The sequence below is a fragment of the Pseudomonas sp. TE3786 genome (assembly GCF_054057335.1).
In genome coordinates this window covers 1-56,378 of sequence record NZ_JBSRZF010000019.1, presented here as the reverse complement: position 1 = coordinate 56,378, position 56,378 = coordinate 1, and the positions used below count along the sequence as shown (strand labels likewise).

52 protein-coding genes and 2 pseudogenes (1 of these 54 running past the window's edge) are annotated in these 56,378 nt (G+C 58.4%); 20 read left to right on the top strand and 34 right to left on the bottom strand.

Annotation, left to right across the window (positions count from 1 at the left end; all coding sequences use genetic code 11):
• Positions 1-2,044, top strand: the 3' portion of a protein-coding gene (locus ACVW0Y_RS19115) for a putative bifunctional diguanylate cyclase/phosphodiesterase (protein WP_457440480.1). It extends 98 nt beyond the left edge of the window; 2,044 of the gene's 2,142 nt are visible here — the last part of the coding sequence; the start codon falls outside the window, past its left edge; the stop codon is at positions 2,042-2,044.
• Here the strand turns inward: ACVW0Y_RS19115 and ACVW0Y_RS19110 are convergent.
• From ACVW0Y_RS19110 to ACVW0Y_RS19090, 5 genes are all read right to left on the bottom strand, one after another.
• Positions 2,029-2,490 (bottom strand): YaiI/YqxD family protein, encoded by a 462-nt coding sequence (locus ACVW0Y_RS19110; protein WP_457440478.1) that lies wholly within the window; start codon positions 2,488-2,490, stop codon positions 2,029-2,031. The genes ACVW0Y_RS19115 and ACVW0Y_RS19110 overlap by 16 nt on opposite strands.
• Positions 2,491-2,567: 77 nt before the next feature.
• Positions 2,568-4,493, bottom strand: a complete 1,926-nt coding sequence (locus tag ACVW0Y_RS19105; RefSeq protein WP_457440476.1) for an FTR1 family protein — start codon at positions 4,491-4,493, stop codon at positions 2,568-2,570.
• Between the two features lie 183 nt (positions 4,494-4,676).
• A complete protein-coding gene (gene rhtB / locus ACVW0Y_RS19100) occupies positions 4,677-5,309 on the bottom strand; it encodes a homoserine/homoserine lactone efflux protein (protein WP_457440474.1) in 633 nt (210 codons plus the stop codon).
• A gap of 98 nt (positions 5,310-5,407) precedes the next feature.
• Positions 5,408-6,175 carry a TerC family protein gene (locus tag ACVW0Y_RS19095; protein ID WP_457440472.1) on the bottom strand — a complete coding sequence of 256 codons (768 nt, stop codon included), beginning with the start codon at positions 6,173-6,175 and terminating at the stop codon, positions 5,408-5,410.
• Between the two features lie 45 nt (positions 6,176-6,220).
• A complete protein-coding gene (locus ACVW0Y_RS19090) occupies positions 6,221-8,131 on the bottom strand; it encodes an ATP-binding cassette domain-containing protein (protein WP_457440470.1) in 1,911 nt (636 codons plus the stop codon).
• 50 nt (positions 8,132-8,181) lie between these two features.
• Between ACVW0Y_RS19090 and ACVW0Y_RS19085 the strand changes: the two genes are divergently transcribed.
• Positions 8,182-8,631: a TIGR02444 family protein gene (locus ACVW0Y_RS19085; RefSeq protein WP_457440468.1), complete on the top strand. Its 450-nt coding sequence runs from the start codon at positions 8,182-8,184 to the stop codon at positions 8,629-8,631.
• On the opposite strand, the gene ACVW0Y_RS19080 is transcribed toward ACVW0Y_RS19085, so the two are convergent.
• Complete coding sequence (locus tag ACVW0Y_RS19080) at positions 8,628-9,743, bottom strand: AlgP family protein (protein WP_457440574.1); 1,116 nt, start codon at positions 9,741-9,743, stop codon at positions 8,628-8,630. The two genes, ACVW0Y_RS19085 and ACVW0Y_RS19080, sit on opposite strands and share 4 nt — an antisense overlap.
• Positions 9,744-9,857: 114 nt before the next feature.
• Here ACVW0Y_RS19080 and ACVW0Y_RS19075 point away from each other — a divergent pair, with 114 nt between their 5' ends.
• Positions 9,858-10,514 carry an FKBP-type peptidyl-prolyl cis-trans isomerase gene (locus ACVW0Y_RS19075; RefSeq protein ID WP_457440466.1) on the top strand — a complete coding sequence of 219 codons (657 nt, stop codon included), beginning with the start codon at positions 9,858-9,860 and terminating at the stop codon, positions 10,512-10,514.
• 21 nt (positions 10,515-10,535) lie between these two features.
• Here the strand turns inward: ACVW0Y_RS19075 and rsd are convergent, their stop codons facing one another.
• From rsd to ACVW0Y_RS19035, 8 genes are all read right to left on the bottom strand, one after another.
• Positions 10,536-11,009 (bottom strand): sigma D regulator, encoded by a 474-nt coding sequence (rsd, locus tag ACVW0Y_RS19070; RefSeq protein ID WP_457440465.1) that lies wholly within the window; start codon positions 11,007-11,009, stop codon positions 10,536-10,538.
• Between the two features lie 251 nt (positions 11,010-11,260).
• Positions 11,261-11,755, bottom strand: coding sequence for a disulfide bond formation protein B (locus tag ACVW0Y_RS19065; RefSeq protein WP_457440463.1), 495 nt, complete (start codon positions 11,753-11,755; stop codon positions 11,261-11,263).
• Between the two features lie 199 nt (positions 11,756-11,954).
• The gene (locus tag ACVW0Y_RS19060; protein ID WP_457440461.1) at positions 11,955-13,196 is read right to left on the bottom strand and encodes a heme biosynthesis HemY N-terminal domain-containing protein; all 1,242 of its coding nucleotides are present in this window, start codon (positions 13,194-13,196) and stop codon (positions 11,955-11,957) included.
• Positions 13,193-14,359: a uroporphyrinogen-III C-methyltransferase gene (locus ACVW0Y_RS19055; RefSeq protein WP_457440459.1), complete on the bottom strand. Its 1,167-nt coding sequence runs from the start codon at positions 14,357-14,359 to the stop codon at positions 13,193-13,195. The genes ACVW0Y_RS19060 and ACVW0Y_RS19055 overlap by 4 nt, the downstream gene beginning before the upstream one ends.
• 16 nt (positions 14,360-14,375) lie before the next feature.
• Positions 14,376-15,149 carry a uroporphyrinogen-III synthase gene (locus ACVW0Y_RS19050; RefSeq protein WP_457440457.1) on the bottom strand — a complete coding sequence of 258 codons (774 nt, stop codon included), beginning with the start codon at positions 15,147-15,149 and terminating at the stop codon, positions 14,376-14,378.
• Positions 15,146-16,087: a hydroxymethylbilane synthase gene (gene hemC / locus ACVW0Y_RS19045; RefSeq protein WP_457440455.1), complete on the bottom strand. Its 942-nt coding sequence runs from the start codon at positions 16,085-16,087 to the stop codon at positions 15,146-15,148. The genes ACVW0Y_RS19050 and hemC overlap by 4 nt, the downstream gene beginning before the upstream one ends.
• Before the next feature lie 107 nt (positions 16,088-16,194).
• Complete coding sequence (locus tag ACVW0Y_RS19040) at positions 16,195-16,941, bottom strand: response regulator (protein ID WP_110615795.1); 747 nt, start codon at positions 16,939-16,941, stop codon at positions 16,195-16,197.
• Positions 16,938-18,014, bottom strand: a complete 1,077-nt coding sequence (locus ACVW0Y_RS19035; RefSeq protein WP_457440453.1) for a sensor histidine kinase — start codon at positions 18,012-18,014, stop codon at positions 16,938-16,940. The genes ACVW0Y_RS19040 and ACVW0Y_RS19035 overlap by 4 nt, the downstream gene beginning before the upstream one ends.
• 260 nt (positions 18,015-18,274) lie before the next feature.
• Between ACVW0Y_RS19035 and argH the strand changes: the two genes are divergently transcribed.
• On the top strand, positions 18,275-19,669 hold the full coding sequence (gene argH / locus ACVW0Y_RS19030; RefSeq protein WP_457440451.1) for an argininosuccinate lyase: 1,395 nt from the start codon (positions 18,275-18,277) through the stop codon (positions 19,667-19,669).
• A 95-nt stretch (positions 19,670-19,764) separates the two neighbouring features.
• On the opposite strand, the gene ACVW0Y_RS19025 is transcribed toward argH, so the two are convergent.
• Positions 19,765-20,427, bottom strand: coding sequence for a glutathione S-transferase family protein (locus tag ACVW0Y_RS19025; protein WP_457440449.1), 663 nt, complete (start codon positions 20,425-20,427; stop codon positions 19,765-19,767).
• Between the two features lie 144 nt (positions 20,428-20,571).
• Between ACVW0Y_RS19025 and ACVW0Y_RS19020 the strand changes: the two genes are divergently transcribed.
• The 4 genes from ACVW0Y_RS19020 (at position 20,572) to ACVW0Y_RS19005 (ending at position 25,088) form a co-directional block, all read left to right on the top strand.
• On the top strand, positions 20,572-20,856 hold the full coding sequence (locus ACVW0Y_RS19020; protein WP_457440447.1) for a hypothetical protein: 285 nt from the start codon (positions 20,572-20,574) through the stop codon (positions 20,854-20,856).
• 101 nt (positions 20,857-20,957) lie between these two features.
• The gene (locus ACVW0Y_RS19015; protein WP_457440445.1) at positions 20,958-21,737 is read left to right on the top strand and encodes a substrate-binding periplasmic protein; all 780 of its coding nucleotides are present in this window, start codon (positions 20,958-20,960) and stop codon (positions 21,735-21,737) included.
• A 105-nt stretch (positions 21,738-21,842) separates the two neighbouring features.
• The gene (locus tag ACVW0Y_RS19010; RefSeq protein ID WP_108097988.1) at positions 21,843-22,088 is read left to right on the top strand and encodes a TIGR02647 family protein; all 246 of its coding nucleotides are present in this window, start codon (positions 21,843-21,845) and stop codon (positions 22,086-22,088) included.
• 147 nt (positions 22,089-22,235) lie between these two features.
• Positions 22,236-25,088 (top strand): class I adenylate cyclase, encoded by a 2,853-nt coding sequence (locus ACVW0Y_RS19005; RefSeq protein ID WP_457440442.1) that lies wholly within the window; start codon positions 22,236-22,238, stop codon positions 25,086-25,088.
• Between the two features lie 20 nt (positions 25,089-25,108).
• On the opposite strand, the gene rnk is transcribed toward ACVW0Y_RS19005, so the two are convergent.
• The 4 genes from rnk to ACVW0Y_RS18985 all read right to left on the bottom strand — a co-directional run bounded on the left by rnk (position 25,109) and on the right by ACVW0Y_RS18985 (position 27,352).
• Positions 25,109-25,513, bottom strand: coding sequence for a nucleoside diphosphate kinase regulator (gene rnk, locus ACVW0Y_RS19000; RefSeq protein ID WP_457440440.1), 405 nt, complete (start codon positions 25,511-25,513; stop codon positions 25,109-25,111).
• A 163-nt stretch (positions 25,514-25,676) separates the two neighbouring features.
• Positions 25,677-25,883 carry a DUF1289 domain-containing protein gene (locus tag ACVW0Y_RS18995; protein WP_457440572.1) on the bottom strand — a complete coding sequence of 69 codons (207 nt, stop codon included), beginning with the start codon at positions 25,881-25,883 and terminating at the stop codon, positions 25,677-25,679.
• A 34-nt stretch (positions 25,884-25,917) separates the two neighbouring features.
• Positions 25,918-26,250: an iron donor protein CyaY gene (cyaY, locus tag ACVW0Y_RS18990; protein ID WP_457440438.1), complete on the bottom strand. Its 333-nt coding sequence runs from the start codon at positions 26,248-26,250 to the stop codon at positions 25,918-25,920.
• A gap of 55 nt (positions 26,251-26,305) precedes the next feature.
• On the bottom strand, positions 26,306-27,352 hold the full coding sequence (locus ACVW0Y_RS18985; protein ID WP_457440437.1) for an AraC family transcriptional regulator: 1,047 nt from the start codon (positions 27,350-27,352) through the stop codon (positions 26,306-26,308).
• Positions 27,353-27,501: 149 nt separating this feature from the next.
• Between ACVW0Y_RS18985 and lptM the strand changes: the two genes are divergently transcribed.
• From lptM to ACVW0Y_RS18955, 6 genes are read left to right on the top strand one after another with little or no spacing between them, the layout of a single operon-like run.
• The gene (lptM, locus tag ACVW0Y_RS18980) at positions 27,502-27,627 is read left to right on the top strand and encodes an LPS translocon maturation chaperone LptM (RefSeq protein ID WP_110615808.1); all 126 of its coding nucleotides are present in this window, start codon (positions 27,502-27,504) and stop codon (positions 27,625-27,627) included.
• 9 nt (positions 27,628-27,636) lie between these two features.
• Positions 27,637-28,884, top strand: a complete 1,248-nt coding sequence (gene lysA / locus ACVW0Y_RS18975) for a diaminopimelate decarboxylase (protein ID WP_457440434.1) — start codon at positions 27,637-27,639, stop codon at positions 28,882-28,884.
• A gap of 5 nt (positions 28,885-28,889) precedes the next feature.
• The gene (gene dapF / locus ACVW0Y_RS18970) at positions 28,890-29,720 is read left to right on the top strand and encodes a diaminopimelate epimerase (protein ID WP_457440433.1); all 831 of its coding nucleotides are present in this window, start codon (positions 28,890-28,892) and stop codon (positions 29,718-29,720) included.
• Positions 29,717-30,418: a DUF484 family protein gene (locus tag ACVW0Y_RS18965; protein WP_457440430.1), complete on the top strand. Its 702-nt coding sequence runs from the start codon at positions 29,717-29,719 to the stop codon at positions 30,416-30,418. Before dapF ends, ACVW0Y_RS18965 begins: the two co-directional genes overlap by 4 nt.
• 48 nt (positions 30,419-30,466) lie before the next feature.
• Positions 30,467-31,363 carry a tyrosine recombinase XerC gene (gene xerC / locus ACVW0Y_RS18960; protein ID WP_457440428.1) on the top strand — a complete coding sequence of 299 codons (897 nt, stop codon included), beginning with the start codon at positions 30,467-30,469 and terminating at the stop codon, positions 31,361-31,363.
• The gene (locus ACVW0Y_RS18955) at positions 31,360-32,055 is read left to right on the top strand and encodes an HAD family hydrolase (protein ID WP_457440426.1); all 696 of its coding nucleotides are present in this window, start codon (positions 31,360-31,362) and stop codon (positions 32,053-32,055) included. Before xerC ends, ACVW0Y_RS18955 begins: the two co-directional genes overlap by 4 nt.
• Before the next feature lie 229 nt (positions 32,056-32,284).
• Here the strand turns inward: ACVW0Y_RS18955 and sutA are convergent, their stop codons facing one another.
• From sutA to glnK, 4 genes are all read right to left on the bottom strand, one after another.
• Positions 32,285-32,617 (bottom strand): transcriptional regulator SutA, encoded by a 333-nt coding sequence (gene sutA, locus ACVW0Y_RS18950; RefSeq protein WP_108098001.1) that lies wholly within the window; start codon positions 32,615-32,617, stop codon positions 32,285-32,287.
• 77 nt (positions 32,618-32,694) lie between these two features.
• A complete protein-coding gene (locus tag ACVW0Y_RS18945) occupies positions 32,695-33,135 on the bottom strand; it encodes a secondary thiamine-phosphate synthase enzyme YjbQ (protein WP_457440423.1) in 441 nt (146 codons plus the stop codon).
• A gap of 207 nt (positions 33,136-33,342) precedes the next feature.
• Complete coding sequence (locus ACVW0Y_RS18940) at positions 33,343-34,662, bottom strand: ammonium transporter (RefSeq protein ID WP_457440421.1); 1,320 nt, start codon at positions 34,660-34,662, stop codon at positions 33,343-33,345.
• A gap of 33 nt (positions 34,663-34,695) precedes the next feature.
• Entirely contained in the window at positions 34,696-35,034 is a 339-nt protein-coding gene (gene glnK, locus ACVW0Y_RS18935) for a P-II family nitrogen regulator (protein WP_003457590.1), read from the bottom strand.
• 405 nt (positions 35,035-35,439) lie between these two features.
• Here glnK and ACVW0Y_RS18930 point away from each other — a divergent pair, with 405 nt between their 5' ends.
• From ACVW0Y_RS18930 to ACVW0Y_RS18905, 6 genes and pseudogenes are all read left to right on the top strand, one after another.
• On the top strand, positions 35,440-35,700 hold the full coding sequence (locus tag ACVW0Y_RS18930) for an accessory factor UbiK family protein (protein ID WP_457440418.1): 261 nt from the start codon (positions 35,440-35,442) through the stop codon (positions 35,698-35,700).
• Between the two features lie 39 nt (positions 35,701-35,739).
• Positions 35,740-36,585: pseudogene (locus ACVW0Y_RS18925) on the top strand (YifB family Mg chelatase-like AAA ATPase); the annotation flags it as partial.
• A 223-nt stretch (positions 36,586-36,808) separates the two neighbouring features.
• Complete coding sequence (locus tag ACVW0Y_RS18920) at positions 36,809-37,072, top strand: winged helix-turn-helix transcriptional regulator (RefSeq protein ID WP_457440416.1); 264 nt, start codon at positions 36,809-36,811, stop codon at positions 37,070-37,072.
• Between the two features lie 1,025 nt (positions 37,073-38,097).
• Positions 38,098-38,514, top strand: coding sequence for a hypothetical protein (locus tag ACVW0Y_RS18915; protein ID WP_457440414.1), 417 nt, complete (start codon positions 38,098-38,100; stop codon positions 38,512-38,514).
• Positions 38,515-39,180: 666 nt separating this feature from the next.
• A complete protein-coding gene (locus tag ACVW0Y_RS18910) occupies positions 39,181-40,401 on the top strand; it encodes an N-6 DNA methylase (protein WP_457440412.1) in 1,221 nt (406 codons plus the stop codon).
• 265 nt (positions 40,402-40,666) lie between these two features.
• A complete protein-coding gene (locus ACVW0Y_RS18905; protein ID WP_457440410.1) occupies positions 40,667-41,686 on the top strand; it encodes an SIR2 family protein in 1,020 nt (339 codons plus the stop codon).
• Between the two features lie 17 nt (positions 41,687-41,703).
• On the opposite strand, the gene ACVW0Y_RS18900 is transcribed toward ACVW0Y_RS18905, so the two are convergent.
• The 11 genes and pseudogenes from ACVW0Y_RS18900 to ACVW0Y_RS18850 form a co-directional block, all read right to left on the bottom strand.
• Positions 41,704-42,930: an RES family NAD+ phosphorylase gene (locus ACVW0Y_RS18900; protein ID WP_457440408.1), complete on the bottom strand. Its 1,227-nt coding sequence runs from the start codon at positions 42,928-42,930 to the stop codon at positions 41,704-41,706.
• Between the two features lie 317 nt (positions 42,931-43,247).
• Positions 43,248-44,108 (bottom strand): hypothetical protein, encoded by an 861-nt coding sequence (locus tag ACVW0Y_RS18895; protein ID WP_457440406.1) that lies wholly within the window; start codon positions 44,106-44,108, stop codon positions 43,248-43,250.
• Between the two features lie 64 nt (positions 44,109-44,172).
• The gene (locus ACVW0Y_RS18890) at positions 44,173-46,182 is read right to left on the bottom strand and encodes an ORC-CDC6 family AAA ATPase (RefSeq protein ID WP_457440404.1); all 2,010 of its coding nucleotides are present in this window, start codon (positions 46,180-46,182) and stop codon (positions 44,173-44,175) included.
• 6 nt (positions 46,183-46,188) lie between these two features.
• Positions 46,189-47,112 (bottom strand): phosphoribosyltransferase-like protein, encoded by a 924-nt coding sequence (locus ACVW0Y_RS18885; protein ID WP_457440402.1) that lies wholly within the window; start codon positions 47,110-47,112, stop codon positions 46,189-46,191.
• A gap of 748 nt (positions 47,113-47,860) precedes the next feature.
• Positions 47,861-48,325 carry an efflux RND transporter permease subunit gene (locus ACVW0Y_RS18880; RefSeq protein ID WP_457440400.1) on the bottom strand — a complete coding sequence of 155 codons (465 nt, stop codon included), beginning with the start codon at positions 48,323-48,325 and terminating at the stop codon, positions 47,861-47,863.
• A gap of 27 nt (positions 48,326-48,352) precedes the next feature.
• Complete coding sequence (locus tag ACVW0Y_RS18875) at positions 48,353-48,826, bottom strand: efflux RND transporter periplasmic adaptor subunit (RefSeq protein WP_457440398.1); 474 nt, start codon at positions 48,824-48,826, stop codon at positions 48,353-48,355.
• Between the two features lie 260 nt (positions 48,827-49,086).
• The gene (locus ACVW0Y_RS18870; protein ID WP_457440396.1) at positions 49,087-49,743 is read right to left on the bottom strand and encodes a hypothetical protein; all 657 of its coding nucleotides are present in this window, start codon (positions 49,741-49,743) and stop codon (positions 49,087-49,089) included.
• Positions 49,736-50,689 (bottom strand): hypothetical protein, encoded by a 954-nt coding sequence (locus tag ACVW0Y_RS18865; protein WP_457440394.1) that lies wholly within the window; start codon positions 50,687-50,689, stop codon positions 49,736-49,738. The genes ACVW0Y_RS18870 and ACVW0Y_RS18865 overlap by 8 nt, the downstream gene beginning before the upstream one ends.
• Positions 50,690-50,734: 45 nt before the next feature.
• Positions 50,735-51,154, bottom strand: coding sequence for a hypothetical protein (locus ACVW0Y_RS18860; RefSeq protein WP_457440392.1), 420 nt, complete (start codon positions 51,152-51,154; stop codon positions 50,735-50,737).
• A gap of 114 nt (positions 51,155-51,268) precedes the next feature.
• Positions 51,269-51,892, bottom strand: a complete 624-nt coding sequence (locus ACVW0Y_RS18855; RefSeq protein ID WP_457440390.1) for a hypothetical protein — start codon at positions 51,890-51,892, stop codon at positions 51,269-51,271.
• Between the two features lie 4,035 nt (positions 51,893-55,927).
• Positions 55,928-56,269 (bottom strand): annotated as a pseudogene (locus ACVW0Y_RS18850) (NACHT domain-containing protein); the annotation flags it as partial.
• Between the last annotated feature and the right edge of the window lie 109 nt (positions 56,270-56,378).

Genomic DNA, 56,378 nt, shown 5'->3' with positions numbered 1-56,378 from the left:
GGCCAGTGCCGCCGGATTCACGGCGCTGGCGATGGCCAATCGGGTCAGCAGCAGCCAGAGCGCCGGGGCCCGCGAACTGTGGCGCTGGGTCGGGGCTTTTGCCCTGGGCGGCGGCATCTGGTCGATGCACTTTATTGCCATGCTGTCGTTCAGCGCCCCGCTGAGTATTGGCTACGACTTCCATATCACCCTGCTTTCCCTGCTGATCGCCATCGCCGTCTCCTATGCGGTGATGTGGGTAATCAGTCGCCGTCGTCTGGTGGCCTGGCAGTACCTGGCGGCCGCCATCACCGCCGGTGTGGGCATCGCCACCATGCACTACAGCGGTATGGCCGCCATCGAGTCTGCGGCCAGCCTGTACTACGACCCGCTGCTATTCGCCGTGTCCGTGCTGATTGCCATCGGCGCCTCCCTGGCGGCCGTGGTTCTGGCGTTCTATTTCCGCGGCAAGACCGGCGAGCGCGCCCATTGGTTGCGAATTCTGGCCAGCCTGGTGATGGGCGGGGCGATTGCCTCGATGCACTTCACCGGTATGGCGGCGATGACTCTGGCGGTGCCTACCGATATCTACGCCCAAGTGTTGCGGCCGGTGGCAGAAACCGGCGAGCAAAGTGTCCTGGCGATCTCCATCGGCTTGATTGCGCTGCTCATAATTGTCGCCGGCATTGGTGCCAGCTGGGCCGATCAACGCCTGCGCGAACAACACGCCAAATTGCGCCGAGTCGCCCAGCAGTTGAACGTGATCACCCAATACGACCCGTTGACCAACCTGTTCAATGGTCGCGCCTTCACCCAACTGGCCATTCGCGCCCTCAGCACCGTGGAACCAGCACAACGCTGGGCGCTGCTGTTTATCGACCTGGACAACTTCAAGCGCATCAACGACAGCCTCGGCCACGCCAGCGGCGACCACCTGCTGCAGTTGGTGGCGCAGCGCATCCGCTCCGCCCTGGGTGGCGACGATGTACTGGCGCGGTTCTCCGGGGATGAGTTCTGCGTGCTGGCCAAAGTGGAACACGGCTACCAGGCCGAGCAGCTGGCCAGCCGCATTGTCGACCAACTGCAGAGCCCGTTCAGCCTGTCCTGCGGGCAATTGACCCAGACCGCCAGCATCGGCGTCAGCCTGTATCCCCAGGACAGCGCCGACTACGACGCCCTGTTCAAACACGCCGGTCTGGCCATGGGCTACTGCAAGCAGAACGGGCGCAACCGCAGCCTGCGCTTCAGCCCGGACCTGGAACGCCGTGCGCATATGGACCTGACCCTGGAGCAGGACCTGCGTCGTGCCCTCAATGAAGAAGGGCTGCATGTGCATTACCAGCCCATCGTTTCCAGTGAGACCGGCCAGGTCATCAGCCTGGAAGCCTTGGCCCGCTGGAATCACCCGCAGCGTGGCGCGGTAAGCCCCGAGGTGTTCGCCCCGCTGGCCGAGCAGCATGGTTTTATCGTCGAGCTGGACCTGTGGGTGGCCGAGCGTGCCTGCCGGGATCTTATGACCCTGCGCAAAGCCGGCTTCCCCGAGCTGCGGGTGGCGTTCAACTGCTCGGCGCTGAACCTGTCCAACCGCGCCCTGCCGGCGGCCATCGAACAGATTCTGCTGCGGACCGGCCTGGACTCCGCCGGTCTGGTGATGGAAGTCACCGAGAACGCGCTGATGAACAACCTCAACACGGCGGTAGAGATTCTCGAAGAGATCCGCCGCTTGGGGGTGAAGATTTCCATCGACGACTTTGGCAGCGGCTATTCATCCCTGGCCTACCTGCGCAGGTTGCCGGTCAACAGCCTAAAGGTCGACCGCTCGTTTATCCGCGACATTCCAGCCGAGCCCAACGACATGGCGATCACCTCGGCAATCATCGCCATGGCCCACAAGCTGCAATTGAAGGTGGTGGCCGAGGGCGTGGAGACGACCGAGCAGCTGGAATTTCTGCGCGCCAATGACTGCGATCTGATTCAGGGTTTCCTGTTCAGCCGCCCACTGGCGCTGGAGGCTCTGCTGGCCTGGCTGACCCCGGCCGAAACCTCGCCTCAGCTCACGGCCTGACGGGCCAGGCGGGTCAGAATACGGTCCAGGCTATTGGCGAATGCCTGTTTGTCTTTATCGCTGTAAGGCCCCTGGCCGCCGCCGACCTGGCCTTGCTCACGCAGGTCGGTGAACAGGTTCCGCACCGCCAGGCGCTCGCCCATATTGCCGGCATCGAACTCTCGGCCTCTGGGGTCCAGCGCCGCCACGCCCTTTTTCACCAGGCGATCGGCCAGCGGCACATCGCTGCAAATCACCAGCTCGCCCGGCACGGCATGCTCCACCAGATAATCGTCGGCAGCATCCGGGCCGCTGGGTACCACGATCAGACGCACACAGGCGAAGGCCGGTTTGGTCTGGCTTTGCCCGGCAACCAGCAGCACCTCGAACTGACGCTTCAAGGCGAACTTCACCACCTGATCCTTGGCCGCCTTGGGGCAAGCGTCGGCATCGATCCACACGCGCATGGGCGCACTCCTTCGAGCGTTAAAAACAAAACGGGCGAGCAGTGTGACACTGCTCGCCCATTTTCCCGCAGCCTTGCTTAGTTGGCGCTGGGTGCCTGCTCACGTTGGCGTGCGGTGACAAAGCTGCGGCCATAGAGCAGCGCGATGGCGAGCAGGGCAAGCGCCTGGGCCGACAGCGAGTAGAGGTCGGCGTGCACGCCCAGCCATTCGAACTCAATGAACGGCACCGGGTGCGTACCAAACACCCCGGCTTCCTGCAACGCCTTCACCCCATGACCGGCAAACACCACCGACAAGGCGCACAGCAGCGCGGCGTTGATGCCGAAGAACAGGCCCAGCGGCAAGCGTGCCGAACCGCGCAGAATCACCCAGGCCAGGCCAACCAACAGCACACAGGCAGTGAGCGCACCACCCAACACGGCGCTATGCCCGGCCGGACCGGCCTGCAGCCACAGGGTTTCGTAGAACAGGATCACTTCGAACAGCTCGCGGTACACCGAGAAGAACGCCAGCACGGCGAAGCCGAAACGGCCACCGCCACCCACCAGGCTGCTCTTGATGTAATCCTGCCAGGCGGCGGCATGCCGACGGTCGTGCATCCACACCCCGAGCCACAGCACCATTACGGCCGCGAACAAGGCGGTGCAGCCTTCCAGCAGTTCCCGTTGCGCGCCGCTGACATCGAACAGATAGGCAGCCGCAGCCCAGGTGAACACCCCCGCCAGCATCGCCAGACCCCAGCCGATATGCACGCTGCGCTCGGCCGACTGCTGCCCGGTGTTACGCAGGAAGGCCAGAATCGCGGCCAGCACCAGAATGGCCTCGAGGCCTTCGCGCAGCAGAATTAATAGCGCCGAAACAAAGCTCAGCGACTGGCTCAGGCCGTCACTGCCCAACAGCTTGGCCGACTCCTGCAGCTTGCTTTTAGCGAACTCCAGCTTCTGCGCCGCTTGCGCCAACGGCAGGCCGTCCTGCAGCGATTGGCGGTAGGCCATCAGGCCTTTTTCGGTGTCTTTGCGCACTTGCGCATCAACGTTATCCAGGGAGCTTTCCACCAGCTCGAAGCCTTCCAGATAGGCGGCTACCGACAGGTCGTAGGCCTGGTCGTGGTCGCCCTTGCTGTAGGCCGCCAGACTCTTGTCCAGGGTGGCGCTGGTGTAATCGAGCAATTGCTGCGGACCACGCTGAACCACCGGCGGCTGGGCGCGCTGGCTGCGGAATAACGTAGCAGCGGGCTCACCCTGAGTGGCGGCGATTTCATCCGGGGTCTGGCGGGCCAGCTCGGCCAGATCGAAGGTCTTCGGCTTGGTGCCATCGGTAGCAGCGGGAGTGGCTGCCGGCGCAGCGGCGCTAAAGCTGGCGATATACACGGCCAGGTCCCAGCGCTGGCGCTCATCCAACTGGTCGGCGAAGGCAGTCATATCGGTGCCGTCGATGCCCAGGGTGGTGGTGCTGTACAGGTCGTACAGGCTTAGGCGGCCCAGACGCTTGGCATCGGTCAGATTCGACGGTGCTGGCTCAAGGCCGATACCGGCAGGGCCATCACCCAACCCGGCGTCGCCATGGCATACCGCACATTGCTGCGCATAGATCGGCGCGCCGCGGGTGGGGTCGGGAGTGATCACTGGGGCCTGGCTGACTTCATAGGCCGCCGCCACTTGCGCGCTGAGCTGACGGGCCTGGCGGCTGACTGCGGCAACGTCCTGATGCTGGGCGATGGCGTCGTGCAGGGCACCGATACCTTGTTCGATTTCGCCACGCTGCGGCCGTGCCGGCAGGGCCACGATCAAGCCGTGCAAGGTAGTCAGGGCATCGAGTTGTTTCTGGTAGCTGTCGCCATTGATCACCTGGCCTGCATTTACCGAATCGGCGTAATCGGCACCGATATAGTCGAGCAAATGAATGGCCTGGGCGGTTCCTTCCACCGGGTCAGCGAATGCGTTGAGGCTAAAGACGGACAACAACGAAAGGAGGCACAACAACAGGCGGGGAGAGGCAAACATGATTCCATCCCAAATAAGAATGGCTGGCATTGTTACCTTCCTAACGTTCTCACTCAAGTCTTGTAACAAAGCTTTCTCCGGACGATTGCTCGGCGCAGCAGAGAAAACCAGAGAGACTGAAATGAAAACGGCGCGATCAGAGTCGATCACGCCCCTAAATGCAAACTACAAGCTTTGCCGAAATCAGCTCACCGCTCGGCGGACGCTGGCCAGTAAACCGGCAGCGCCAATGAACAGTGCGCCGAAAGTGCGGTTCATAAGCCGTTGCTGACGCGGGGTACGCAGCAGACGCAGTACTTTCGATGCCAACCCGGTGTAACCCGCCATCACAATCAAATCGACAGTGATCATGGTCGCGCCCATGGTCAGGTACTGCATCAATTGCGGTGCCTTGGGGTCGATAAACTGCGGCAGCACCGCCAGCATAAACACCACCGCCTTGGGGTTGCTGACATTGACCAGAAAGCCGCGCAGCACCAGGGACAACGGACGACCCGTGGGCCGCTCGGCTGCTTCGTCAGCCAGATTGCTCGGTAGCGCACGCCATTGTTTGATACCCAGAAAAACCAGGTAGAACACGCCAAACCATTTGATCAGGCTGAAGGCCAACTCCGAGGCCGAGAGAATCGCGCCAACACCGGCGGCGACAATGGCGATCTGCAACGCCAGACCCAGTTGCAGGCCCAGGGCATTCCAGTAGCCGCGCCAGAAGCCGTATTGCAGGCCGGCCGACATCGAGGCGATAGCGCCTGCACCAGGGGAAAGACTGATCAGCCAACAGGCCACGAAAAACGCCAGCCAGGTTTCCAGCAGCATGGCTGCGAACCTCAGAAAGAAGGGGGGCGCTTACGGTAACGCGCTGTGTGGCGACTGACTAGCACAGTCGCCACACAGATAAGGAGCACAGAAGCCGCTTAGGCGTCCGGGCTGTTCTTGCGCAGGTGTACCGGCTCGACATCCTTGTTCGCCGCCCGGGCCCGGGCAGTGCGCATACGGATATTGATGGCTTCCACCGCCAGCGAGAAAGCCATGGCGAAATAGACGTAGCCTTTAGGCACATGCACTTCGAAGGCTTCGGCGATCAGCACGGTGCCGACCACGATCAGGAACGACAGCGCGAGCATCTTCAGCGATGGATGCTTGTCGATGTATTCGCTGATGGTGCTGGCCGCCAGCATCATCACGCCAACCGAGATGACGATGGCCGCAATCATCACCGGAACGTGCTGCACCAGGCCCACGGCAGTGATCACCGAGTCCAGGGAGAAGATGATGTCGATAATGGCGATCTGCGTGATGATCCCCATAAAGCCATACACCTTGCCGCCGGCTTTGGCTTCCTCTTCCGCGCCTTCCAGGCCGTGGTAGATCTCGGCGGTACTCTTGAACAACAGGAACAGGCCACCGAAGAACAGGATCAGGTCACGCCCGGAGATGCCTTGCTCGAACACGGTGAACAGATCCGTGGTCAGGCGCATCACCCAGGTGATCGACAGCAACAGCAGAATCCGCGTACCCATGGCCAGGGCCAGGCCGAAGAAGCGCGCTTTGGGTTGTTGCTCGACCGGCAGACGGCTGACCAGAATCGAGATAAAGATGATGTTGTCGATGCCAAGGACGATTTCCAGAGCGGTCAGGGTCAAGAACGCGACCCAGATCTCCGGGCTCATTAGCCATTCCATAGTGTTGCCTCAAAAGGGTAGGTAGAACCCGCGAGGTTCTTTGCCTTAGTCGACCTGGGCCAGCTGTTGCTCGAGGCTTTCCAGATGTTCCAGGGCCAGCATCCAGGCCTCTTCCAGCTCGCCTTCGCGGACCTTCATTTTCGCTTGTTCGGCGAGAAGATCGCGCAATTCGTCTTTACGCGATGTTTCATAAATCGCCGCATCACCGAGCCGCTCTTCGACCTTGGCCAGCTTTTCATGCAACTGACCCAATTCTTTTTCCAGTTTTTCCGCTTCGCGCTTGTGCGGTGCCAACTGCTGGCGCAACGCGGCAGCCGCTTGGCGCTGGGCGCGCTTGTCGGTTTTGTCGGCGGCTGGCGTACTGCTGCTGACCGGTGCCTGACGCGCGCGGTAGTCGACTAACCATCGAGCATAGTCTTCCAGATCGCCGTCGAACTCCTGGATACGCCCTTCGGCTACCAGCAGAAATTCGTCGGTGGTGCTCTTGAGCAGATGTCGATCGTGGGACACCACCACCACCGCGCCCTCGAATTCCTGCAGGGCCATGGTCAGCGCCAGGCGCATTTCCAGATCGAGGTGGTTGGTGGGTTCGTCGAGCAGCAACAGGTTGGGCTTTTCCCAGGCGATCAAGGCCAGGGCCAGGCGCGCCTTTTCGCCACCGGAGAAATTCAGCACCGGCTCATCGCAACGCGGACCACGGAAGTCGAAACCGCCGAGGAAGTCGCGCAAGGTTTGCTCACGCTCGGTCGGTGCCAGGCGTTGGAAGTGCAGCAGCGGGCTGGCTTGGTTATCCAGGGAGTCCAGTTGATGCTGGGCGAAGTAGCCCACCACCAGGTTTTCCCCGCGCACCAGACGCCCCGAGATCGGCTGCAGTTCGCCCACCAGGGTTTTGATCAGGGTGGATTTACCCGCGCCATTGGGCCCGAGCAAACCGATCCGCGCGCCGGGCACCAAGCCCAGCTTGACCTTCTCCAACACCACTTTTTCGCCGTAGCCCAGGCTGCCATCCGAGAGGTTCAGCAGCGGACTGGAAATTTTGTCGGCTTCGCGGAAGGTGAAGTCGAACGGCGAATCGACATGGGCGGCGGACAACTCTTCCATCCGCTCCAGCGCCTTGATCCGGCTTTGTGCCTGCCGCGCCTTGGTCGCCTGCGCCTTGAAGCGGGCGATGTACTTTTCCATGTGCGCACGCTGCGCCTGTTGTTTCTCGTAGGCCTGTTGCTGCTGGGCCAGACGCTCGGCACGGGCACGCTCGAACGCCGAGTAGCCGCCACGATAAAGCGTGAGCTTGCGTTGATCGACGTGGGCCACATGGTCGACCACGGCATCGAGAAAATCACGGTCGTGGGAAATCAGCAGCAAGGTGCCGGGGTAACTCTTCAGCCAGTCTTCCAGCCAGAGAATGGCATCCAGATCCAAGTGGTTGGTCGGCTCATCGAGCAGCAGCAGATCAGACGGACACATCAGCGCCTGGGCCAGGTTGAGGCGCATGCGCCAGCCACCGGAAAAGCTGCCCACCGGGCGGTCCATCTGTTCATTGCTAAAGCCCAGGCCGGCAAGCAATTTGCGCGCCCGGGCATCGGCGGTGTAGCCATCGGCGGAGTCCAGCTCGGCGTGCAAACGGGCCTGAGCGGCACCATCGTGGGAAGCCTCGGCGGCAGCCAGATCGCGTTGCACCTGACGCAGACGCAGATCGCCATCCAGCACATAATCCACGGCGACCCGCTCGACGGCATCGACTTCCTGGCGCATATGGGCGATACGCCAGTCTGCGGGCAGGAAGCAGTCGCCGGAATCGGGCGTCAGCTCACCGCGCAGCAAAGCAAACAGGCTGGATTTGCCGGCACCATTGGCACCGATCAGACCGGCTTTCTGGCCGGCGTGCAGCGTCAGCTCGGCGTCTTCCAACAAACGCTGCGGGCCACGCTGTAGAGTGAGGTTCTGTAGTCGAATCATAATGGCGGCGGAGTCTACCAGCTTCGTTTGCAAATCGCCTGGAAAGCACCATGCCCTCTGACCTGTGGAGTTTCGCCACGACCCTGTATGCCCGCCCGGGCGTCGAAACTGCGTGCCTGCACCTGCAGCAACAGGGTGCCGATGTTTGCCTGTTGCTCTGCGCAGCCTGGCTGCAACAACGCGGCGTGGCCTGCACACCGGCGCGCGCTGCAGCACTGAGCGAGCTGGCAGCGCCCTGGCAGCACGAAGTGATCGCTCCGCTGCGCCAGTTGCGTCAGCAATGGCGCGAAGCAGCCGCCCACGACAAAGCGCTGCAAGCACTGCGCGAGCAGATCAAGGCGTTGGAGATGGAAGCAGAAAGGCAGCTGCTGGAACGCCTGCAGAACGTGGCGAACAGCTGGCTGAAAGGTGAAGCCGAGAGGGACTGGTTAACCGCCGTGGCGGCCCAGCATGACCACGACGCGCTGCAGGTGCTGCGCGTCGCGATCACTCACACTTAGGAAGCGCTAGGTACGCCGCTGCCATTGGTGACCGAGGCTGGTGCTGCAGCGACTGGCGCAGCAGGTGCCGCCGCGGGTGCAGGTGCGGCTGGCTTGGCAGGTGCTGCGGGCTTGGCGGCAACAGCCGGTTTAGCTGCAGGTTTTGCGGCGGGCTTGGCCGCTGGTTTGACCGCAGGCTTGGCTGCAACTGCTGGCTTCGCTGCAACCGGTTTGGCCGGTGCTTTTACTGCAGGTTTAGCGGCAGGCTTGCTAGCGGCCTTTACCGGAGCCTTGGCGGCTGGTTTCGCAGCAGCTTTCACCGGTGCTTTTGCAGCTGGCTTGGCAGCGGGTTTGGCCGCCACTTTTGCCGGTGCTTTAGCGGCTGCAGGTTTAGCAGCTGGTTTCGCCGCAGGCTTGGCAGCTGCTTTCGCGGCAGGTTTTGCGACTGGTTTGGCGGCTACTTTTGCTGGTGCTTTGGCAGCAGGTTTGGCAGCCACTTTTACCGGAGCTTTTGCTGCAGGTTTAGCAGCCGGTTTTGCGACGACCTTGGCCGGCGCTTTCGCAGCAGGCTTGGCTGCAGCTTTTGCTGCTGGTTTGGCAGCGGCTTTCACCGGTGCTTTGGCCGCAGGTTTGGCTGCGGCTTTGGCCGGAGCTTTTGCTGCCGGTTTGGCAGCTGGTTTTGCGGCGGCAGCCTTGGCGGCCGGTTTGGCAGCAACAGGTTTTGGTGCAGCGCTACGTGCGCTCAGAGCCTTGACCACCGACTCTTTTACCTTGCCAACACCCTGGGCCAATTTCAGGCTTTCCTGGGCGTCGCGCTTGAGTTGCACGATGTAGTTACGCGTCTCGGCCTGGCTGGCTTTGAGGGTGTCGAGCAGGGTTTCCAATTCGCCTACGGCTTTCTTGGCTTTGGCCTGCGCTTTGTTCTTGCCTGCAGTGGTTGCCGCTTGCAGCAAGCTGCGCGCGTCATGGAGTTTTTCCTGGGCTTTGCCACGTTGCTTTTCCAGTTTGGCGAGCAGCTTTTCAGCGTCGACCAAAGCCTGGGAACAAGCACTTTCAAGATGATCCAGCAGGCTTTGGGAAAGCTGCTGCAGCAGATGCAATGGAGTGGTTACCGATTTCTTATTGGCCGACATGACGCGCCTCCTGGCGAACGTTGGTGCGGCCCATACTAGCCGGGTGTTTCGCCACTCGCCAGTTCTGCGACAAGGGCTGGCATAATCGCCGCACTTGTCGCTCGGAGAACCCCCATGTCGCGTTGCCTTTTTCTGCTGTTTTTTCTGCTCGCACCCCTTGCTCATGCCGACGCGCAAGCCGACAAAAACCAACACGACCTGGCCTATAGCCTGGGAGTGAAACTGGGTCAGCGTCTGCGTGAAGAAGTGCCGGATCTGCAGCTGCAAGCCTTGCTCGATGGCCTGCGCCAATCGTATCGCGGCGAGCCTTTACAACTCGACGGCAAACGCATGGAACAACTGCTCGCCGACCATGAAGCCAAGCTCGCCGCCGCGCCGGTGGATGATCAGAAAGCGGTGCAGGCCGAGACCCGTTTTATGGTCAACGAAAAAGCCAAAGCCGGTGTGCACGAGTTGGCCGGCGGCGTGCTGTACAGCGAGCTGCAGCGTGGGCAAGGCAAGAAACCCAGCGCCACAGGTCGGGTGCGGGTGAAATACGTCGGCCGTTTTGCCGATGGCAGTGTGTTCGATGAAAGTGCAACGCCCACCTGGTTCAAGCTCGATAGCGTGATTACCGGTTGGCGAATTGCCTTGCAGGAAATGCCGGTGGGGAGCAAATGGCGACTGGTGATTCCGTCGGCACAAGCCTATGGCGCCGAGGGGGCAGGCGACTTGATCGCGCCCTACTCACCCCTGGTATTTGAACTGGAACTGGTCGAGGCCGCCGACTGAGCGAAGGCCTCGGCTGGCGCATTACACCGCGGGAGCGGTCTGCTGCTGATGTGAGTTGTGCAGCACTTCGATCAGGCAGTCTTCCAACTCGAAACGTTCGTGGAGCAGCTGCCCCAGGCGTTTCAGTTCGGCGGTCACGGCCACGGCATCGCTGCAGTCACCTTTGTCGCAACGATCATTGAAGGCCAGCGCCACTTCAGTGATGGCTTCGATGCGCGGATAGATCTGCTTGGCCAACTCCAGACCACGTTCGTCGCCGAACGCCTTGGCCTCATTGGTGAGTTGCTCGTAGACCTCGAAGTGGCCGGCGGAAACGTAATCCACCAAGACTTCGCAGAAGCGCTGCAGAGCCTGTTCGTTGCTCGTCGGCGAGGTGCCTTCGTCATGCAGCACATCGAAACTGCGCACCAGCTCATGGCGTTCTTGCAGCCAACGGTCGATTAACAGATGAACCCCACCCCAGCGTTCTTGGGCGTTCTGACAGCTCTCGAGCATGATGACTTCACTCCCCTTGATCGTAATGCTGTTATACGTCTGCTCCGAGACGGTTTTTTGTCATTCGGCGCTTAACAACGGCATTTTACCGACGCTTTGTGCTGGCCAGATTATGCCCGCCCGGCAACGCCTACAAGGCACCGGGAGAGAAAGTTTCATACGAGCGTTTGATCCGAATGCCGCATGCAGCTTGGCCTGAGCGGATGCCCAGGCGGGAGATGCAGCGGCCTGAGCCACTGCACGAGCAAGGCTCAGGCGCGGCGGAAGAATTGGTAGGCGGAGTAAATCAGCATGCCGATAAAGGCCAGCAGGCACCATTCAGGCAGGCTCATACCAAACAGGGTCCAGGACACTTCGGCACAATCGGCGGTGCCTTTGAGCACCCACTGCACGAACTGTTGAAAGGGCAGCGCTTCGAGCATGTAGTCGAAGTTGGTCGGCATGCAGGAGGCCATCGGATCGGGCGGCGTGTTCTGCAACCAGATCTGCCGGCAGGCCGCTGCGGCACCCGCACCCGCTGACAAAAACGCCAGCAGCGAATACACCCGACGGCCACCGCGGGCCGGGTTGTGCAACGCGGCAAGCAAACACACCAGACCGAAGGCCATCACGCAAAGCCGTTGCACGATGCACAGCGGGCAAGGCTCCAGGCCAACCACATGTTCGAGGTACAGAGCGCCCCCCATCATGGCAACGCAAGCGAGGAAGGCGAGGAAGAACAGCGAACGCGGGCTGGCCAGCGACATGACAACTCCGGAGGAGGCAAAAAGAGGCAGTACGTTAGAGGAAAGCGCCTAGGCGTTACAAGCCGCTGCCAGGCGGCAATCATCGCCCCTCTGGCACCGCACGTCCGTTAGCGGGCAAGCGTCGCCAGGCCTGCAGCGCTGCCGCGAACAACGCTGGCCAGGTCGCCGAGACAAAACGCCGCGCCTCGGCAAACCGCCCTCAGGCGTTGGCCGGCTCGGGCAATGGCAGGCTGGGCAGATGCTGATCCAGTAAACCGAGGCTTTCCTGGAACAACTGATTGCTGCGCTCGATCTCGCCTTGCTGCGCCAGCAGCCGCGCCAATTCGGCACAGGCCTGCGGGCTGCGGGCGAAACTCAGGCTGCTTTCAAAGTACTCACGCGCCTTGCCCCACAACCGATTCTGCAAACACAAGCGGCCCAGGCACAGCAGTAGCTGAGGATCGCTGGCACTGGCCTTCAACCAGCCCTCGGCGGTTTGCAGTTGCTTGACTGGATCACGACCGCGTACCTGGCCGTAAAGGGCCACCAGGCGGCTGTCGTACTGGCGGGCGATGGCACTGCGCAACACTTCTTCGGCTTCCTCCGGGGCACCGAGCAAGCGCAACTGATCGGCATATACCGCCACCAGTTGCGGCTCGCTGCGCTGGCTTTTCGACAGGTGCTGCCAGGCTTGCGTCAGTGGCTGCAGGGCAATCTCGCCGGTGTTCAAACCTTCGCTGGCGGCGCTGGCCAGACGGGCGCTCCAGGCCTGCTGTTCGAGGGCGCTGAGCTCGGCTTCGCCAAGCACTTTGTCTTTGCGCAGGTCCGGCAACAGGGCGATCACCGCCGGCCAGTCACCGCGCTGCTGATGCACCTGCTGCAGATGTTTGAGCACCTGGCGATGGTGCGGATGGCGGTCGCGCATCACTTGCAAGGTTTCCAACGCCGCCTCGGTTTGCCCGCGGGCCTGTTGCAGCTCGGCATGGGCCAGGGCAATGGCCAGCTCGGCATGGGGTTGGCGCTCCAGGGCTTTTTCCAGAAAGCCGTCGCTCTGCTCGTAATCGCCCAATTCATTGGCCGCACGCGCAGCGCCGAGGTAATAAATCAGCGGTTGCTGATCTCCCTCGGCAGCTCGTTGCAGGTGGCGCACGGCGCGTGCCCAACGGCCTTCGGCCAGATCCAGCAGGCCCTGTTCGCAAGCCAGTTGCACCCGACGGTTACGGTTGCGCCGCGACCAGGGATTGACCACCCCGCCCGAGACAAACACCAAGCTTAGCAGTACACGCAGCAGATACACCGCTAGAGCAACCACAGCGATCACGGCCACCGCGGCCCATAAGCTCGACTCATAGCGAAAGTTTTTATAGGCGATCAGCACATAACCGGGATGCTCGACCACGGCCAGGCCAATCAGCACGGCCGCGGCGATCAGCAACAGCAGAATCAGCAGCACACGTCTCATGGGCTGACTTCCTCCAGCTCATCGTCAACCGCCGGCTGGTCGCTCTGCGATTGCTTTTCTTCCTGCAGTTTCTGGCTGGCATTTTCGCGGCGCTGCACATAGGCCCGCACCGCGTCCGTCGCCGCAGTCAGATCCGGCATCGCCACTGCCACAGGCTGATTGACCAACTCGTTGATGCGCGCCAACAGCGCCTGGCTGTCGGGGTTCTCGGGATTGAAGTAGCTTTCCAGCACGTTGCGCGCCTGGCTCAGCGCCTGGCGATAGACATCCGGCTTGCCGTTCAGGGCCGCCCATTGCGCTTGCTCCAACGCCAGGGTCAGGGCCAGGCGCACTTGCGTGAGGCTTTGCCCCGCCAGCAGCGGCCGCACATTCTGGTCGGCATGGAAGTCGATGCGGATATAGCGCGAGAGTTTCTCCAACCACTCAGCCCACCAGCCCTGGCCATCGCCTTCGGCGGCGAAATTGAATTGCTCGCCCTTGCTGCTGAACGCCGGCACCAGGGTGCTGAGCTGGGCGGCCTGCTCGCGCATGGCCCCCAGTTGCAGAAACAGCCCGGTACGATCCAGGGCGGTGATACCGCGCAAGGCCACCAGGGTTTTTGCCAGTTGCTCACGGGCCGCGTAGGCGGCCGAGTCGTCCTGATCGCGGAGGATCTCATCCGCACCCTGCACCAGCACCGTGGCACTGCCGACATCCTGCAAGGCCGATAGACGCAGCGCGGCCAGGCGCAGCAAATGTTCGGCTTCAGCCAGACGCCAATCCTGGCGACTGGCACCCAGCACGCTTTCCACGCGCTCACTGAGGTGCTGCTGATCGCCTTGCAACTGCGCCAGCAAGCGCCGGCGGCTTTCCAGTTCCTGTGGCTCCGGCAATGCTGCCAGGCGCTCGGTCAGGCCCTGCTCGCGCTGGGAAAGCAGCTGCGCCTGACTGCGGGCCTGCTCCAGCTGCGACACCTGCTCCTGATCATGGCTTTGCAGCAGGCGTACCTGCCAGACACTCCAGCCACCCGCCGCCACACCGGCAGCGCCAATCAACAGGGCCAGCGCTGCCAGACCGGCACCACGGCTCTTGGCCGCCGGGGCGACAGGCACGTCAACGCGCGGCGCAGTGGGTGCCGTCAGCGCAGGTTGGGTGTCATCTTTCGAGGGGGTTGCTTCGCTCACGTATCCGTCCTGTGCATCAGAGGGCAGCCGGGGCATGTTCCCGTAAAGCTGCCAGCAACGCCGCGGCACTCGCACCACGACAGTCCACAACCGCTAAAGCCCCGGCGGCAGTTGCCAGCTCGGCAACCCGCGGGCTCGGTACAAATAAGGGTAGCCGCGCCAACGCCGGCCAGTCTGCCCCGGCCAGGCTCAACAGGTGCTGCAAACCCTGCCCACTGCTGACCACCAGAGCATTCAAGCGTTCAGCTTGAACGCGCGCGGATAAGGTTCCGGCATCATAGTGCGGCAGTTGGCGGCGATAGAGTTGCAGATAATCGACCGACACACCTTGGCCGCGCAAGCAATCGGCGAGGGCTTCGCGGCCACCTTCGCCGCGCAGGATCAATACCCGGGGCGCTGCAACGCTACGCAAGGCCTGTTGCAGTTCGGGCATGGCGAGCAAGGCTTCGCTGTCATCACCCTGGCGGGGGTAACTCACCTTCAGGCCGTGGTCGCTAAGTATCTGTGCAGTGGCGGCACCCACACTGAACCAGGGTTGCTGCGCTGGCGGTTGCGGCCGATAGCGTTGCAGCAGTTGCACACCCAGGCGGGCGGCCGGCTTGCTGACCACAATCACGGCGCAGTAGCTGTTCAGCTTCTGCAATGTGATTTGCTGCTCCGGCGTTGGCGCAATCGGCTCGATTTCCAGCAACGGCAGGCTGCTACTGACCACCCCCTGTTCGGCAAGCGTGGCCGCCAGAGCGGCGCACTCCTCAGCCGGGCGAGTGAGCAGCAACCGCCAGGCTGTCACTCGGCTTGGGCCTGGCCGTAGACGGCTTGCAGAATGGCTGCGGCACCTTGCTGCAGCAGGTCTTCGGCGACGCCGACGCCCAGCGCCTGCGGATCTTTAACCGAGCCGGTGGCTTCGGCGCGCAGCAACAGGCCGCCATCCGGCTGGCCGACCAGGCCACGCAGCCACAGCTGCTCGCCTTGCAGCTCGGCGTAGCAGGCGATGGGCACCTGGCAACCGCCATTCAGGTGTTTGTTCAAGGCGCGCTCGGCGGTGACCCGCAACGCGGTTTCATGGTGATGCAGCGGTTCGAGCAAGGCATGAATCTCGCGGTCGGCGCTGCGGCATTCGATGCCGACGGCCCCCTGGCCACCGGCGGGCAGGCTGTCGATCACGCTGATACTGGAGCGGATGCGCGCACCGAAGCCCAGGCGAATCAGGCCGGCAGCGGCGAGGATGATCGCGTCGTACTCGCCGGCGTCCAACTTGGCCAGGCGGGTGTTGACATTGCCGCGCAGGAAGCGGATTTGCAGGTCCGGACGGATAGCCAGCAATTGGGTCTGGCGGCGCAGGCTGGAGGTGCCGACGATGGCACCTTGCGGCAGCGCTTCCAGGCTTTCGTAGGTATTGGAGACAAAGGCGTCACGCGGGTCTTCACGCTCGCAGATGCAATACAGGCCCAAACCCTCGGGAAAATCCATCGGCACGTCTTTCATCGAGTGCACGGCGATGTCGGCTTGGTTTTCCAGTAACGCGGTTTCCAACTCTTTGACGAAAAGCCCCTTGCCGCCGACTTTCGACAACGGCGAGTCGAGCAGCTTGTCGCCGCGACTGACCATGGGCACCAGGCTGACGATCAGCCCCGGGTGCGCAGCTTCCAATGCGGCTTTGACGTACTCAGCCTGCCAGAGGGCCAGGGCACTTTTGCGGGTGGCGATGCGGATTTCGCGGGACGACATGACGGCTCTCGAACGGAATTAACCCGCGCATAGTAAGACAGCCGCGCGGGTGGTGCACCCGCCGTCAGGGCGACCGGCTGCCGCAGCAGCCAATCAGGCGGGCGACGTCAGAGGTTGTTCATCAGCTTGCGCACGCCGGCCACATGGCGGCGGCTGACGATCAGGGCATCGCCATTCAAGCCTTTGAGGTACAGCTGGAAATGCCCAAGGGGCGTGCGTTGCAGGCGCTCGATACGCTCACGGGCCACCAGCGCGTTGCGGTGGATGCGCACGAAGCGATCACCGAATTCGTCCTCCAGCGCCTTCAGCGGCTCGTCCAGCAATACTTCGCCGCCTTCGTGGCGCAGGGTTACGTATTTGTGGTCGGCAATGAAATAGATCACCTGATCCAGGGGAATCAGTTCGATGCCTTTACGGGTACGGGCACTGATATGGGTGCGGGGGCCATTGCCAGTTTCGGCGGCCGGGCGGGTGAGCGCCACGAGCTGTACACGGTTGGGACGCTCGGCTTTTTTCAGCGCTTCGATCAGGCTTTCCGGACGCACTGGCTTGACCAGATAGCCGACGGCGCTGACCTGAAACGCATCGATGGCGAATTCATCGTGCGCGGTGCAGAAGATCACCGCTGGCGGCGCTTCGCGTTCGCAGAGTTTGGCAGCGACCTGCAAACCATCCAGACCCGGCATGCGGATATCGAGCAACACCACATCGGGTTTAAGACTATCGATCAGGGTCAACGCCTCTTCGCCATTGCTGGCACTGGGCTCCAACACTCGGTAACCATCGAGCTCACCGACCATACGGCTGAGGCGCTCGCGGGCTAGGGGTTCATCATCGACGATCAGGACATTCATATTGCTCGGGCTTCCTGCGTGAGTCTCGCACAAGGATAGCGTAGACAGGTGAAGTGGCGCCCGTCACGGCGATCCACGCTCAGACTTGCGCGAGGGCCAAAAAGTGCCGCAAGACGCGCATCTATATTCACCAACGCTTGATGTGTACCACGAGAGGGTTGGTGCTCACTGCCCTCCTCATAGGGGTTGCTGACACACAGCTGGAACACCCCGTCTTTGTAATCTGCTTCTATGCGTACCACGCCCCCTTCGATGCGCGGTTGAATACCGTAGATCAAAGCGTTCTCCAACAATGGCTGCAAGGTCAGCTGCGGAATCGGCAGATCATCCGGTACCGTCTCCACCTGCCACTCCAACTGTAGACGCTCGCCGAGCCGATATTGTTCGATCGAAAGATAGCGCTTGCTCAGCTCCAGTTCTTCGCTCCAGGGCACCAGGCTGCCGGGCTTGGCCAGGCTGGCACGAAACAGATCGGACAAATCCAGCACCGCCTGCTCGGCCTTGTAAGGGTCGATCACCACCAGGCTGGCAATGCTGTTCAAGCTATTGAACAGAAAGTGCGGGCGGATCCGCGCCTGCAATGATTCGATCCGCGCCGACAACTCTGCCTGCTGTTGGCGACGCCACTGGCTCTGCAGATAGAAGTAGCGTAGCAGCAGCGCCGACATGATCAGACTTATCAACGCATGACGTAGATAAAGATTGACCTCACCTGCACGCGGCAAGGGCCCACCCAGGTCGTAATAGTCGGCCACCGCCGTGCAACCGAGGGTCAGTCCCACCACCAGCAGGCAACAGAGTAGCCCGGCCAGCGCCGCCGGCAAGCGCGCCAGCAACGGCCGCAGCTGACACATCAGGCCAGCGGACAGCAGCACGATCCACTGCACGAACAATGACGTCAGGGCCAGACGAATCCAGTTGAAGCCTGGCTGCATGGGCTCGGCCAATACCAGCACCAGTACCAGCAGCTCGGCGAGTAACACCAGCACCAGCAAGGCTTCAGGCAGGCAAAGCTCGGGCAGAAAGAATTCGCCGGGCGCGGTTTTTTTCGGTTTCAACCAGTCGATACGCATCGGCACAGTTTCCGGGGCAGCATGCACGGCAGCAAGCAGGCTGGCGCTGCACGGACTAAATAAAGCAGCAAATGGCCATCTCGTAGCGAAAACTGTGATCCGCCCTACATTGCCAGGGCGTTTGCCTGGCGGTACCAAGGTCGCGGACACGACAAAGCGTCGCGGCGATTTTGCCCGCTACCCTGTTATCATCCGCACAATTTTCCACGCCGGCCGCCCACCGCGGTCTGCCCGTTTTGCGCACCAGCCGAGCCATTGCCATGAGCACCGAAAAGACCAACCAATCCTGGGGCGGCCGCTTCAGCGAGCCAGTCGACGCCTTTGTTGCCCGCTTCACTGCCTCGGTCAACTTCGACCAGCGTCTGTACCGCCACGACATCATGGGCTCCATCGCCCACGCCACGATGCTGGCCAAGGTCGGCGTACTCACCAGCGACGAGCGCGACGCGATTGAAGCCGGCCTGAAGCAGATTCAGAGCGAAATCGAGGCCGGCAGCTTCGACTGGCGGGTGGATCTGGAAGACGTGCACATGAACATCGAAGCGCGGCTGACCGACCGCATCGGCGTTACCGGCAAAAAACTGCATACCGGCCGCTCGCGCAACGACCAGGTGGCCACCGACATCCGCCTGTGGCTGCGTGATGAGATCGACCTGATCCTCAGCGAAATCACCCGCCTGCAACAGGGCCTGCTGGAACAGGCCGAGCGCGAAGCCGGCACCATCATGCCGGGCTTCACCCACCTGCAGACCGCGCAACCGGTGACCTTCGGTCATCACCTGCTGGCCTGGTTCGAAATGCTCTCGCGTGACTACGAGCGCCTGGTCGATTGCCGCAAGCGCACCAACCGCATGCCGCTGGGCTCGGCCGCACTGGCCGGCACCACCTACCCGATTCAGCGGGAAATCACCGCCGAGCTGCTGGGTTTCGACGCGGTTGGCGGCAATTCGCTGGACGGCGTTTCCGACCGCGACTTCGCCATCGAATTCTGCGCCGCGGCGTCCCTGGCGATGATGCACCTGTCGCGCTTCTCCGAAGAACTGGTGCTGTGGACCAGCGCGCAGTTCCAGTTCATCGATCTGCCGGACCGCTTCTGCACCGGCAGCTCGATCATGCCGCAAAAGAAAAACCCCGATGTACCGGAGCTGGTGCGTGGCAAATCCGGCCGCGTGTTCGGTGCCCTGATGGGCCTGCTGACCCTGATGAAGGGCCAGCCGCTGGCGTACAACAAGGACAACCAGGAAGACAAAGAACCGCTGTTTGACGCCGCCGACACCCTGCGCGACAGCCTGCGTGCCTTTGCTGACATGGTGCCGGCGATCAAACCGAAAACCGCGATCATGCGCGAAGCTGCCCTGCGTGGATTCTCCACCGCCACCGATCTGGCCGATTATCTGGTACGCAAGGGCCTGCCCTTCCGCGACTGCCACGAGATCGTCGGCCATGCCGTGAAATACGGCGTGGAAACCGGCAAGGACCTGGCCGAGATGAGCCTGGAAGAGCTGCGCAAGTTCAGCGACCAGATCGAGCAGGACGTGTTCGCGGTACTGACCCTGGAGGGCTCGGTGAATGCCCGCGACCATATCGGCGGTACTGCGCCGAATCAGGTGCGCGCGGCAGTGGTGCGGGGCAAGGCCTTGCTCGCAAGCCGTTAAATTCCTGCAATACCCATCGCGGCTGAAGCCGCTCCTACGGATCGCACAATCCAGTAGGAGCGGCTTCAGCCGCGATGCTTTTCAGCTGATGAAAACTACTTCTTGGTGCCGCGCGCCATCGCCAGAAATTGCTCCATCTCGGCATCTTTGTCCGCCGCCACTTTCTGTACATTGGGGTTCTGGCTCAGCAGCTTGAACAACGCTTTGGCCTGCGGGAAATCAGCCAGCACGTCGGTGGCGAACAACTTGCCCATCACCACACAGGCCAGATCCAGGCTGTAGAGAAAATACAGGTCAGCCAGGGTCAGCGAGTCGCCCGCTACATAGGGTGCGAACTTGCCGTGACGCTTCAGGGTGGCGATACCCAGCGTCAGATCTTCCTTGCTCTTGGCTTTTATCGCCTCGTCCACCTTGCCGCCAAAAAAGGCTTCCAGGTAGCAGGCGCGTGCCGGCAGCTCGATATACAGCTCGATTTCGCGCATCAGCGAACGCACATAGGCGCGTGCCTGTGGGTCGCTGGGCAGCAGGGCTTTGCCTCTCTGGGTTTCTTCGAGGTAGTCGAGGATGGCGCTGGTTTCGTTGATATAGCCCTGTTCGGTCTGCAGCACCGGCACCTTGCCGCGTGGGCTGATGGCGAGAAAGTCCTCGCGCTGACCGCCGTGCACCGACACCGCTGCAAAGGCGATGCCCTTTTCCAGCAAGGCCAGTTTGACCATGTTGTAGTAGTTGCTAACCGAAAAACCGTGCAGTTTGAGCATGACAACTTCCGTTCCGGGTGGAGTGGGCGTCGTCTCTTATAAACCCCGGCACGCCAATCGCCCAGCCGAATCAACCCCATGAATGCGTACGCCATCGTCGACAGACCGTGGCACACTGCGGCCTTGTTTCCCAAGGAGCTCGCCATGAGCGAATTTGACGAGAGCGAAGAAGCCTTCGCCGAAGCGACCCTGACCCAGGCCATCGAAAACCAGATCGAAACCGATAACCCGCCGGCCGCCAAAGCCGCCTACAACAAGCTGACGCTGGTGGGTTATCCGCGCGAGGAGATCCTGCAACTGATGGCCTTGGTGCTGGCCCACGAGATCGACGCCATGCTCGATGAGGACCGCCCGTTCGATACCGCCTGGTACGAGCAGGCCCTGCGCGCCCTGCCGGAGTTGCCCGCCGGCAGCGACGAGGACGAATAGCTAAAAGCAGCGCTTGCCTTGACTCAGCGCAGCGGATTAGCCTCACGGCCATAGCACCATGCCGTGACCCGCCCAACTGGGTGGCCTCTGAGCCTGTACCGATGACCCATCGCGTCTATTGCAGCAGTTGGACAACCCTGTGCACGGCCCTGCTATTTGCCGTCCTGGGTTTGTCTCGCGTCCAGGCTGAAAGCATTCAGATTGGCGCCGAAGACGACTGGTACCCCTACACGGCCTTGCGCGATGGCGAAATCCAAGGCATGTCGGTGGATATCGTCAAAGCTGCATTCGCTGCCACCGGCACCGACGTGCAGTTGGAGTCCTTCCCCTATTCACGCTGCATGCAGCTGGCGCTACGCGGGCAGATCGTGGCCTGCTTCAACACCTCGCCCAATCCGAAGATCGCCGAAGAGTACCGCCTGCCCAAGCACCCGCTGTTTCGCGAGGCGATTCTGCTGTGGGCGCGCAACGACAACACCACGCCGGTGACCAGCCTGGACCAGTTGGTCGGCAAGAGCGTGGCGGTGACCAATGGCTACGAATATGGCGCTGCTTTCGATAACGACAGCCGCCTGAGCCGAATTCTGGTTCGCAAAGATCTCAACGGTTTTCTGATGCTGCAACGGGCGCGGGTCGATTACATGCTGGCGTTTCGCGGCACCGCGCTGCAGCTGTTCGAGGAGCACCCGGAACTGCGCGGGCAATTTATCCCGGTAATGACCGTGCACCGCCCCGATATTTATCTATCCTTTTCCCGACATCATCCCAAAGCCGACGAGTTACTCGAACGCTTCGACCAGGGTATGCGCCTGATCGAAAGCGACGGCCGCTATCAACAGATCATCGACACCTGGAGGAACAAGCAGACCGCTGCCCCTTGAACGGCCGCTCACCACACCGATCCCCTGCCCGCTACCTGGGGTCCCGACTTTCGCCACCGACTCGCTGTATGAAGCGAGGCACCCTTACAAGAATCTGGAGCAAACATGTCATTTACCCCCGAACTGATTGCTGAGCTGGAAATTCTTGCCCTGTACAACCTTTCCAACACCAAGGAAGGCCTCAAGGTCCACCATATCGCCTCGCCAACGGCCATCGCCGCCACCCTGCGCCTGCATGACAAAGGCCTGGTTACCCTGCCCGACGGCGGTTACCTGACCAGCCTGGGCCTCGATGCCGCGCAGCACGCCCAGGACCTGCTGACCATTCTCACCGTTGAAGAAGCGGCCTGACCGCACGCTGACCACCGCGGGCAAAAGCGGCCACCCGGCTGTTTTTGCCTGGCCTCTCAAGCTGCTGTCAATCTGGGCAATATTTAAGCTCTGCCACCGGCGTTTCGCGGCTGCTAATCTAGCCCCACCAACCGGCATGAGTTAGCTATGACGCGCACCCAGGAAATTCGTCCCAATATCGACGAAGGGATCGACCGCAAGGTGCTGGCGCAGCTGCGCGCGCGCTTTCTCAAGGTCAATAGCGGCCGCCTGGACCGCGCCATGCAGGGTTTGTCGACGCGCCAGCAACTGGTGCTCAAACTGCTGCCGTTGCTGTTTCACGTTAACCATCCACTGCTTCCGGGTTATGTCTCCGGCCTTACCCCGGCCGGCCTGTCCGGCTATGAACCCGAAGACGAACTGCTCAGCGAAGCTCAGCGCCTGACCCGCTCCTTTGTTTACAAAGCGCGGCGCGGTAATCCGCCCATGCCGATCCACGGCCTGTTCCTGATGGGCAGCCTGGGCACGGTGGCGCAAGCCGAGCAGAGCGATATGGACGTGTGGGTCTGCCATGCGCCCGACCTCACTGCGCAGGAAATCCTCGAGCTGACCAAGAAGTGCACATTGCTCGAAGCCTGGGCGGCTACCCAGGGTGCCGAAGCGCATTTCTTTCTGATCGACCCGGCGCGCTTTACCGTCGGTGATCGCGAGGCACAGCTGACCTCCGACGACTGCGGCACCACCCAGCACTACCTGCTGCTGGACGAGTTCTACCGCACCGCGATCTGGCTGGCCGGGCGCACGCCGCTGTGGTGGCTGGTGCCGGTGTATGAAGAGCAGCGCTACGCCGAGTACACCCACCAGTTGCTGAGCAAACGCTTTATCCGCGCCGACGAGGTGCTCGACCTTGGCCACCTTGCCAGCATTCCCCCCGGCGAATTTATTGGTGCCGGCATGTGGCAGCTGTTCAAGGGTATCGAATCGCCTTACAAGTCGGCGCTCAAGCTGCTGCTTACCGAGGTGTATGCCAGCGAACACCCCAATGTCGAATGCCTGAGCCTGCGTTTCAAGCAGGCGGTGTACAGCAACCAGCTCGATCTGGATGAGCTGGACCCCTACGTGGTGGTGTACCGCCGCTTGGAGGAATACCTCAGCGGCCGCGGCGAAACCGAACGCCTGGAGCTGATCCGCCGCTGCCTGTACCTCAAGGTGAACAAGAAAATCAGCAATCCGCCGCGCAACCGGCGCAAGAGCTGGCAACGCCTGTTGCTGGAAAAGCTCACCGCCGACTGGGGCTGGCAGCACCGGCAACTGGCCATGCTCGACAGCCGCAGCCAGTGGAAGGTGCGCCAGGTCAGCGTCGAGCGCCGGGTGCTGGTCAACGAACTGACCTACAGCTATCGCTTTCTTTCCCAGTTCGCCCGCACCCAGCAGGCCTCAAGCTCCCTCAATAGCCGTGACCTTGGGGTATTGGGCCGGCGGCTGTATGCCGCGTTCGAGCGCAAGGCCGGCAAGATTGAGTTCATCAACCCCGGCATCGCCCCCGACCTCGCCGAAGACAACCTTACCCTGGTGTTCAACGCCAGTACCGGTGGCAACGACGACAGCCAGTGGGCGCTGTTCAACGGCAGCATCAGCGGCCAGGAGTGGCGCGACTTCGCCCCGCTGAAACGGGCACGCGAACTGATCGAGCTGCTGGCCTGGTGTCACCGTAATGGCGTGATCGACAGCAGTACGCGCATCGCCCTGCACCCTGGCGACAGCGACCTCACCGACTTCGAACTGTCCAATCTGCTGGGCAGCTTGCAACAGGCGGTGCCCCTGCCATTGCCGGCGGTCAGCGAGGATGCCCTGCTGCACAGCAGCGCGCCGAGCGAAGTGCTGCTGTTGGTCAATGTCGGCATCGACCCTCTGAAACAGCACAGCCAGCTCAATGTGCACATGACTACCGGCCGTACCGACTCCCTGGGTTACTCCGGGGTGCGGGAAAACCTGGTACTGACCCTCGACCAGGTCAGCCTCAACAGCTGGAACGAGTTGTCGGTAAGCCGCTACGACGGCGCCAATGCCCTGCTCGACTGCCTGCGCGACTTTCTCAACAGCCTGCCACCCGGCGGCAAGTTGCCGACGTTGAAGGTGCGCTGCTTCTGCCGCAACCGCGCACAGGCGATTGCCGAGCGGGTGGAAGAACTGTTCCGCGACATTCTTTCGCACTTTGTTGGCGAACGTGGGCAGCGTTATCTGGTGCAGATCCAGCAGCAATACCATGTACTGCAGCTGACGCCCGGGCAGGTCGACCATGTGGCCCTGAACAACCTGCCGGCGCTGTTGGAGCAATTGGGTGGCGAGCTGAACAGTTACAGCCCACTGCACCTGGACCGCCATGCCCTGGAAGGCGAAGACCTGGCGCTGATCCTGCCGCTCGGCCGGCCTGACTGCATTCAAGTGTTCTACCGCCTGCACGAAGAGGTTGCCGAGCTGACCGTACTGGATGAGCGCAACGCCCTATGGCGCCAACGCCTGCCGTTCCGTGACGAGCAAAGCCTGCTGACCCCGCTGCAACGCTTTCTGCAGTCAGTGTTCTACCGCCGCAACGCGCAGTTGCCGCTGGATGCCGACCTGACCCAGACCGAAGCGCTGGAAATTCTCTACTACGAAGTGCTGCCACCGGCACCCATGCGCGCGCAGTTCCTCGAGCGCCGCGCGCCCCAGCAATCCGGCGTCAGCCATCCGTTCTACGACGTGCAGGCGATTGTCGAACCCGCCGAACAGGGCCGTGTACACGTCAGCCTGTATTGCAACCACCGCGAGTTTTCCGAGCTGGAATATGGCAACGAACTGTTCAGCGCAGTGGCCCGGCACATTCTCTCGCAGCGCAGCGGCCACGAACGTTACCCCTGCTATATCACCGACCTGGATCTATCCCGCGTGCTCGGCGAAGGCCAGACCCAGACCATTCATTACCTGCGCTACAAAACCCGCCTGGAAGCGGCGTTGAATAGCGCATTGCAACGGGCTTAAACGCGAGTAGCCCGCGCCAATCACTGGCTATAGGCACCGGCCGCTTCCGGCTGGTATTCGACTGCCAGCAGCGTCAGCTGGATCAGCTTGCCAGCCGGGGTCGGCCAGTCGATATGCTGACCGACCGACAGGCCCAGCAAAGCGCTGCCCACTGGTGCCAGAATCGAGACGGTGCCTTCGCCGCCGGCATCCTGCGGGTAAACCAGGGTCAGGTGATATTCCTTGCCGCTGCCTTCTTCACGGCAGTACACCCGCGAATTCATGGTCACGACCCCAGCCGGTACTTCGTCATGGCCCACCACTTGGGCACGCGCCAACTCGGCTTCCAGAGCCTGGGCACCAGGGCCGAAATCGTCCAGGCCGTCGAGCAGGCGTTCAAGACGTTGCAGATCCAGACGGGTAATGGTGATCGCAGGAGCAGTCATGACTACGGTACTCACAATCAGCAGGAATGCCGCCGCCAACAATGGCGTACAAGGCAGCAGCCCCTAGGCGGTAATAAAGAAAAACCCCGACCGAAGCCGGGGTTTGCAGGTACCTCATTCAGTTGAGGCTGGTGCGACCGTAGCACAAGACATGACCCGTTGGTCAAGACTGCCGGAAAGGCGAAGGTTTCACCCGCGCCTGGGCCAACTGGATAATCTGCCGCCGCCGCGGGCTGTCGGCGGCTTTCCATTCGCGGATCTCCGCCAGCAGGCGGCCGCAACCCAGGCAGACATCCTCGTCATCCAGGCAGCATTCGCGGCGACAGGGCGACAGCACGATATCTTCGGCCGCCGCCACTGTGCCGGCCATCGGTTCGAACAACACGGGCGCGGAGGTCTGGCTGTCAGAGCTCATCGAACTCGATTGCCTCTTCGGCTTGCTCCAGGGTAATGCGTGCAAGCATTTCGCCCAGCAGCTCGTCACTGGTGTCGCAGATCCAGCGGTTGCTGGCGCTGTCGTAGTCAAAGTGGAAGCCACCGGATTTTGCCGCCACCCAGAGTTGGCGGATCGGCACCTGGCGGCTGAGGATAAGCTGCGAGCCATTGGCAAAACGCACGGTGAGAATGCCGGCGGAGTTTTCCAGATCAAGGTCCAGGCCGCTGTCATCGAAAATGTCTTCTACCGATTCCTGGGTGGCATCCACCAGGTCGTGAAAACGCGCTTCGGTCAAACTCATAACGGGCACCTCAGGCAGAAAATAGGGCAACGTCGTGGTGCGTTGCTTTAAAGGATCAATCGACGTTGGCCACCAGCGTGCGTCGGTATTCAGCGGGGCTTTGCCCGGTCCAGCGACGAAATGCCCGGGCCAGGGAGCCGGCTTCGCTGAAGCCGACGAAAAAGGCGATATCGGCCAGTTCCAGAGTCGGGTCTCGCAGGTACTGCAGCACCAGTTGCTGACGGGTCTCGTCGACAAGCTGGCTGAATGATAACCCGGTCTCGCGCAGACGGCGCTGCAAGGTGCGCGGACTGAGCGCCAGAATCTGCGCCAGACGCTCCAGGTCCGGGCCCGCGTCCGCCAGTTGCTTGGCCAGCTCCAGGCGCGCGCGGTCCAGCACCTGCTGGCCCTGGCGCAATTCGCTGAGTAGCCGATCAGCGTAGCCATCGAGCATCTGCCGCACCTGTGCATCGGCCTGGCCGAGCGGTGCTTGCAGCAGGCGCTTGGGGAAAACCAGGGCGTTGTCAGCCTGGGAAAACAACACCGGGCAGCGAAAGATACGCTGGTACTCCGAGGTATCGGCGGGTGCCGGGTGTTGGAAGCGCACCTCGGTGGGCGGGATATCCAGGCCGCTTATCCAGTGGCCGAAGGTGGTCCAGCCGGCCAGGGTTTCTTCGCTCAGCTGGCGCTGCTGTTGCGGCAATAGCGGCTGCCAGCTGTGTGCCACCTGAGGTTCGAGGCCCGGACGGGCCGGCTCGTCGGCCAGGTCGACGTGTCCCAGGCTGCCCACCAGGGTCGCGTAACGGGCCTGGCGATGCAGGGCGTCGCCCAAGGTCGCGCAACTCATCAGCAGATAGCCGAGCACGCCGTAATAGCCGGGGCGCACGGCTTCGCCCAGGTGCAGACCGAAAAACTCATCGCCGGTCAGCGCCACGCCACGGTTCATCAATTCCAGATACACCGACGCGGCCACCCGCTGATCCCGCTGCGCTAACAGCACCGGGCTCAACTGCAGTGGTGCCAGCAGGGTGTCGCTGGCAATGCCCTGACGCCCCAGGTAGTCCAGCAGCCCCTGCAGATAGGCGACCGAAACCGAACCGGCGAGAGGCGTGGGGGTATCCATCGGAGCTCCTGATTGGGCGCGAATCCCGGGTGAGGCCAGCCTATATGCTAGCGCCAAGGCCCGCAGGACGGCAGAGGGCTGGCGCATAGGCAAGGCGTCGGGGGGCCGGTATACTCGGGCCCAATCACTGCTTTTACAAGGAATCCGCCATGAAGCGGCTACTGACTGCCCTTATCGCGCTCGTCGCCATTTCGTCTCTGCTCAGCGGCTGCGGCCAGAAAGGCCCGCTGTATCTGCCAGGCGAAGATCAACCCTCTGCTGAACACACCCACTAAGGAGGCGGTATGCACGCCTTCAATTACCGCACAGGTGAGCTGTTTGCGGAGGGTGTGGCGTTGTCCGCCATTGCCGAGCGCTTTGGCACACCCACCTACGTTTACTCGCGGGCGCATATCAGCGCGCAGTTCAATGCCTATGCCGACGCCCTGCAAGGTGTCCCGCATCTGGTGTGCTACGCGGTCAAAGCCAACTCCAACCTGGCGGTACTGAACCTGCTGGCCCGTCTGGGTGCCGGCTTCGATATCGTTTCGTCGGGCGAACTGGAGCGTGTGCTGGCCGCTGGCGGCGAACCGGGCAAGATCGTGTTTTCCGGTGTCGGCAAAAGTCGTGACGATATGCGCCGCGCCCTGGAAGTCGGTGTGCACTGCTTCAACGTCGAATCCACCGACGAGCTGGAACGCCTGCAACAGGTAGCAGCCGAGCAGGACCTGATCGCACCGATCTCCCTGCGGGTCAACCCGGATGTCGATGCCGGCACCCACCCGTACATTTCCACCGGTCTCAAAGAAAACAAATTCGGTATCGCCATAGCCGATGCCGAAGCGGTGTATGCCCGCGCCCAGGAACTGCCGAACCTGAAAGTGCTGGGTGTGGACTGCCATATCGGTTCGCAACTGACCAGCCTGCCGCCGTTCCTCGACGCCCTCGACCGTCTGCTGGCGCTGATCGACCGCCTCGCGGCGCGTGGCATCCAGATCCAGCACCTGGACCTGGGCGGTGGCGTTGGCGTGCGCTACAAAGACGAAACGCCGCCGCTGGTCAGCGACTATATCCAGGCCGTGCGTGAACGTACTGCCGGGCGCGACCTCAAGCTGGTGTTCGAGCCGGGCCGCTATATCGTCGCCAACGGCGGCGTGCTGCTGACCCAGGTGGAATACCTCAAGCACACCGAGCACAAAGACTTCGCCATCGTCGATGCTGCCATGAACGACCTGATCCGCCCGGCCCTCTACCAGGCCTGGATGGACGTGTTGCCGGTACAGCCACGCGAAGGCGCAGCGCGCGTCTACGACATCGTTGGCCCCATCTGCGAAACCGGTGACTTCCTGGCCAAAGGTCGTGAGCTGGCGCTTGCCGAAGGTGATTTATTGGCAGTGTGCTCGGCGGGTGCCTATGGTTTTGCCATGAGTTCCAACTACAACACCCGTGGCCGTTGCGCCGAAGTGCTGGTCGACGGCGAACAGGCTTACGAAGTGCGCCGCCGCGAGACCGTGCAAGAACTCTATGCTGGCGAAAGCCTGCTGCCGGAGTAACGGTCATGTTGCTGCGATTCACCAAAATGCACGGGCTGGGCAATGACTTCATGGTCCTCGACCTGGTCAGCCAGCACGCGCATATCCAACCCAAACACGCCAAGCAGTGGGGCGACCGCCACACTGGCGTGGGCTTCGACCAGCTGCTTTTGGTGGAACCACCGAGCAACCCGGACGTCGATTTCCGTTACCGCATCTTCAACGCCGACGGTTCGGAAGTGGAGCAATGCGGCAACGGTGCGCGCTGCTTCGCCCGCTTCGTGCTGGACAAGCGCCTGACCATGAAACGGCAGATCCGCGTGGAAACCTCTGGCGGCATCATGGAGCTGGATATCCGCGCCGACGGCCAGATCAGCGTCAATATGGGCGCACCGATTCTGGAGCCGGCCCGTATTCCGTTCCAAGCCGAGAGCCAGGCGCTGAACTACAGCGTCGATGTCGATGGCACCCCGGTGCAACTGGCGGCAGTCTCCATGGGCAATCCCCATGGTGTGTTGCGCGTCGATGATGTCGACAGCGCGCCAGTCCACACCCTGGGGCCGAAGCTGGAGCACCATCCACGCTTCCCCAATCGGGCCAACATCGGTTTTCTGCAAGTCATCGACCGCCACCACGCCAAATTGCGTGTGTGGGAGCGCAGCGCCGGGGAAACCCAGGCCTGCGGCAGTGGTGCTTGCGCCGCTGCAGTGGCGGCCATCAGCCAGGGCTGGATGGACTCGCCGGTGCAACTCGAACTGCTCGGAGGCCGTCTATTCCTCGAATGGGCAGGGCCCGGGCACCCCGTAATGATGACCGGGCCTGCAGTCCGGGTTTATGAAGGGCAGGTTCGCCTATGACCGACAAGCAGCAAGACCCGAGCACCCCTCTCGACGCGGAAGCGGTAGCCGCGTATCTGCGCGCCCATCCGGAGTTTTTCGTCGACCATGACGAGCTGATCCCCGAACTGCGCATTCCGCACCAGCGCGGAGAGTCGGTGTCGCTGGTGGAGCGCCAGGTCAAGCTGCTGCGTGAGCGCAATATCGAAATGCGCCACCGTCTTTCGCAACTGATGGATGTCGCCCGCGACAATGATCGGCTGTTCGATAAGACCCGTCGTCTGGTCCTCGATCTGCTCGATGCGGGCACCCTGGAAGAAGTGGTCAGCGCGGTTGAAGACAGCCTGCGCCATGAATTCCAGGTGCCCTTTGTCAGCCTCACGCTGTTCAGCGAAACGCCGACCGGCGTGGGCCGCTCAGTGAGCTTTGCCGAAGCCCATCAGGCCATTGGCGGCCTACTGGCCGACGGCAAGACCATCTGCGGCGTGCTGCGCAGCCACGAGCTGGCGTTCCTGTTCAGCGAAGAAGAGCGGGACAGCGTCGGCTCGGCCGCCGTGGTCGCCCTCAGCCACCAGGGCCTGCACGGCGTGCTGGCCATCGGCAGCCCGGATCCGCAGCACTACAAAAGCTCCCTCGGCACCCTATTCCTCGGCTATATCGCCGAAGTTCTCGCCCGCGTACTGCCGCGCTTCGCCACGCCGCTACGCTCGGTACGCTAACCCGCCTGGCCGGCAGCACTGCGCTGCCGTGCCGAGGAGCATGGCCTGATGCACGCTGCCCTGGATGCCTACCTGCAACACTTGCGTAGCGAGCGTCAGATGTCGCCGCACACCCTCGACGGTTATCAACGCGATCTGCTGAAACTGGTGGAGCTGTGCGAGAAACAGGGCATCGCCTCCTGGGCCAAACTCGATGTGCGCCAGTTGCGCAGCTTCGTCGCCCGTCTGCACCAGCAAGGCCTGTCGGCGCGTAGCCTGGCGCGGCTGTTGTCGGCCACTCGCGGGCTGTACAGCTACCTGATCGGCGAAGGCCTCTGCCAACACGACCCGGCCACCGGCGTCGCCCCACCGAAACGCGAACGCCGCCTGCCACGCACGCTGGATGCCGACCGCACCTCGCAGCTGCTTGATGGTGCCGTGGAGGACGACTTTATCGGTCTGCGCGACCAGGCCATGCTCGAGCTGTTCTACTCCTCCGGCCTGCGCCTGGCCGAGCTGGCAGGCTTGAATCTGCAGCAACTGGACCTGCCTGGCGGTCTGGTGGAAGTGTTTGGTAAAGGCAGCAAGACGCGGGTGCTGCCGCTGGGCCGCAAAGCCCGCGAAGCCATCGAAAACTGGTTGCCGCAACGGGCCCTGGCCAACCCGGCGGACGACGCGGTATTTATCAGCGCCCAAGGTCGGCGACTGGGGCCGCGCGCCATTCAACTGCGCGTCGGCCAGGCCGGCGTGCGCGAACTGGGGCAGCACCTGCACCCGCATATGCTGCGTCACTCCTTTGCCAGCCATATGCTCGAATCGTCCCAGGATCTACGCGCCGTGCAAGAGTTGCTCGGCCACGCCGATATCGCCACCACACAGATCTACACCCACCTGGACTTCCAGCACCTGGCCACGGTTTACGACGGTGCCCACCCGCGGGCCAAACGCAAAAGCAGCGAGTCATGAGCATTCAACTGATCACCTTCGACCTCGACGACACCCTGTGGGACAACCTGCCGGTGATCACCGGTGCCGAGGCGGCCATGCGCAACTGGCTGAACGAACATGCGCCGTTGCTGGCGGCGCTGCCGGTGGAGCATTTGTGGGCCATTCGCAGCCAGGTGCTGGCCGCCGAACCTACGCTGCGGTATCGCCTCAGCGAGCTGCGGCGCAGAACGTTGTTTCAAGCGATGGAGGGCGTGGGTTATAGCGTTGAAGAGTCCCGGCGCATGGCCGAAGAGGCGTTCCACGCCATGCTCGATGCCCGCCATCGCATCACCTTTTTCGACGACACGGTGCCAACCCTGGAGCACCTCACCGAGCGCTACACCCTCGGCGTGATCACCAACGGCAATGCCGACGTGCGCCGTCTGGGGCTGGCCGACTACTTCCGCTTCGCCCTGTGCGCCGAAGACCTGGGAGTTGGCAAACCCGACCCACTGCCCTTTGTCACCGCGCTGCAACACGCAGGCGTTGCAGCCGACGCCGGCGTGCATGTCGGCGACCACCCGGCCGACGATATCCGCGGTGCCCAGAATGCCGGCATGCGCGCGATCTGGTTCAACCCGCAGGGCAAAAGCTGGGAAGGCGAAGGCAGCCCGGATGCACAGATTCGGGCGTTGGCGGAGTTGCCAGAGGTGTTGGCGCAATGGGCCTGATGCCGCGGCTACCCCTCGTCCCAAGCGAGGCTGAAGCCTCTCCCGCAAAAGATCGAGTCACCCCGTAAGAGCGGCTTCAGCCGCGATGCTTTTGATTTCACAATCTCAGCAGCGCCACACATCGAGGTCTGGCGAGCTAGAGCGTTTCAACGCAGCGAAGCCGACGCGCAGTTGATCGCCAAGCCAATAAAAAACCCGCCAACGAGGCGGGTTTTTTATTGAGCTAAACCTAAATAGGGCGGCTGCCGTATTTGCTGTCTGGCTTTTTGGGGGGATCCGCCACCACATTGGGTTCGACTTCCTGCACCTTGCCGCCACGGGAAAGAAATTCCTGCATGGCGCGCTCCAGCGCATCGCGTTCCTTCTGTTTGGCTTCGATGCTCGGCAGCTCGTCGATATCGACCGCCGCCTTGGCTTTCTTGCCAGCTTTTACCGGGACATCGCTGTCACTGTCGCTGTCATCGCCATCATCGGCCACGCCATCGTCGGCAGCCGCCAGCTCTTCGCCGTCGTCTTCCGCACCACCTTCCAGCTCGTCTTGTTCCAGATCTTCGTCGCTCATGTTTAACCTCATGACTTGCGAAAAGCAGATTAGTTATAGCCCAGCAACGCACGCTGTCGCGCATTGCCAGAAAAAATTCAAAGAGGCTCACCCTGCAGGGTCGCGAGCACTCTTCTGGGGCCACCGTGGTCGCGGTGCTCCCCCAGGTAAATCCCCTGCCAGGTTCCCAGTGCCAAACGTCCTGCCGTGATCGGCAGTGTCAGTTGGCAGCCCAGCAAGCTGGCCTTGAAGTGCGCCGGTAAATCGTCCGGGCCCTCATCGTTGTGCTCGTAACCACTATCGGCATGACTGCCGTCGGCTTGAGGCACAAGACGATTGAAGAAACGCTCAAAGTCGCGTCGCACAGCCGGGTCGGCATTTTCATTGACGGTCAACGAAGCCGAGGTGTGCAACAGCCACAGATGTAACAGACCGACACCACAGCTACGCAGTTCCGGCAATTTGCCCGTGACCTCATCCGTCACCAGATGGAAGCCTCGAGGCCGTGCCTGCAAGCTGAATTCGCGTTGCTGCCACATATGCATCTCCGCTGCTTCGGCGCGCATTCTAGCGTGCTGCGAGAAAAAGCAAAGAGCACAGGCCAGAGCGCTTGAGTTTATTTCTGCGATCCCGGTTTTCAAGGCTGACCGGGCTCGACAAAGGTCGCAAATTCACACTATCGCAAAATGCAAAATGCCCGGCAGAGCCGGGCATTTTTCGTGCGGATAGAACCTTATAAGGAAGCCTTACAGGTTGTAGCCACGCTCGTTGTGCTGCGCGAGGTCCAGACCGACAGTCTCTTCCTCTTCGCTGACACGCAGACCGATCACCAGGTCCAGCACTTTGAGGATCACAAAGGTGACGATCGCGGTGTAGACAACGGTGAAGGCAACGCCTTTGAACTGGGTGAAAACCTGTGCGCCGATGTCGGTCACAGTGCCGAAGCCGCCCAAGGCAGGAGCTGCGAATACGCCGGTCAGCAGTGCACCAACGATACCGCCGATACCGTGTACGCCGAAGGCGTCCAGGGAGTCGTCGTAGCCCAGTTTGCGTTTCAGGGTAGTGGCGCAGAAGAAGCAGATCACGCCAGCAGCCAGGCCGATTACCAGAGCGCCCATTGGGCCAACGGTACCGGCAGCCGGGGTGATACCGACCAGACCAGCGACTACACCCGAAGCGATGCCCAGGGCACTTGGCTTACCGTGGGTGATCCACTCGGCGAACATCCAGCCCAGTGCAGCGGCGGCGGTAGCGATCTGGGTAACCAGCATGGCCATACCGGCGGTGCCGTTGGAGGCCACAGCGGAACCGGCGTTGAAGCCGAACCAGCCGATCCACAGCATGGCGGCACCGACCAGGGTGTAGCCCAGGTTGTGCGGAGCCATCGGGGTGGTTGGGTAGCCTTTGCGTTTGCCCATCACCAGGCAAGCAACCAGACCCGCGATACCGGCGTTGATGTGCACCACGGTGCCGCCAGCGAAGTCCAGTACGCCCCAGTCCCACAGCAGGCCGCCGTTACCGCTCCAGACCATGTGGGCGATTGGTGCATAGACCAGAGTGAACCACACGCCCATGAAGATCAGCATCGCGGAGAACTTCATACGCTCTGCGAAGGCACCAACGATCAGAGCCGGGGTGATGATCGCGAAGGTCATCTGGAAGGTGATGAAGACGGCTTCCGGCACAGCGTACGTCAGGCTGGCTGGAGTAACGCCGGCGAGGAATGCCTTGGACAGGCCACCCACGAAGGAATTGAAGTTAACAACGCCCTGTTCCATGCCAGTGACATCGAACGTCATGCTGTAGCCGTAAACGACCCACAGAATGCTGATCAGGCCAGTGATGGCGAAGCATTGCATCATCACCGAGAGGATGTTCTTGGAGCGGACCATGCCGCCGTAGAACAGCGCCAGGCCGGGGATGGTCATGAACAGCACCAATGCGGTGGCGGTCAACATCCACGCCGTATCACCGCTATTCAACACAACCTCGTCAGCGGCCATTGCCAGGCCGGGGGTAACGAGGGACAAAAGGGCTCCTAGCCCTGCGAGCTTACGCAGAGTCATATTGTTTTCTCCTGGGGCGTTGGGTTCGGCGGCTTAGATTGCGTCGGTGCCGGTTTCACCGGTACGGATGCGAATTGCCTGTTCCAGATTGACCACGAAGATCTTGCCGTCACCGATTTTGCCGGTGTTGGCAGCCTTGGTGATGGCTTCGATTACGCGGTCCAGCTGGTCATCAGCAATGGCCACGTCGATCTTCACCTTGGGCAGGAAGTCGACCACGTATTCGGCGCCGCGATACAACTCGGTATGGCCTTTCTGACGACCGAAGCCTTTGACTTCAGTGACAGTGATGCCTTGCACGCCGATCTCCGATAGCGACTCGCGCACATCGTCCAGCTTGAACGGTTTGATGATGGCAGTTACTAACTTCATGAAACTCTCTCCCGTATTGGTGGACTTGCCCCAGGAAAAACGAACCCGGCTCAAGTCTAAGCGCAGTGTCTGGCTTTGTAACGCATCGAACGTCCTCAGGGAGGGCTCTCGACACAACCAATCGCTCCTGACGAAACGACTCCCCCGCTTCGCCTTACGCATCCGAACTGCATCGGTGCATGCGTCATAGGCCACTAAGCAGAAAGCTTGCCAGCTCGCTGAAAAGCTTGAAATTCAGCGAGTTATTAAGCCCAAGCAGCAATGTGACCAGAGTGCGCAAGCGAGTCACGCGCAACAACAGTGCAGGGTTCGCTTTAGCGACGCTCCAAAACCGTGCAAAACCCTGCAGCCGTTAGCCTAGATGCCGCGTGGTACACTGCCAGCCGACTTTTCTGGAACCCTTTTATGCTGCCGCCCAAAGCCCTGCTCGACGCTTTAAGCACCCATGCCTCGCGCCTGTTCAATGGTGAAACACCCTTGCCGCGCAGTGAATTCGAAGCCCAGTTCAAAGCCCTGTTGCAAAGTGGTTTCAGCAAGCTGGATCTGGTCAGCCGGGAAGAGTTCGATAGCCAGATGGCCGTCCTCGCCCGCACCCGCGCCCGCCTCGAAGCGCTGGAAGCCAAGGTCGCCGAACTGGAAGCCAAGGTAACCCCGCCCAGCGAGTAAACCCCGCCGCATAAGCGGCATGTGATCAAGGAGTGATCCGTGTCTCTGGCCATCGTCCGCAGTCGCGCCCAAGTCGGCGTGCAAGCCCCCGCCGTGATCGTCGAAGCCCACCTGGCCAACGGTCTGCCCTCACTGACCCTGGTGGGCTTGCCGGAAACCGCCGTCAAGGAAAGCAAAGACCGCGTGCGTAGCGCGATTCTGAATTGCGCCTTTGAATTTCCCCAACGTCGCATCACCCTCAACCTCGCCCCCGCCGATTTGCCCAAAGACGGCGGGCGCTTTGACCTCGCCATCGCGCTGGGAATTCTGGCAGCCAGCGGCCAGGTGCCGGCAGCAGCGCTCGAACAGGTGGAATGCCTGGGCGAGTTGGCATTGTCTGGTGAACTTCGTCCCGTGCAGGGTGTTCTGCCCGCCGCTCTCGCCGCGCGGGCGGCAGGGCGCACCCTGATTGTGCCGCGCAGCAATGCCGAAGAAGCCAGCCTGGCATCCGGCCTCACCGTCCTGGCGGCGGATCACCTGCTGGAGCTCGCCGCCCACTTCAACGGCCTGACACCCATCCTCGCGTACGAGGCGCAAGGCCTGCTGCGCGAATGCGCACCCTATCCGGACCTCAGCGAAGTGCAGGGCCAGGCAGCCGCCAAGCGTGCCTTGCTGGTCGCTGCCGCCGGTTCCCATAACCTGTTGTTCACCGGCCCTCCAGGCACCGGCAAAACCCTGCTCGCCAGCCGCCTGCCCGGGCTGCTGCCACCGCTGGAAGAACAGGAAGCGCTGGAGGTGGCGGCGATTCAATCGGTGGCCAGCCACACCCCCATGAGCGCCTGGCCACAGCGGCCGTTCCGGCATCCACACCATACGGCTTCAGGTCCGGCACTGGTCGGTGGCGGCTGAGACATCGAGCAATTGTTGAGAAAGACGCGAAATAGATGAGAAATAAATTAGCCTCTAAAAGGCAGGCCTAAGGTCCCAGAACGCAGCAAATACGGGGGCTCAGCGCTTGAGCTTTTCGCTTATCTATTCGGCTTAACCATCTTCCCTCTCAGAAGAGAGAAGCTTTCCCCGCGTCCTACGGATCAGAAAAGTCTTCAAATTTTTCTAGCGTGTGATTCCAATGACTGAGAGCAGCACCGAGGCTACAACCGGCATTGAAACTATCTCACGCCTGCTTGAGGGCAAGTGGAAGCTCATCATCCTGTTTCATCTGCTCGACGGGGATTCGTATCGTTTTTCATATTTGGAAAAACGCATCCCCAACATTTCTAAAAAGATGTTGATCCAGCAACTCCGGCAGTTGGAAATGGACGGGCTTGTTATTCGGAAGCTTTATGCGCAGGTCCCTCCCAAGGTTGAGTACAAGCTATCGGATTGGGGTTGAGGCCTCAGACCAGTTTTCGGGGCGCTCACCAACTGGATTGACCTGATGGACAAAAAACGATGAAACACCATTCCACCAGTTAGGAGGCACAACAGATAGCTGACGCAGAATAGATAGCGATCGTAGATGAGCTCTATCTCGCTGAAGCGATTGAATCGATAGTGTTCCCACCACTGAACAAGGATGTCGAATGGACCTGACTCCGCCGCCTCGCAAACCCGAAGGGCTTAACTAGCATCCCAGAGCCATTCAATACCCCAAAGCGGACGCGCTCCCTGGATCAATTTCACAACGTCGATGTAGGACTCATACGTCGCTTTATCGAAGTCGGACCAAGCTACGCCTAGCTTCTGAGCTCTTTTAAAAGCCACGAGCGCTTTCGGGTATCTACTTGGCTCCGCGCTCAGTAACGCTTTCATATTATTGATGAGCACTGAGTCTATCGGAGGATGAAGCAGAGCCACGCTCGGGTGCGTTTCCTGCCCTGCGCATACTAGTTTCGATTTCAGATAGATGTTGATTAGCTTCTGCGCACGTCCATAGCTGCAGCAAAGCGTCTCCGTGCTTTTTAATTTTTTACCTGTGTCCCTGTCTTTTCTCTCCCTCACGTAGGTCAAGCCTTGCGCACCTTCCATTGCGCGAGTGAAGAGAGAATCCAAAAATGAACTCATTTTTTCTGGAGACGGGAGATCGTTTGCGGTTCTGACGCTCGCTGCGCCTGAAAGGTCTATTAGGCGTGCCGCATTCTTAACGGTATGCCCAGGTGCTCCCCGAGAATATGCTCGAGCTGCAGCCCAAGCCGCGAATCGATGTCGGTGATCAAAAATCGTGTACGCATCCTGCATTAATACGCCTCCTACTGAAGCCCCGAAGAGGCTTGACTTGCTCTATTCACCTGACGAGCAAGTATCTGGTGCGATGACGTTTTTACTCGCTAATGGGATGCTTTGGTCAATTTCTTGTGGTTTCTTGGGAAAGAGGTCCAACGACTCCACCATCAACAACGATTTCACAGAGGGCTGTTTATGATCATGCATCGGCTGTTCATACTGGGATTAGCGCCTACGAGAAAAACCTACTTTCGGCTGCTGGAACTCGCGCCACTCATGGTGCTCGTAGCGTTATGGCGACAGGATGATCTGACGTGGATCAATGGAGCCGCGGCTATGCTGGCGATGTGGGCTCTCTACGCGTCTGCACCTTTGATTATCAAGCTTCAGCGCTCTCGCTTGAATGCAATGCATGTCCGAGACTGCGCTCGATTAGACGCGCGTATTGCTCAAGAAAAAACACCTAAAAAGCAGCGCTGGCTTCAGGAGCAGGCAGAGAAAATGCCCCTGCGTGGCCACCTCGTTAATGATCCTATGCCAACGTTTGAAAAATACCGTCAGCTGGCGAGCCTGTTTATGAAAATCGCCTCTTGGATGCATAAACGCGGATAAGGCACAGCAGGCCCTCCGATTCTGAGCATGTCGATTGCTTGGATTGAAGCATGCTCAGGTCTTTGAAGTTGAATGCACTATCGCTGGACGCGAGTCGTTTAGCTGCGCATAGGAAAACAGTTGAGTAGGTGCGAGCCCTCAATAGCCAGCTAGCAGCAGGCCTATCCTAACCCCTGGTCCTTACAGGTCGAATGAGGGGTGGAAGAGCACAAATCTCGCAGACTTCACTTTCGCCTCATCAACTAGGATCGCCTTGCATTACTCGTATCGCGGGCGCTAGCGCATTAATCATAAGCGCAAGAGCCTGCGCTCCACTCTCCGTCCCGTCCCAAGCCTGCCCCAGCGCGTCCCGAATTGCCGGGTTTTGCGTAAGCGAAGTAATGTCATGTGTTATGCCAATATTGGCATAATTTAGAGCACGCTCTACCTCAGGCGTCAGGCTCTTAATGTGGCCATTCAAGAACTTTGAAAGCGTGTATTGAGGAACGCCAGATCTCCTGGAGTACTCATTATCTGAGACCCCTAGCCTGGTTATATGGTTTCGTAGCTGGCGTCGAGCGGCCAGTACTTCCATGGATGGTTTATTTGCGATTCTTGGCATAGGTATGTACGATAACAACTCGAAGCTTTGCCAACAAGCTCTCAATCACTGGGAGGTGTAGAGAGATGAAACCCTTAGGTACGCTGAAGCGATATCGGACCACCTACAGTTCGCAGACCAGACTGGGGCAAATTATGACCCCACAGCCTCTGGCTGATGCGGTCGTACGCCTGCTTGGCGCAAAAGGTGGACGCTGGCTAGAACTCGGATCTGGTTCCGGGCGTTTAGCTGAAGCGGTTTATCGTGGCGCAGCTCCTGAGAGCTATGTTGGCGTTGAGATCGAAGAAGCGATGATCGAGCGGAGCCCGCATCTCCCCGATTTCACTTATCTCAACCATGATGTGTTGGCTGCAGATTCTCTAGCAGAAAGGCTGCAGCCCAAACAATTTGATCATGTGATTGGAAATCCGCCCTACGGCATCCAGGGCTTAACTCCAGCAGCAAAAGAACGCCTTCACGCGCTTTGTCCTGAGCTTGAGACTCAAGGCAGCTGGGCGCCTATTGATCTATATTTTGTGCTTGAGTCCATTTCCAAGTTGAAATCCAACGGTACGGCTGCGTTCATCGTAGGTGCAGATATCCCACGAGGCCCCCAAAGCAAGCTTTTCCGAAAGATGCTTATGGACTCAGCTTCTCAGGTGCAGTGCTACGAACTACCTACCTCCTCCTTCGGCCGCACAACTGAAGTTCAAGCCTACGTGCTGATAGTGAAGTACGGACGAACACGCGCTCGTCACGTGACACTGGGTCGTCTTAACGAACAGTTCGAACCGGAGACTCTTCGTGCAATCGATCCCCTCCAGGCGATCGAAAGCATGGATCTTCGCAGCATTGAGTTCGCTGAGATGGACGCTGCATTAAGGCGCGCCAGCAACGGAACAACGTTGCAAGATTTAGGCGTCACGGTCATCAGAGGTAGCCGAACGAGCTCGCAGTTTTTGAACTTAGGTGTTCACCATTTCCACACCTCTCATTTCCCCAAGGTAGGGACGGAGATATCTCTACAAAACGTCGCAGAATCCAGCTTCCAGCTAGCGACGATCGGAGACATGCTTTTGCCTCGGGTAGGCACTCGCTGCTTAGGGCACAAGGCGATTGTAGTCGCCGGACAAAGCCCCTTTACCGAGTCGGTATTTCGCGTGAGGGCTCCTGCGAAGCATCAAGACCGCGTGGCTCGCTTTATTACGAGCATCGAATGTGCGAATTGGCGGCGCGCGGCGGCAAGTGGAGCATGCGCAAAACATCTGACTGTTTCCAAATTGCTTCACATGCCAGTACCAGCCTAATAATCCGCCGATTTAGTCGCATCGAAAGCGCCTCAACAGTTTGGGCCCGGCGATTCGACAACTGTGATTTTGCTGGGAAACCGCCATCAACCCCGACAAGCTTGGCCGCTCCTCTTGGTCCAGAGCAGAGAAGGATGAATCACTCCTCGGGGCTATTCTTTACGGCATATTGCTCACGGGCGCCGTCATCGAAAGCACTATCTACTCATGGCTGCGTAATTAGTCTTAGGGCGTAGTTCGCATGTAGATGCGAGATGATCGATGCGTGGGGCACTACATGACACATTGCTTACTGCTGGGAAATGGCATCAATCGTGTTGCGCTACAAAAACCTTGGACTGAGATTCTTGAAGAACTTGCAATACAGTTCGACGCAGCTGATCTGATCCCTCAGATCAAATCTAAACCGCTATCGATGTTCATTGAAGAGTTGTCAGCTCGCTCTGCTCAGCGCTTTAGACATGCTGAGATGGCCGTAAAGATTGAGTTTGCGAAGCTGCTAGAGCAGATCAATCCGATAGACGCTCATGAGCGCGTGTGTAGTCCATTTAAAGTCATCATGACTACAAACTATGATTTTACCGCTGAGGAAGCCTTCGTAGGCCCAATGCACCATCCCGCATTCTTAGCGCGAGAGTCGCGGTATAGCTTATTTCGTCGTCATCAGGCCGGCGACAAGGACATCTGGCACGTACACGGCGACATCTCAAATCCAGGCTCTATGTTGCTTGGCTTTGATCACTACGCGGGTAACCTTCAAAGAATTCGCAACTACGTGACAGGCACTATCGAACTAGCTGGTGGGTCTCGACGAGTCTCTTCGCCAGTAAAAGCAGGCAATCACGCTTTTCTCGAGACCCACTCTGTCTATTCTTGGATTGACTATTTCCTGCGTGACCATATCCACATTGTCGGACTGGGCATGGATTTCACGGAAATCGATTTATGGTGGCTACTGCTGCATAAGCGACGCAGGGATCGACAATCAGGAAAGGTGTTTTTCTATGAAACGGTGATCGGTGCATCGCAGCCCGAATCCCCGGTAGCGTCCTTAATGCGCTCTCTTGGCGTCGAGGTAGTGTCCGTGTCAGCGGATGATTATCGAAATGGATATCTGAAAACTGCTGATCTCATCGAAGAGCGTATTCATCAGTACCCGCAGCATTTTCCAAAACCACAGTCTCTGGAACAGCCAATTGCTCAGCCAGACCATCTGATCCCGCGAAAGATTATGAAAGATGCTAAATCAAGACAGCCCAGTCTTCGGCTACCAAAGCAGCACTGACGGATGAACGTAGATCGTCACATGGGTACGGTCTTGATCTCAGCTGACAAAACTCTGGTTACCTTGACTGAATCTGAGTCGATCACCATGTCAAATTGAGGCGTCAACATGTGATGAGGAGCGCTCCCGGGGACGCTTTGATCAAACAGCACAAAATTGACTCCACCTACATTCTGGACAGAACCGAACATCACACCATCTAGGGCTACCTGGTCGTTGTGTCGAATGTATTCGGCCAATGCCTGAGTCATCAGATAATCCGTGTCCTGGGCGCTAACGGGGCGCGCTATCTCCTCGTGAAGGTAAGCGAGAAATTGCCTGCGCTCAGTACGTTTCTCATAATCGGGATCGAAGAGACTCACGGGAACCACAGAGCCGTAGCGACTAAGCGCTGTAAAGTCGAAGAATGTCAGCGCTCTTGTAGAGCGAAACTCTCCCACAACCACAGTCTGTCCAATTGACGGGCGAACCTCAGCCACGCAGGTAACGGCGTCTGCGGAGGTGTACATCAACGAGATACCTGCAGGGCTCATGCGATTATTGGCCGCAAACTCTGGCGGGGGCGCACCTAGCTCGCGAGCAGGATGTTCCTGGAACAATTCAACTTGTCTCGGACCTTTGGCTATCCGAGCACGATGAAAAACGGTTCCAACAGGCAGCGTCCGTATTGCTGCCAGAGCACCGGGATTATTCGGATCAGATACGTTCAAGGCCTCGGTGAATAGATCTCTCATGAAGGATCGAGCGCTGTCGTTAAAAAATCGCCGTCCGTGGGCCAGATGGTGAGAGACCTCGTACCATTCACGAACCAACCACTCGCGAAGGTCTTCTTCCGAGTCGAAAGGGCTAGACGCTAATAAATAAGCCTGGAAGGGGGAGTAGAAGCAGCAGTCCTCTTCATCGTCCTGCTCATCGTCGCAGTCATCATCAACCAGATGGAGAGCTACCTGCTCGCACGCGGCCTTATCAGTACAGCCTATTTCCTTGCCGATAATCTCGGCCAACGACAGCTCGTATCCACGATAAAGGCCAATATCGATCTCGTATCGCTTAGGCAGATACTCTCGGATTAGTGCAGCTAGCTGCTCAAGCGAAAGGCCCAGCTGGGTGGTTTCACTACATACGATGCAGACACCCGAGCTGAGACAGTGCCGCCTGAGTACGTAGTCCGTAATGCATCGATTGCAAATGATGCGATTCGAGAACGCACCTTCTAACTCGAGTTGATTGGCGACCAAACTCATCTAATTTTATTGTGACGCGTCAGCGGCGGTCACCAGGAGCTTCCAAGTGTTAGCCCCCTTGGATTTGCTGCAGTTAGAGCACGGAGGCAGCTTTGTGCATTCACGATTCATAACATCCTCAAATCCGCAACTTTGACATTTGTAAATGCCGGGGCCTTCGGGTTTTTCACCGATGCGACGGATCGTTTGATATTTCGCTGGTTGGTTGCTAACAAGCACAACTTTTGTATCGGTATAAAACGCCATTTCTATAACTCCCAGGTTGAGCGAACTCACTAACAGCCATGCAAAACAGTTTTCATCGATAACGAAATAATTCAGTTCATGTCGACTTCGTACCAGTGAACGCAGTGGACACCGACAGAACGCCCTTTCTTGCGTAAAGGATGATCGAACACAACGCGAAGTTGCTTATGCTTTGCGCAATACAGAGCGGCTCCAATTGCCATCGGCTTCGTTCCAAACGGCGCTACCGCAAGGCGATTACAGTTAGCGCCGCGTAATCCATCATGCGCATCCCTCAGTGCTTCGTACGCGGATTTGGGATTGTTAGCACCGCAGAACTTCACGCTTGGTGCATGCACTTCTACGAGCCGGCTGTTGGCCATGAACGCTTCAAGATCCCAAGTAGCCTGAAATGGGGGAATGCCGAAAACGATGGTCACCCTTCTGTAGAACTGTCCGTCGTCTTCGCCGAGCACGCTTGTCAGTCGCCCGCCTTCGAACCCAAGAAAGGAAACCAGATGAACCTTGTCCTTGGCGCTCAACATGCAGGCGAAAGGAGGGATTTGGTGCCGGCCAAACCCGCCGCTTAGATCGAAAGCCGCCCCGTAGACGGCGGCGTTTTCTTGCGCGCGTCGCACATACTCCTCAGGCTCAACGTAGATAAAGCCAATCCGAGGTTTCCTTTGAAGAAACTGATATGCGTAGAGGATGAGCGCAATCTCAGCGAAATCTAACGTAGTTGCGTCAATCACAATCGATGTTGCCTGGAACTCAAGCGACAAATCTTGTAGTTCGTGCTCATTAGCTTTGTAGGCCTTGCCACCTACGTGCAAAACGAAAGCGACTGGGTCATAACGCACTTGCACAGTGCGTCGCGCAATCTGCTGTGAGCGCCTAACTGAATGAGCGCTACGATCGTCCAAATCGCTCGCCCCCACGAAGGCTAAATCCATCCCAGGAAGTGCTTCAGGGCCATGTTCATCAATCAGATCTTGTCTTATAAAGCGCACGATGACCTCAGAACAGGGAGTCCGTTTTTTTCGCGGTAGCGTCGTCAGTTTGCGAGTCAGCTAATTGCTTAACCAAAGTTTCAAACTGGGCGTCTGACTGCGTAAGAATGACGTCAAGCTCGCTTGCCTTAAGAGTGATTTTTCGACGTTTCCTGTAGCTGATCTTGAAGTGAGGTGCGTAGATCGTATTCAGGATCAGTTCGTACTGAGAGGCGTCGTAGGGATTCTTATTCTTTGTGTCTTTAGCTTCCCAAAGCACGGACCAAATCTTCGCTTCTCGTAAAATAATCTGAGCAGCAGGAGATAGATGTGCGCCGTCTACCCGATCAATTGAGAAATGGTTTATTTCGGGCTCACTCTGACTTCGCCGCCTATTGAATGCTTCAAAAAGCGCACCCAACCGTCGAGCGAAATCAAGCAATCGATCACCCTTGGCTCCTAGCTGAAGGATGTCTTCAAACATCGCGTCAGAGACCTGAACGGCTGCTTGAGCTTGAAGATCTTCATCGACCCGCAGATCACCCGAAATCTCATCAGCAGACTGGCGCTGATAGGCAAGTAGCAGCGTGGTATGACAAAGCTCTTGAAAGAACCTCAAATTAGGAGCTGCAATTTTACAAAACCGCGAAAAACCCGAGTACAAGATGTTCCTTCGCTTCGGTAGACCGGCGTATAGATGGAACAAGCAGCCGTACAGGTTGTTATCTACCCAACCTCCGGTTTTGTAGAAGATGTCGGTGTTCGATCTTCCCTTATCCTGTACCTGCCTAAAAAGATTTAGAACATCGTTTCCTGACTGATTTCTTCGGTGCAGGATCGCGCCCAAAACGACGCTCGCTTCTGGTATTTCATCACTGATAAGTGAATCCGGATCGACCTTGCCTGCGAGACCTTGGAACTCCAAGCCCTTCTCAATCATTTCCAAAATGCGACGCCGCAGGGGCTTATCTTGAATCGCCAGGCGAGCAATTTCGGGCGCGCGTAGCTCGGGCAGCATCTTCTTTACGCACGCGATTACGTCTTGACGATACCCAGGAGAGGTCCGATAAGGCAGATGGACGACGTCGTGCAAAAGCTCTGGCCTGAAAGCAGGACAGTTCACCGGACCTTCCGCCTGGTGTAGGCGAAACAGGAAGAGTTCGGCAGCCAACAACTCAAAGTCGCTATCGATAACCAGCAAATTTTCGAGATCGATAGTTCGGATGTCATGCAACTCGACAACACGCTCTTCGCTGCTGGTTTTAAAGTCGGTGATCGCCTCCCTCTTGTGCGCAATGTGCACAGCCATTCGGGGGCTGGGGTGCTTGATCGCGTCGCAAACAATCTCTCGGTGCCGATCAAGTAGGTTCTCAAATTCATCGACAAAAATTCGAAAAGCCAGCCCCTTCAGGCGCGGCGAATGCGTGGCCAAATCATCCGCAAGCGCAGCGAGGATCGACGTAAATTGAACGAAAATAGGAAGATCGATAGAACTTGGGTTGCGCACCCAGAGGTCCAGCTCTGCGAGGCGCTGTTCAACAAGATCCTCCAGGGCGTCCACTGTAGGCTCAGGAAGCTGGAGTAGCGTGACCAGTTTTGTGCCCAGAGGCGCACCGCGCAGATTTAGCGGCCCGTTGGCTAGGTTTTGCGCGGCGTCAATGTGGCGTATGGCCTGACAGACTTCAGCAACTAGGTTAAGCGTCAGGTAGTGAGAAAAAGCGAAGCCTGCCTTCTGAGCATCCAGCCACTCAGGAGTCATCAAAGAACAGAACCCTGTGTCGGGTCGAAAGTAGAGCCCAAAGTGAGAGAACTCTTCATCACTTATCTGGGATCTGTGCGAACTGAAGGTCGTTCCGTGGCAGAAGTAGCGCAGAAACATCGTTTTGCCACAACCGCGTCCTCCCAGCACTCGGATCGATTTCTTGTCTTCGAAAATGCTGATGCGCTGGAAAAAAGTCGGGACGATGAACTCTTGCGATACGTCTGGCGGCAAGTTGTCAGCGCGAGTATTTAGAAAAAAATCGGCGATTGCTGGCATCGGACGTTATCTCTTGAGAAGTTGCGCCCAGTTGTCCGAGCTAGCCCAGAGAACCGAAATAGTGTTGTTAGGTGTCGCTCGCTCAAAACCCAAGACTAGCTCTAGACCATGCTGGGTAGATTTCGGAATACCGCGGCGCACGGCGAGATCATCAAAGAAGGATTTGGCGTCGGCAACGGTGTTCTCTTGGTCTATTGCCCACAGTGCGGGGTCGTGCGCGGACGGACTGAAGAACTTATGTCGATCGTTCAAAACCTCGATAGGAAGCACCGTTAACCAAGGGCAGTCTCTTTTCAGGCGATCTACACCTTTGTGAAACGCAACTAGAGGGCAATAGATCAACCGCCACTTTTTCGACTTCTCGGCCAAATCATGCAGCTTGGCGAACTTTCCAAACTGCTCACCGGTACCAAGCATGTCATCCACAAACACAATGCAACGGACATGTTCGGATAACTGATCCATGAGATCAGGGCGACAAGTAATTTTCTTGTTAATTTTTGCGTGCTGTTTGTAACTACGGATCATGAGTACCCCGCTCTTACCCGTGTCGGTCTGTTTACTGCCATCGACGCCGACAAAACGAATTGGGTAATCGTCAGGAGGCGTCTGTAACGCTTCCAAGAAGCTTTCGATGTCTGCAGGTTGGGCTTGAGCGGAGAAAATATTCTGCTTACGTAGACTTGTAAGCAGCATGCATTGGAGGACCTGGTCAATCGAGCTCTCAATCATGCTTTGAGAGCGAAAGGTCAGCCGACTCAGTACGCACGCAGCGAAGTAACGTTCTACTTCATCTTGAAAATTTGCGAGCCAGCGATCAAGGGCTACTTCTTCGATGCCCGTGATGACTCGATTTTTCAGAAGTAGGCGAAACCGTTTCTCGACATCGTCGAAAAGGGATTCGTTACTCTCGGGTACGTGGAAGGCCATGTGCGTCCTTTGCAGCAGCGTGAATGATCGCGCTGTTCCTCCATGAAATTGCCTTGAGTCTTGCACACGATTTTAAGGGCACGCAACTATCTTAAGGTCGTAGCTTAGGGGCCTCCTCATCCGCTGCTTCAGCTTCATCAGGACGTGGTTTGCCCATCCTGAATTGGCGTTTCCCAGGAAGATTAATCCTGCTTTATGTCCGCCAGGTCGCAAAAGGCACCAGAGGTGCCAGTGGAGCGACGCGGGTTTTAGGTAATTTATTTCAGTACGAAGCGAGGAAAAGCTTTCATCAAAAGATCAGTTGCTGCGGGAGCCCGCAGGCAAAGAATCGCTCCCGACGGCATAGATAACCGTCAGGGTGACTCCAAAGCTTTAGCTTTGAGCGACTCACTTCAGCGATCTTTTTCTTCTAGCGAGAATGGAGAGGATGACTGGGGTGGTGTCGCCCCCGGCAAAATTAGGATTCGCGGCCTGACCGTATCGAAAGTCGCTGCCTTCTCTTGACCAGGGAAGGCTTTCTATCTCAATGACCTCAAATCCAATTTTATCGAATACGTGCTGGTCATAGTCTTCCTTCGTGAGACTGAAGAGCTCTGCTTCAGAGATACCCACTACCTGGCTACTGCGATTCGCTAGGTGAATGTAATTCACCGATGGCACGCAGACGGACGAAGACACGATGATGTCTTCAACCTTTTCGCGATAGAGCTTTGCTTTCTCCGTGTCTATCGGCTGCTCCTCGGTATGTTTATTCAGGACTACGCGAACCGTCCGGAGAATACATATGAACGCCCAGCAGCAGCGCCTGGATGGTTTTCTTCACCTGGACGCCTTGCGATTGCACCTCTTGAGGGAGGCGCGACAAGGTGTCTTGTACTCGGTTACGCGTCAGCATCAGACCGACTTTAACGTCCGAGCCGGTTTTGAAAATGATGGTGATCGTCAGCTGTCCGTTACCCGTGGACTGGCTGGTGATGTACTCCATATTTTCAACGCCGTTGATAGCCTGCTCCAACGGAGTAGCAACGGTTTTAGCGATAGTTTCAGCGGACGCACCTGGGTACGAGGCGGTAACGATCACTGTTGGTGGGACGATATTTGGGTATTGCGCTACCGGTAACCCGGTCAATGGTGCCAACCCAAAAAGCATCACAAATATGTTGAGCACCCCCGCGAAGCGTGGGTGCTCAATAAAGAAGTGAGTAAGTTTCATCGTAGTTATTCCCTAGCTAACGAAGTCTTAACCGCGGTCAGGTGCGAATTTGAGCGACTGCAATGTTGGGTTCACCTTGGCACCAGGAGATGCCTTAGGAATGCCCTCAACGATCACCTTGTCCGATGGCTCCAGACCCGCCCGAATTACTCGCAGGCCACCACGCACATCACCGATCTGCACGACTTTGGAGGACACGGTGTTATCCGCTCCAACGACCAGAACCATGTGCTCAGAGAGATCAGGAAGAACGGATGCATCAGGGACGAGAAGCGCCGGAGTTGCGGCCGAGTAATCCATGCGGACACGAGCGAAACCGCCCGGGGTCAGCATCAGGTCAGCGTTAGGAACGGTGGCGCGCGCATGGATAGTGCCGCTCTTGCGATCCAGCGAGTTGTCGATGAAATCGAGCGTGCCTTGGCGTTTGTATTCTTTTTCGTCAGCAAGAGAGATATCGATCTTCTCGCCGATGGAGCTCTGAGGGTTAGAGCGGCCACGCATAGGCCAGGTAGTCGGCTTCGCTCATGTCGAAGTCCAGATATACCGGATCCAGCGAAACCAAAGTGGTCAGAAGAGTGGTTGGGCTGCTAGCGGCACGACTACCACCTACCAGGTTGCCAACAGAAACGAGATGAGTGCCGATGCGTCCGGTGGGGGCAGCGAGCCAGTGGCAATATTTTGGGAGTTAGCGAGTTTCGCGCTATGAAGATCAAGCTCTACGATCCGTCTCCAAGCTTGGTAGCTTCGATGGGGGAAACTCGCTAAAGCGCGCACACCTGGAGCGCAATCAGCTTCGTGTGAAGCGCTTGGACGGCCCAGACTGCTCCCGGCCAAATCGCTTGGACAGACAGAAACGCCACGAAACTAAAAAAAGAACGCAGAAGAAATTCATGCGTCATCTTGATGCACGACACCTTTTTGTTAGTGCCTTCCATATTGTAGTTAACGCTAAGTAACAGCCGCGTTGCCAGGTTATGGAGCAGGCCTCCCTTCTCGTTGTTTTCAAGAACATCAACGGGATCCAGCTGAGAAAACCCGGACACCCTGAGGGTATTGAAAGCCCACAGACCGGCTCTCAACAGATAACTCAGAGCTACTGCGAAAACCAACAGCGACACCCCAGAGAAAAGCTTGTCATCCGCCTTCCATAGTCCAGGGAGAACTGACGCCAATACGGGGATCAAAGCAGTAATTGCTGCCAGGTAGATTCCTGCTTTGTTATCGGCTCCTCGTCGCCTCTCGAGCTCGGCGTCAAACAGCCGGCGAGCCTCCTCAACCGCAACCTCGGCATGGGAGCCCCACGTCGAGGCTTTGATCCTTTCGCTGCGTACCTGCTTACGTCGATCCTGATCAAGCAGCTGATCTGTGGTAAGGGGCTCTAACCGTGGCCAAAGCGACTCAGGCAAGATTCTAAACACGAGCAATCTCCTCTAGTTCGTCCACGATCGCGCTTGAGATAGGGAAGCCAGTCATATTTTCAATCCATGCCCATTGGCCATTTGGATTAATTTCCAAAAACCACAGCTTGTCTTCACGGTCACAGATGAGATCGATCGCGCCGTAACGTAGCCCCAGCTCACGGAGGAGGTTGAGACACTGCTGTTCCACCAATTTTGGAAGCTGGATCTGTTCGTGCTTAAGATCAGGTCGACTTCCTTGCCGCCAATCCACTTCAGTTTCCTGATGCTCCTGCGACCAAATCGCCGTCGCAAACACCTTCACTCCCACGACAGTTACTCGGATGTCGTATTTCTTGATGACTTCGGTCTGCACAATAAAAGGAGCCATAGAGATGGCCGCAGCATCCTCGTCGAGAATACGTTCGAGGCGAGTGGTGAAGATGACTCGCTCTTGGCCCCCGGAGAGTAGAGCCTGCCGAAGAGGCTTACCGATCGCGGGCCCTGCCTGAACCACGCTGCGCGCGGCGCCAATATCATTGGTAATCTGAGCAAACGGGACATTGAAACCCAGTTGATGGGCAAGCATGAGCTGACGAGGCTTATCTTCGGACAGGAAAATTGCAGTGGGCGAGTTAAGCCAGGTGCCGTCCAGGCGCGCGTACAGGCTCTTAAGAAGACTCCCCCATTCGGCATCTACGTAAGCTCGTTCACCCAAATCTTTCGGCGGATTTACAGCGACAGGCGCTCCGGGTCTGCGGAAATACGACGCTCGGACCTGATCTCCGCGAATGGTCTTTCCATCTAACGTGATAGACCAGGCAGTACGCGGATAGCCATCCATCACACAAATCGCTTGAGGAAGCAGCTCGGTATTAAGCCGGAAGAATGGCCGATTTCTACGCTTGAGCTCTGCGACCACAAAATCAGTTGTGATGTCGCGGCAATTGGTAACTAGCAATAACATAAAGGGCGTCCTAGCCTCGGGACTTAATCGATATGGGGCCGAGACTCACAAAAAGCTTTCATCATCGCCTTCTTGGTTGATGGCAGTCTTGGTCATCAACTCTAAAAGCGAACTCTTTATGAAATTGTCGTCCCCTTCCTGAACCTGGTTAGATTTGGTCAGCAACTGCAGTGCCTGGCTTGTCGCGAAATGGCTCTCGTCGTCACCTTCGAGTTGCTGTTCGGTTTTGGTCATCAGTTGGAGCGCATAAGGACTGTCGTCATCCTCTTCTTGTTGGACTTTTGTTTTCGTAGCCAGCTGGGCCAACACGCCTTCGTCAATAATTGGCTTAATTCCGTGGTCAGTCTCCAACACCCACATATCAAGCTCTTTCGAGTAGTGGCCAGGCATTTCGCTGCCTTCGGTGCGCGGCTGCGCGACTTGGGCTAGGAACGGAGAATCTGGCGCGTGTAGGCTTTTTTCCATGGATCCCATTCGTAACTCCTCCTGAAGATGCTCTGGTCTGACAATCAATCATCGACATCATTGTGCCATCACCTAAGGCGCTTCTCCATACCGAAAAGCGCCTTCGGCTTTAACCTAGGAGAATTCACCGCTTAAAATGACCGTATATGTGTAATAGATTCCGACGCAAAACATAGCTAGAAGCAGGCATCCGATAGCAATAGCCCAACGCCCCATTTCATTACGCGGCACTACACAATCTACTGAAAATATCTCGAAAAGAGCAAAACATGCCCATATCAAAGCAATGCTAAGCGGGATCGTTGCAATTTGAATGGTCATGGCACTCGGTCCCTCCGACACCAGCATCGCGGTCAAAAGCCCAATAATATTTGCGCCAGTTGTAAGACAAATAGCTCGCGCCGCCGAATATGGAGAGCAGAGCATTTTCATCACTTTCCCCTCCGGCTTTGGGTTAAAAATAAAAACGCAACCTAAATTGAGCATCGATAAAACCAGCATTAGCAGTAGACTAGCGAGTGCCACGCCCTCCTCAAACGCTTTTACAAAAAATGCGTTCAGCAGTTCGCTTTCCAGGTTATTTATTAGAAGCCCAATTATAAACGCCCAGGCGATGAAAAATGGCGCAGAAAAAGTTTCTAAATAGAGTGCTCGCCTTCGCGCAACAAGACGTGAACTAATAGATACCTCTTCTTTGTCAATTACGACGCACTTGGTTTCTTTTCTTTGATCGAACATAGTTGAATTACTCTTTACGCCACGGCAGAAATTGAAGGGCTTTCAAATAAGCTATCAACAATTAATTCATATGAAAAGCACCCACACCTTGTAGTTTCGGTTATACAAGCCGCTTTTACGGTTGACCGTTTGCACTTATCTACATATACATTTTTCACTTTCCCTTATTTTGCTGGTATTAACGTAAGGGAATTAACCGTGAAAACTTTTTTGTAAATTTTTGTACACTTCTAAAGTTTGAGTTTTAGATCATCTTCGGCGGATCTACTGAGCCTTAGAGGCTTCCATGCGTATTGCGCAGTTGAAACTGATTATTCGGCCACAGGCCGCTCGCCTCTTTTTTACCCTTGGCCATAGTGCGACCTCCTCTACGAGCGACAGTGTCGCTACGTTAAGCACTCGTAAGCGCTTCTAGCAGGTCAGCGCCTGCAGCGAGAACCAAAGGCATAGAAGCCCACCGTAGTGGGCCTGCTTCGGACGCCTCTAGAGAGAGACGAATAACCCAATTCGGACTATTTAAGACTGTTCGCCATGCGCGTTAGGTGTGAAACCTCATGCAACCTCCAACCCCGCCGCAACGGCATCAAGCAGAGATGCTCTTACAGCGCGCCATTGATCCGAGATCGCGTCATAGCCCGCAACTGGCAGACTCTGATTAGCGCTGAAACCCCGGAGAAGCTCGAGTGTTTTTACTCGCGCCTCCGGACTCAGTTTTCCGGCGGCAGCCAGATAGCGGGCAAAACTCCCACTGATGCTGGGATCAACGCTTGCATCGAGTTTTTTACTCATCAACTCCACTAGGTGTGGGTCTCGCTGCAGTCGAAGCTCAATTGCCTGATTCGAGATTTGCTGCGCGTCGAATTCCGTACACCGCTCTCGAGTCAGCATGACCTCAACAGCCTCACAAAAGTCGACGCTGTCTGCGCGGTGCGCTGCTACTTGGATCGCTAATGCCCAGTCAGCGAACCTATTAGGCACGCCGATTTCTTTCACCAGATCAAGTTCTTCGGCTTCAGGATCATAAATCGCAAGCGGGATTGCGGTAGCAGTGTTCGCTGCAGCTCTAAATCGCTTGATGAGCTGCGTCCGCACCGTTTCATTATTGGGAAAGTGCTCTCGCAAGATCAGTCCGATTTCGGCCCTAATCATCGCTTGGTCATTCCCGCGGTTCTTTAAATCAAGCGCATCCCAACAACGCTCGAGCAATAGCGCGCTGCGCGGGAGCTCACCCGCAAGCGCCCGCAGTGCTTGCGGAGTGCAGGGCATCTCTCCTCGCTCTGCTACTGCAAGGAACGCCGCTCTCGCGGCGGGCGAAGCTCCAGGGACAGCGGAAAGTATTTCGGTAAGTCGATTGCCCTCGCCGTGAGGCGTAAACCGCTCCGATAAATCAGCTCCGAAGGTCGCCTCAAACTCAGCATATCGCTCGCAAATCAGTCGCTCGACAGAAGTTATGCCATCAAGATAGTTGCCTGAAGTCTCCAACAACATGGGTTTCCCATTACTCTCCAGCGCCACCAAATCCTCGATTGCACCTATCGTCACTAGACCTGCGAGAGCAGCTGCGCGGGTAGACTTGAAGTCCATACCAACTGCGATCATTTGAGTTAGAAGAGCCGCTCGCGCGGCACCGTAATCCTCGCGTGAAAGAGCTCGATGATGCGCAATAGTCATGCGGACTCTTAGTTCCGGATCTGTCTCGAGCATGGCATTGGCCAATACACGCTCCAGTGCCGTTCCGGCAGCACCTGTCGCAGCGACTTCCACAATTTGCGCTCGCAGATCGACCGAGAGTGGTAATGCAACAGCGAAAAGTATCGGCGCGAATTCAGAGTCGTTTGAGTATCCGCGGATAATCGCCTGGAGAGGCCCATCCACCTCTCCAACTCGCTTTCGCGCATAAGCTCTGGCACGCGGGTGAGCGCCAAAAGTTCTGAACAACACGCTTGAGGGATCAGTCACATTTCGGGTGATATCGGGAAATGCGAGAATTGCAGCTACGGCTTCATCGTCGTTAGCGTCGCAACCGCATTTCTCAAATCCCAGAGCGATCAAATCACGTCGTACATCTCTGTTCTTGGACATGCGAAGCAAGCGCTCACGCGCTACCACCTTGTCATCCAGAATTTGGGGAAGCATAGATGCGAGGACATATAGATCTTCATCGCTAGCGTTCGTGAGCGCGTCGATGGTTGGCTTGACATCAGGATGATCACGCCCCCAACCAACAAGCAGCGAATGCAGCGCCCAATACCGATTGAAGCTGCTTTTTTCCCCGTTCAACTCCTCGATCAGTGCGTTAGCAACCATTGGGTCCGCAACCTGCGCCACATAGCCGGGAAGCCTATACATGCTGATGAGTCGATTTTTGGGCTCGGACCAGTAAGCATTTGCAGCCGCGCGAATCTGAGGATCAGCGATTGAGAAGCGGCCAACCTGCTCCCACACGCCGTAATCTCCCATCACGCTAAAGGGATGATCCTGACTAAGCTCGGCGAGAATCCACTCTTTAACTTCTTCGCTACAAGTTCGCAGCGAAGAAAGGTAGGCAATCGCACTATCCATTTCCCAATGCGAACTGACGTCGCCAGATACGCGTCGTAGAGCGCCTCTCGTAAGAGTTTCATCGTTAGGCCAATATTGCCTCAGCATTGCTGCTGCTAAATCTCGATGTGAAAAAGAAACATCAGACCATAAACTTTGGCCTCGCAAGACAGATTCCCGCATCTCATCGGTATGCTCTCCTATCTGAGCAAGCCCAAGTATTCCGACTACTTTCAAATCGCCGCTATGTGATCTCCACGCTTCCCAAAATAGCGGTGCCACTTCGGGTTCTGTTGACCAACTGAGCGCTAGACTCTCGAGCATTGCCGCAGCAGCGGCTAAATCGCGCGTGCGGGCTATTCCATCTAACAGTCGACGGCATGCCTCCACATCATTCGCGAAGACCTTGGCATAGGCCGCCGCGGCGGCGCGCTGTACACCGCGACCATCATCACTCATTGCCTGAAACAGAGTTTCCTGGAGCTGCGGCGACGGTTGCCACGACTCGAACGCACGAATAATCGGTTCGCGATAAGAAAAGCGTGCTGGCAACCACCTCTCAAGCTTTTGTTCAATTTCTGCACTGAACGCAGGGTCAGGAAGCCCTTTTAGAACCGACGCCAATGCCTCTCGCCGCGCGGGAATCCAATCCTCGGTTTCGACCCTGCGCATAGTCGCAATAGCCAGTCGCTTGACCGTCGCGGTCGCTCGCATCGACGTGCCGTATGCAATATCACCGAGTAGAAATTGCCGATTGAAACTCGCTAAATCGTCAGAATCAGGGGCTTCGATAATGGCAACCAAACGATCGAACTCATCTTTGCGCTGTATGCGGCCGAGAAGATTAGTAATTACGTTACGCCAGCGTCCTTCACCGGAGTGGGCTTCTACGAAGGCCTCAATCTCGCTTAGCGGCCATCCTCCGATGTGCTCAGCACAGAGAAACTCCTCAAAGCTCGCGTGAATAAATCCAATTTCACCAGGCGCTTTTTCAATGATTAGCCCCTGAGTTTCGGCATTTACAAAGAGGATTTCTTTGGCTGAAGACAGGGCTTCATTGTCGGGAAGATCGAAACCTTCTGAAGAAGCGAGATAGGCGCGTAGAATTTCCTGGGCAGTGGCCTGCAACATACCGGCACCACCAAGTTGCATGCGCACGGAGAACGCCAATCTGGCTAACGCTGCGCGCCTTTGATCAGGATCAGTCGCATAGCGAAAGCGCGGCTCAGTATCGCCCGACGCTGTTGCACGACTCTCAGGATGGACCTCGAGCAACACACGTACCAGTTGGTCGTAAATGTCACCCCGGGTACGCGGAAGAATTTGGCCACGCAGTGCTAGTGTCACAAGGCCGATTAGCAGCAAAGGAACTACAGCAAGTGCGCCTAAATTGGCATCACGGGCTAGTTCAGCCATAAAGCGACCAGTACGAAGGCTTGCATCTGAGCCAACGACGTCGACCGACGTTGTCGGGGCATAGCGCGCAAACCAGCGCCCGGCTATGTTGGTTTGTTGCTCACGTGACAAGGGCGCTACAGTTCCTCGCTTCCAATCGGCGGGAAGCGCACCAATGCGATTCAAACCGCGAGGGCGACCGGAGACAATTACTGGAACATCATGCGCCTGAACGGTAGCAACCAGGGTGGCTAGGGTCGTACGAGCAGCCTGTTCGTTGCTCCACTCATCAAGTCCGTCGATCAGTAGTAGAACCCGGCGCTCATCAATGGCTCGATTGAGCAGCTCAGCAATCGATGCGCCATTCAGCATATGATCTAGAGAGCGTCGCACTATCTCCTTAAGGCCGATCTGACTGCCGTCGCGCGCAACCTGTGACACCCAACTGGCGAAGGTGTCCAGTCCTGAAATAGGTTTACACCCTTTCAGGTCATGCCCCGCACCTCAGAGCGCCCGATGCACCGCATCGGGCGTTTTGTATTTCAGGGCT

What these genes read in the sequence shown, in the direction of transcription:
- ACVW0Y_RS19110 (WP_457440478.1), bottom strand. Translation starts at nt 2,490, where the DNA reads ATGCGCGTGTGGATCGATGCCGACGCTTGCCCCAAGGCGGCCAAGGAT.
- ACVW0Y_RS19105 (WP_457440476.1), bottom strand. Translation starts at nt 4,493, where the DNA reads ATGTTTGCCTCTCCCCGCCTGTTGTTGTGCCTCCTTTCGTTGTTGTCC.
- rhtB (WP_457440474.1), bottom strand. Translation starts at nt 5,309, where the DNA reads ATGCTGCTGGAAACCTGGCTGGCGTTTTTCGTGGCCTGTTGGCTGATC.
- ACVW0Y_RS19095 (WP_457440472.1), bottom strand. Translation starts at nt 6,175, where the DNA reads ATGGAATGGCTAATGAGCCCGGAGATCTGGGTCGCGTTCTTGACCCTG.
- ACVW0Y_RS19090 (WP_457440470.1), bottom strand. Translation starts at nt 8,131, where the DNA reads ATGATTCGACTACAGAACCTCACTCTACAGCGTGGCCCGCAGCGTTTG.
- ACVW0Y_RS19085 (WP_457440468.1), top strand. Translation starts at nt 8,182, where the DNA reads ATGCCCTCTGACCTGTGGAGTTTCGCCACGACCCTGTATGCCCGCCCG.
- ACVW0Y_RS19080 (WP_457440574.1), bottom strand. Translation starts at nt 9,743, where the DNA reads ATGTCGGCCAATAAGAAATCGGTAACCACTCCATTGCATCTGCTGCAG.
- ACVW0Y_RS19075 (WP_457440466.1), top strand. Translation starts at nt 9,858, where the DNA reads ATGTCGCGTTGCCTTTTTCTGCTGTTTTTTCTGCTCGCACCCCTTGCT.
- rsd (WP_457440465.1), bottom strand. Translation starts at nt 11,009, where the DNA reads ATGCTCGAGAGCTGTCAGAACGCCCAAGAACGCTGGGGTGGGGTTCAT.
- ACVW0Y_RS19065 (WP_457440463.1), bottom strand. Translation starts at nt 11,755, where the DNA reads ATGTCGCTGGCCAGCCCGCGTTCGCTGTTCTTCCTCGCCTTCCTCGCT.
- ACVW0Y_RS19060 (WP_457440461.1), bottom strand. Translation starts at nt 13,196, where the DNA reads ATGAGACGTGTGCTGCTGATTCTGCTGTTGCTGATCGCCGCGGCCGTG.
- hemC (WP_457440455.1), bottom strand. Translation starts at nt 16,087, where the DNA reads ATGTCGTCCCGCGAAATCCGCATCGCCACCCGCAAAAGTGCCCTGGCC.
- ACVW0Y_RS19040 (WP_110615795.1), bottom strand. Translation starts at nt 16,941, where the DNA reads ATGAATGTCCTGATCGTCGATGATGAACCCCTAGCCCGCGAGCGCCTC.
- ACVW0Y_RS19035 (WP_457440453.1), bottom strand. Translation starts at nt 18,014, where the DNA reads ATGCGTATCGACTGGTTGAAACCGAAAAAAACCGCGCCCGGCGAATTC.
- argH (WP_457440451.1), top strand. Translation starts at nt 18,275, where the DNA reads ATGAGCACCGAAAAGACCAACCAATCCTGGGGCGGCCGCTTCAGCGAG.
- ACVW0Y_RS19025 (WP_457440449.1), bottom strand. Translation starts at nt 20,427, where the DNA reads ATGCTCAAACTGCACGGTTTTTCGGTTAGCAACTACTACAACATGGTC.
- ACVW0Y_RS19020 (WP_457440447.1), top strand. Translation starts at nt 20,572, where the DNA reads ATGAGCGAATTTGACGAGAGCGAAGAAGCCTTCGCCGAAGCGACCCTG.
- ACVW0Y_RS19015 (WP_457440445.1), top strand. Translation starts at nt 20,958, where the DNA reads ATGACCCATCGCGTCTATTGCAGCAGTTGGACAACCCTGTGCACGGCC.
- ACVW0Y_RS19010 (WP_108097988.1), top strand. Translation starts at nt 21,843, where the DNA reads ATGTCATTTACCCCCGAACTGATTGCTGAGCTGGAAATTCTTGCCCTG.
- ACVW0Y_RS19005 (WP_457440442.1), top strand. Translation starts at nt 22,236, where the DNA reads ATGACGCGCACCCAGGAAATTCGTCCCAATATCGACGAAGGGATCGAC.
- rnk (WP_457440440.1), bottom strand. Translation starts at nt 25,513, where the DNA reads ATGACTGCTCCTGCGATCACCATTACCCGTCTGGATCTGCAACGTCTT.
- ACVW0Y_RS18995 (WP_457440572.1), bottom strand. Translation starts at nt 25,883, where the DNA reads ATGGCCGGCACAGTGGCGGCGGCCGAAGATATCGTGCTGTCGCCCTGT.
- cyaY (WP_457440438.1), bottom strand. Translation starts at nt 26,250, where the DNA reads ATGAGTTTGACCGAAGCGCGTTTTCACGACCTGGTGGATGCCACCCAG.
- ACVW0Y_RS18985 (WP_457440437.1), bottom strand. Translation starts at nt 27,352, where the DNA reads ATGGATACCCCCACGCCTCTCGCCGGTTCGGTTTCGGTCGCCTATCTG.
- lptM (WP_110615808.1), top strand. Translation starts at nt 27,502, where the DNA reads ATGAAGCGGCTACTGACTGCCCTTATCGCGCTCGTCGCCATTTCGTCT.
- lysA (WP_457440434.1), top strand. Translation starts at nt 27,637, where the DNA reads ATGCACGCCTTCAATTACCGCACAGGTGAGCTGTTTGCGGAGGGTGTG.
- dapF (WP_457440433.1), top strand. Translation starts at nt 28,890, where the DNA reads ATGTTGCTGCGATTCACCAAAATGCACGGGCTGGGCAATGACTTCATG.
- ACVW0Y_RS18965 (WP_457440430.1), top strand. Translation starts at nt 29,717, where the DNA reads ATGACCGACAAGCAGCAAGACCCGAGCACCCCTCTCGACGCGGAAGCG.
- xerC (WP_457440428.1), top strand. Translation starts at nt 30,467, where the DNA reads ATGCACGCTGCCCTGGATGCCTACCTGCAACACTTGCGTAGCGAGCGT.
- ACVW0Y_RS18955 (WP_457440426.1), top strand. Translation starts at nt 31,360, where the DNA reads ATGAGCATTCAACTGATCACCTTCGACCTCGACGACACCCTGTGGGAC.
- sutA (WP_108098001.1), bottom strand. Translation starts at nt 32,617, where the DNA reads ATGAGCGACGAAGATCTGGAACAAGACGAGCTGGAAGGTGGTGCGGAA.
- ACVW0Y_RS18945 (WP_457440423.1), bottom strand. Translation starts at nt 33,135, where the DNA reads ATGTGGCAGCAACGCGAATTCAGCTTGCAGGCACGGCCTCGAGGCTTC.
- ACVW0Y_RS18940 (WP_457440421.1), bottom strand. Translation starts at nt 34,662, where the DNA reads ATGACTCTGCGTAAGCTCGCAGGGCTAGGAGCCCTTTTGTCCCTCGTT.
- glnK (WP_003457590.1), bottom strand. Translation starts at nt 35,034, where the DNA reads ATGAAGTTAGTAACTGCCATCATCAAACCGTTCAAGCTGGACGATGTG.
- ACVW0Y_RS18930 (WP_457440418.1), top strand. Translation starts at nt 35,440, where the DNA reads ATGCTGCCGCCCAAAGCCCTGCTCGACGCTTTAAGCACCCATGCCTCG.
- ACVW0Y_RS18920 (WP_457440416.1), top strand. Translation starts at nt 36,809, where the DNA reads ATGACTGAGAGCAGCACCGAGGCTACAACCGGCATTGAAACTATCTCA.
- ACVW0Y_RS18915 (WP_457440414.1), top strand. Translation starts at nt 38,098, where the DNA reads ATGATCATGCATCGGCTGTTCATACTGGGATTAGCGCCTACGAGAAAA.
- ACVW0Y_RS18910 (WP_457440412.1), top strand. Translation starts at nt 39,181, where the DNA reads ATGAAACCCTTAGGTACGCTGAAGCGATATCGGACCACCTACAGTTCG.
- ACVW0Y_RS18900 (WP_457440408.1), bottom strand. Translation starts at nt 42,930, where the DNA reads ATGAGTTTGGTCGCCAATCAACTCGAGTTAGAAGGTGCGTTCTCGAAT.
- ACVW0Y_RS18895 (WP_457440406.1), bottom strand. Translation starts at nt 44,108, where the DNA reads ATGGATTTAGCCTTCGTGGGGGCGAGCGATTTGGACGATCGTAGCGCT.
- ACVW0Y_RS18890 (WP_457440404.1), bottom strand. Translation starts at nt 46,182, where the DNA reads ATGCCAGCAATCGCCGATTTTTTTCTAAATACTCGCGCTGACAACTTG.
- ACVW0Y_RS18885 (WP_457440402.1), bottom strand. Translation starts at nt 47,112, where the DNA reads ATGGCCTTCCACGTACCCGAGAGTAACGAATCCCTTTTCGACGATGTC.
- ACVW0Y_RS18880 (WP_457440400.1), bottom strand. Translation starts at nt 48,325, where the DNA reads ATGAAACTTACTCACTTCTTTATTGAGCACCCACGCTTCGCGGGGGTG.
- ACVW0Y_RS18875 (WP_457440398.1), bottom strand. Translation starts at nt 48,826, where the DNA reads ATGCGTGGCCGCTCTAACCCTCAGAGCTCCATCGGCGAGAAGATCGAT.
- ACVW0Y_RS18865 (WP_457440394.1), bottom strand. Translation starts at nt 50,689, where the DNA reads ATGTTATTGCTAGTTACCAATTGCCGCGACATCACAACTGATTTTGTG.
- ACVW0Y_RS18860 (WP_457440392.1), bottom strand. Translation starts at nt 51,154, where the DNA reads ATGGAAAAAAGCCTACACGCGCCAGATTCTCCGTTCCTAGCCCAAGTC.
- ACVW0Y_RS18855 (WP_457440390.1), bottom strand. Translation starts at nt 51,892, where the DNA reads ATGTTCGATCAAAGAAAAGAAACCAAGTGCGTCGTAATTGACAAAGAA.